Here is a 54,577-nt window from a genome sequence, read left to right as displayed (position 1 = left end):
TACGGCAGCGCGCTGCTGGCGCAATTGCTTACTCCGCAGGAATGCCAGGCATTGATCGCCTTGTATGCCCGCAAGGAGCTGTTTCGCAGCCGGATCGTGATGGAGCGCCATGGCTTCGGCCGTGGCGAATATCAATATTTCAATTATCCGTTACCCGACCTCGTCGGCGACATGCGCAGCATGCTATATCTGCAACTGGTAGCGATTGCCAATCGCTGGAACGCCACGATGCATATTGATACCCGTTTCCCTGAGCGGCATGCCGACTTCATCGCACGCTGCCATGCGGCCGGCCAACAGCGTCCGACGCCGCTCATGCTGCAATACGGCGCAGGCGACTACAACTGCCTGCATCAGGATCTGTATGGCGAACATGTCTTCCCATTGCAAGCTGCAATCCTGCTTTCAGACCCCGGAAAAGATTTCAGCGGCGGCGAATTCGTGATGACCGAGCAACGGCCGCGCATGCAATCGCGACTGGAAGTGATCCCGCTCGCCAGAGGGGACGCCGTCATCTTTGCGGTCAACAATCGGCCGGTACAAGGCCAACGTGGTGCATATAGGGTAAATTTACGGCATGGCGTCAGCCGCATCCGTTGCGGTGCGCGGCACACGCTAGGCGTGATTTTTCACGACGCACAATGAAATTTCATTATGACTTTCGATTTATTTGATTCGCTGGAATCCACAGAAGAACGCCAGGAGCAGCTGGCATCAGGCGCCTTTGTCTTGCGTGCGTTTGCCCTGCCCTACGTGCAACAATTACTGCCGGCGCTGACGGCTATCGAACGCACCTCGCCGTTTCGTCACCTGATCACGCCAGGCGGTTTTCGCATGTCGGTCGCCATGACCTGCTGCGGCGATCTCGGCTGGACCAGTGACCGCCGCGGCTACCGCTACAGCGCCATCGATCCGGATACCGGCCGGCGCTGGCCGCCGTTGCCCGCGATTTTTTTACAGCTGGCGCAAAGCGCCGCTGCGCAAGCCGGCTTCGATGGTTTCATGCCGGAAGCCTGCCTGATCAACCGCTACGAACCGGGCGCCAGGCTGACGCTGCATCAAGACAAGGACGAGCTGGACTATGGCGCACCGATCGTCTCGGTATCGCTGGGTATTCCCGCGATGTTTCTGTTTGGCGGCAACGAGCGCAGCGACAAGGCGGCGCGCGTGCCGCTATTCCATGGCGATGTTGTCGTCTGGGGCGGCCCAGACCGGCTGCGTTTTCATGGGATATTGCCGCTGAAGGAAGCCGCGCATCCCTTGCTTGGCCGGCAGCGCATCAACATCACTTTTCGCAAGGTCGCATAGATGACGATTGCAGCAGATATTTCCGAGGCCGCTTATCGCAAGGCTGAGATTTTCCTGTCCGGGCTGGATAAAGACTGGGCGCAGCACATCGCCAACATCGGCCCCTGCCTGCACGCTGCCAAACCAGCGCGCGAGCCGTATCAGGCGCTGGTGCGCGCCATCGCCTATCAACAGCTGCACGTGCGCGCCGGCGACGCCATCCTGGGCCGCATGCTGGCGCTGTTTGGCGACCACGGCGAAAACAATTTCCCGACGGCGCGGCAACTGCTCGATACCGACGTCGCTACGCTGCGCGGTTGTGGATTTTCGGCCAACAAGATCGCCACCATCCACGGCATTGCGCAAGCGGCGCTGGACGGCGTGGTTCCTTTGCGCGCAGAAGCGCTGACCATGAGCGACGCGGCGCTGATCGAACGGCTGGTGACGCTGCGCGGCGTTGGCCAGTGGACGGTCGAAATGCTGCTGATTTATACACTGGAGCGTTCGGACATCCTGCCGGCCGACGATTTCGGCGTGCGCGAAGGTTACCGTCGCTTGAAAAACCTGGCGCAGACGCCAACTAAAAAACAGATCAGCGAAATCGGCCTGACATGGAGTCCTTATCGTACGGTGGCTTCCTGGTATTTGTGGCGTTTGCCAAAAGCTCCTGCAGCCAATGACATTATTTGAATTTGACAGCAAGACCCGGAGTGTAAGCAGCCAGGCGAGTGGCTAAAGTAGCGCTATACCAATCCAACCGGAAGCCGACATGCGAACCCTCACACCACAGCAACATACAGCAGAACAAAGCACAGAACACGATCCGCGTTGGACTGCTGTGCTGAGCAGAGATTCCTCTGCCGACAAACTGTTCGTGTATGCCGTCAAAACCACTGGCGTGTATTGCCGCCCCAGCAGCCCTACGCGCCTGCCGCGTCCGGAAAACGTCGAATTTTTCGACACGCCGGCAGCGGCTGAAGCCGCCGGCTACCGCGCCAGCAAACGCGCTGCAGACCAGACCACGGTAGCGGCCCAACATGCCGAACTGGTGGCTGCCGCATGCAGGAGCATCGAAACCGCGCTGGAACTGCCCGGCCTCGAACTGCTGGCGGCCGATGCCGGTCTCAGCGTGTATCACTTCCACCGGGTATTCAAAGCGGTCACCGGACTAACGCCGAAAGGCTACGCCGACGCCAACCGGGCGAAGAAAGTGCGCGACCATCTGAGCCGCAGCCACTCGGTCACCGAAGCCATCTACGATGCCGGTTTCAACTCCAACAGCCGCTTCTATGAAGCCTCTGGCAAAGTACTCGGCATGACGCCGACCGACTACCGCGCCGGCGGCGCCAACACCGAGATCCGCTTCGCCATCGGCGAATGCTCGCTGGGTGCGATCCTGGTGGCGCAAAGCAATCGCGGCGTTTGCGCGATCCTGCTGGGTGACGATCCGAATGCGCTGGCGCACGACCTGCAAGACAAATTCCCGCGCGCCCATCTGATCGGCGCCGACCACGACTTCGAGCAACTGGTGGCGCAAGTGGTCGGCTTCATCGAAGCCCCTGCCCTCGGCCTCGACTTGCCGCTGGATGTGCGCGGCACAGCTTTCCAGCAACGCGTATGGCAAGCGCTGCGCGAAATCCCGGTAGGAAGCACCGCCAGCTACGCAGAAATCGCAGCCCGCATCGGCTCGCCCAAGGCCGTCCGCGCGGTAGCGCAAGCCTGCGCCGCCAATACGCTGGCGGTGGCGATTCCCTGCCATCGCGTTATACGCAGTGACGGCGCCGGCTCCGGTTATCGCTGGGGTGTGGAGCGCAAACGCGCCCTGCTGGAACGAGAAAGCCGTGATTGACATCCATGCCTGGCGATAGCAACAGAACATGGGAACTGACTGGCAAGGACGACAAGCCGTATGACAGCGTGCAAAAGGGCAGCTTGGGCGGCCACCGCCGCAGCCACATCTACGGCCGTCTCGACTGCCGCGCCGCGTTGCAAGCAATTGCCAGAGGCGGCTATGTTGCAAACAGGGTGTTTTTCCTGAATGAGACCGCCGCTGAAGCGGCCGGCTATCGGCCTTGTGCGGTCTGCTTGCCGCAGGATTACGCACTATGGAAAGCCGGAAAAGTCTGAACGCTATTTGATGCCGGTTATGGTATCGGCCGCAATTGCTCTGCCAGCGAGCGCGTCTTTTCGCTCACCACGTTGCCGGTATGGAGAGTCGTTTTACGTTCAATCAGCATGATGTGGCACTCCTCCTCCGCCACCGGATTGTGGCGCACGCCTTTGGGAACAACAAACATCTCCCCCTCGGATAGCTCGACCGTGCCGTCTTCCATTTCGATGCGCAGGCGGCCCTTGAGAATGAGGAACAATTCGTCCTCATTGTCGTGGCTATGCCAAGCCAATGAACCCTGCACCTTGGCCACCTTGATATACGCATCGTCAACCTCCCCCACTATGCGAGGCGACCAGTGTTCTGTCAGTGATTCGGCGATTTTCTTGGGTGATGAAACGCTAGTCATAATGATCCCGCAGGTTGAAATTTTACTGAATTTTGACTCAATGGCCTTTTAATTTATCCGCCAGATAATTCCTTATCTGCTGTTCCTGCTCGGTCGACATTTTTCCCAGAATCCCGTGCCGGTGCACCGGAATATGCGTGGCGACATCATCGTTTTCATCGAAAACATAATGATTGAATATGGCCGCCCAGGCCTGCCGGTAGGCCGGTGGGCGACGTTTCAGATTGAGCAGCGCCAGCATCAGACTGTCGAAGCCTGAATGAATCGAATCCGCCGTGCCGACCGCCCCACCCCACCAGTAATTGACCAGGATATTGCAGGCTTGCAGCGATTCGACGTGGTGCCACCATAGCGGCGGTATGTAGAGCGCGTCGCCGGGTTCCAGTTCGGCGACTTGCGCGGCTGCAAGCGCGTCCTTGAATTTGGGATATTTTTCGAAGTCCGGCTGGTTCAGCGGCACCATGCTGATCGGCGCGCCGGTTGGCGCAAAATCCACCGGTCCGATATACAGGTTGCCGATCTGCTCCGGTGGAAACAAGGTAAAACGGCGCTTGCCGCTCACCACGCAGGCAATATTATGGGCGTCATCGAAGTGCGCGGGTGTAGTGACCGCATTGCCTATCCATATCCGCGGGATGACTTCCGGGCCGAGCACCGGTAATTTATTTTCATCCAAAAAACCCGGCAGACAATTTGCGATCAAGGCGCTTTGCGCAGCAACGGCAGGAGGATTGGGGAATGAGCGATAGCGCGCCAATTGATTGATGATCGCCGAGACCGGCAAGCGGTTGCGCATGTAATTGAAACCATTCATGGCTTCATCGTAGAATATGCGCCCTTTGGCTTCCGGCCGCGTCATGATCGCATCGACGTCGCTGCCGTTGTCCAGCTTCTTCAGATAGTTACAGACCGCTTCGGTCGAGGTCTTCGCCAATTTCACGGCCGGCCAGTCTTTTATATAGCCACGCAAAACCACCGGCTTATATTGCGCGGCGATCTCTTCCGTGAACGCTCTGTCATCGACATCGAATCGTTCGGGAATGGATTGCAATGGTTGGCTCATTCAACATCCTTATGGTTGGAAGACCTGCATCAACTGGCCTCTTCAGGATAACCCGATTTCCATGCAATTTGGGATGGGGCGCCTGAAAATTACAGATGAAAACAAGGCACAACGAGCGCCAGCCCAATGCAACGTACCATTGGGCTGGCGATGATAAAATCATGGCAGGGGTAGAAAAGCAAATCTATTAGTGAGGATGCAATGCCCGTTATCGGAATAGACCACGTGCAACTGGCGATGCCAGCCGCCCATGAAGATGCCGCACGCCGCTTTTACGGCGAGATTCTCGGACTCAAGGAATTACCGAAACCTGCCGATCTGGCAGCCAGGGGCGGGGTCTGGTTTTCCTGCGGCGCGGTGCAGTTGCATCTGGGTGTGGAAAAAGAATTCAAGCCGGCGTTAAAGGCACATCCCGGATTAGTGGTAGACCAGTTGGCGCCACTCATTGCAGCATTGACCGAAGCCGGTCATAACGTGAAGCATGATGTGCCGATTGCCGGCTTTACCAGAATCTTCACAGACGATCCGTTTGGCAACCGGATCGAGCTGTTAGAACCGATTCGCGGCTAACCACAAACCGCTGCAGCTTCAAGTTCACGACTCCGGAGAGAGCACATTCGCAACAGGAGCGGCAATCGCCATGCGTTCCCATTCGCTCCAGCCAATCGTTCGTCCAGGAAAAGCCACGGCCTTGAATCGCCATTCTTGCGTCAGCCAGCGTTGAAGATCCGCCAGGATTACTTGCGCGAGATCGCCGGCAGCTGCTTGCGAAGCCAGCCAGAAAAACGCTTGGGCGTCATACACGGATTTACGCAGGTCGATTTCCATTTTCGACTTGATCGGCTTGATATACAGGCAACCCAGATAGCTGGATTTATTCAGGCCTAAAATGGAATAGGCGAAGGCCTTGCGCTCGAAAAACTCACGTTCATGACGCTCCAGATCCGCCAGGTTCTCCGCATAGTTCATCTGCGGGTCGGGCCAGCTGTTGGCAGGCCCGAATACGTGCCGAATGGTATTTGCGCTTGCAGTAACACTGGCGAAATCCTGTTCTGCAAACTCTGGCGACAACACTTCCAGGCAAAATAAATCCGACTGGTAAGCGCGCGGCGGTACGTAGTTTTCAGGAATAAAGGCCATTCAGAATTACGGCTCAAAGGGAATGAAATTTAATGCGGCTGGCGCACGTTCAAACGCGCTGTTAGACCTTGGCCAATGGCGGAGCAATCATGTGGATATGCGAAATGCCATCCTCGTCATACAGCTCCCCCACCGGCTCAAACCCGAAGCGCGCATAAAATCGCTGCAGATGTGCTTGTGCGCCAATCTTGATTTGATGGCCCGGAAATAATCTGGTGGCATGCTGCATCGCCTCCTGCACCAGTTCGTAGCCGCGGCCGCTGCCGCGCAATTCAGGCGCCGTCACTACGCGTCCGATCGACGGATAGGCAAAGGCCTTGCCGGGCGGGACGATACGCGCGTAGGCGCCCAGTTCGCCGTTCGGCAGATAGCCCAAGCCATGCCAGGAATGCAGGTCGATGCCATCCGCATCCAGGAACACGCAAGTCTGCTCGACCACAAACACACGTTGCCGCAATTGCATCGCTGCATACAATTGCGCAGCGCTCAAATCCTGGAATGGCAGCCAGTGCCATTCCATCAACGCTGTTTCTGCCATGACTCTTGCCACCATCTCAAGCGGTGCCGCCAACGGTAACGCCATCGATGCGCAACGTCGGCTGGCCGACGCCTACCGGCACGCTCTGGCCTTCCTTGCCGCAGACGCCGACACCCGGATCGAGCTGCATGTCGTTGCCGATCATGGAGACCCGGTGCAAGACATCAGGGCCGTTGCCGATCAGGGTCGCGCCTTTGACCGGATAGGTGACCTTGCCGTTTTCGATCATGTAGGCTTCGCTCGCTGAAAACACGAACTTGCCGTTGGTGATGTCGACCTGGCCGCCGCCGAAATTGACGGCATACAAACCGTTTTTTACCGAAGCAAGGATCTCTGCAGGATCCTTGTCCCCGGCCAGCATGTAGGTATTGGTCATGCGCGGCATCGGCAGATGAGCGAACGATTCGCGCCGTGCGTTGCCGGTGACCGGCATCTTCATCAGCCGCGCGTTCATCGTATCCTGGATGTAGCCCTTGAGGATGCCGTCTTCAATCAAGGTGGTGCACTGGCTAGGATTGCCTTCATCGTCGATATTCAGCGAACCGCGGCGGTCGGCAATGGTGCCGTCATCTACCACCGTGACGCCCTTGGCTGCGACGCGTTCGCCGATGCGGCCGGAGAAGGTGCTCGAGCCCTTGCGGTTGAAGTCGCCTTCCAGGCCGTGGCCGATTGCTTCATGCAGCAGGATGCCGGGCCAGCCAGGGCCAAGCACCACGGTCATCGGACCAGCCGGCGCCGGACGCGCATCCAGGTTGACCAGCGCTGAAGCCACGGCATCCGCGGCGTATTGTTCCATCAAGGCGTCGGTGAAATAGCCATAGCTATAACGGCCACCGCCACCGCTGCTGCCGGTTTCGCGGCGGCCGTTCTGCTCGACGATTACCGTCACCGATAAACGCACCAATGGCCGGATATCGGCGGCGATGACGCCGTCGCTACGCGCCACCAGCACAACGTCGTATTCTGCGGCCAGCCCGGCCATCACTTGCACCACGCGTGGATCTTTGGCGCGCGCCATGCGTTCTACCCGTTCCAGCAATTTGACCTTCTCGGTGGCGTCCAGCGACACCAGCGGATCGTTCGGCAGATACAGCGAGCGACCGCCGCTTTGCTGCATGCCGGAGGCGATCTTGATCTTGCCTGCACCCTGGCGCGCGATGGTGCGCGTAGCTACCGCAGCGTCGTGCAATGCACGTTCGGAAATTTCATCGGAATACGAAAATGCGGTCTTGTCGCCGGAAATGGCGCGCACGCCGACGCCCTGGTCGATGGAAAAGCTGCCGGTCTTGACGATGCCTTCTTCCAGGCTCCAGCCTTCACTCTTGGTGAACTGGAAATACAGGTCGGCGTAATCGACCTTGTGTGTGAACATGGTCCCGAGCGCTTTGAGCAGGCTCGATTCGTCCAGCCCGAACGGAGTCAGTAAAATGTCGCGAGCAATGGCTAACGTGCCCAGGTTTGGTTCGAATGGTTTCATTGATGTTCCGGTTTTACTGTGGTCTTGATAGGGATTGTAGAGCATCCCGGGCCCATTGGGCTCCGGCGACGCGTTTACGCATGTCGCATTGTTAATTATTCCTGTAATTTGCGATATGGCAATGCTAGCGAGCTGGCGCATACCCACTATAGGAAATGGGGATCAATGCCGTTGCTGACAAGTCCCTTACTGGCGCCGGCGCCAATTTAAGCTGGAAACCGGCCAGAAATCAGCGCCCGGATGTCAAGTCCGGCGTCGAAGCCGCCGGGGCTTCGCTCTTGTGGTCAAGCTTGGTCACCACCGGATCGCTCCAGCCGCCGGTAATATTATATTCAAAGGTGAAGGCGCGCATCAGCGGGTCGCGCAAGAACAGCTGCGCCAGGAAGGTGCCGATGCCGATCACAGGGTTGATCGCCAGCGCCACCACCGAGGCCGTACCGGCATTGATTTCCGGCAACACCGCCACATGCAGGTCCTGGGTTTCACGGGCGATATCGGCGACACCGTCCATCAGCACCGTGGCGCTGACGCCGCGCATCTTGAAATTATCGGTATGCGCCTTGCCCTGCAGGATAGAGGCGGTGCCGACCACGCTGTCGAAGGCGAAGCCCTCAGAGAAAATGTCGCGGAAATCCAGCGTCAGGCGGCGCGGTAAGGATTGCAGGCTCAACACGCCTAGCAGCTTGGCAGCGCCGGGGTCGACTTTCAGGAACTGGCCGGCGGCCATGTCCAGGTTGATCTGGCCCGACAGCGATGGAATATCCATCGTGAACGGCAGGCCCTTCCAGCTGACCTCGCCATCCATCCGGCCTTTGGTGGCGCGCAACACGTGGGCAAAGCCGAAGCGGTCCAGCAGCTTGCCGGCGTCGGCGATATCCATGGCATAGGTCAGGCTGGTGGTGTTGTCGCCGTCAACCGTGGTCCATTTGCCGTCGGCCTTCAGTTCGGCGTCGGGATTCTTTATCGACAGTTTATGGATGCGCCACTCGCTACCGACATTGGCGCGGACATTGTTGGCGCTCAGCTCGAGCCGTCCGAGTTTCTTGCCGAGCAGCTGGAAGTCGTCAGCGATGATATCCAGTCCCGGAATCTGGGTCGAGCCGCCCTTGCCTTCCAACACCTCGCCGACATCCGACTCGCCGCCTTGCGGAATGATCAGCGACGACAAGCGCGCGGTGACCTTGCCGAGGCCATGGCCTGAAGGCGATTCGCTCCAGGTGACATAGCCCGAAGCCTGTCTGGAATCGACGTTCACTTGCCAGGCGTTTTTCTGGTGCGTCGCGCCCAGCACCACGTTGTCCATTGTCTTGCCCAGCAAGATCAACTGATTGGCGCGTACCGACACCACGTTTGGCGACACATATTGCGCCATCCCGGTCAACGGCGATTCCTCGCCGCTCTTGCCGGCGGCGCCGTCATTCAAGCCGCTGGTCAGATTGTTCCAGGCATCCAGGCTCAGGACCTTGGCGTTGAGATTGATCGCCAGCCCGCTGTCCGGTTCCGGCGCCAGCGTATTGATGCCGATCCCGCCGCGCACTACCTTCCAGTCGGCGGCCACGGCAACGCCGTTTTCGACCTTGACGACCGGCTTCTGCCGTTGATAACGAGCGACGATGCCGGATCCCAATGTCAGCCTGAGTTCGTCACGGACAACCGTGGCATCGTCGGATGCCACGCCCAGCCACTCGAATTTAAGCGGCATGGCATCGTTGACGCTCTTGCGCAGCGGTTCTGGAAAATCCAGGCCTATGCCTTGCAAACCGGATTCGACCAGCAGTTCGGGATGATGCTCATGGATCGACACGGTCGCGGTATAGCGGCTGTTGCCATTGGCGCGGGACAGCAGTTTTTGCATCGGCGGGCTGGGATACAGCGCACGCAAACCATCGATGCCGGCGGTGCCCTCAATCTTGATCACGGTCTGATGATCGGCCTGCGTGCCGCCGCTGGCCTGCACCGGCCCGCCCAGCAGGTTACCCTTGATGCCGTTCAGGTTGAAGCCTTTTTCGTTGAATTCAAGCTGGCCGCTGGCATTCGCGATAGGCGGGATGATTTTTTGCAAGACCACGTCATTGTTGAGGAACTGCAGGACCCCGGTGACTTTGGTATCGAGCGCATGCGCCAACGGAATTTGCAGGTTCAGTTGCAGCTTGGCGTTGCCCTTGCCTTGCGACTCGCTGGTAAAGCCGCCGATCCAGTGCAGCACCGGGCTGTCATTGGTGAACTGCACAAAGTTCTGCAAGGCGCCGGCGGCGCTGCCATCGATCAGCAGCATCTCGTCGTGCGACGACAAATCCGGCACCGTGGCGGTGACGTCGCTGACGCCGACTCCAGCGGTTTGCGCACTGGCAGCCTTGATTTGCAAACGCGTGCGGTCCACGGCAAACGTGCCGTCTATATTTTTCAGCAGCGGCCACAAAGGCTGCTTGCCATCCGCGCCGAAATGGCCGGGCTCATATTCCAGGGTGCCGTTTTCTATTTTGCCGGCGACGCTGAATTCACCTTTCGATTTGGCGTTCGGGCTGTCGGTCTTGAACGGGAAATCGGCCAGGTCGCCCTTGATCCTGATCGCCACGTCTTTCGCCTTGCCTTCCTGCAGGGCGCCAACCAGCCAGTTACGCAGATGCTCCGGGGTGTGGCTCGGCAGGTAACGGCCGATTTTCTTGACATCCAGTTCACTGAGCGTTGCCGTCATGTCTACCACTCCTGCCGCCCCATGACGGTCTTGCAGGGGCAGCAGATGACTACCCGACAAAGACCCTTCCAGGCCGTCCTGGATGAAATTCATGCTATCGATTTTGAGCAACAGATTTTTTTGCTGGAAACTCCAGCTTGCCAGCATGTTCAGCTTATCGAAGGGCATCACCGGATCATCAAAGAAGCCAGGCAGGTTCAGCTGCATTTTTTCCGAGGCCAGATTCACGCTGCCGCCATCCTGGTTGGCGTTGATGCTGCCGCTCAGGTTGTCGACGCCGGGAATGCCTGGCACCGCAGCTTGCGCCGCCTGGCTAGCGGTCTTCGGCTGGGCCGCGCGCGGCAATTGCGGGTTGATGGTCAGTCCCTGGAACTGGCCTTTTGCACTATAGGACATGATGGCAGGATAAGCGCCCTGCCATTGCGCGGCAAAATCGTGCAGCTGGCCGCGCGGCGCAAAATCGTCGATCATCTTGATCTGCGGCGGCGTCAGCGGCAGGCGCCGGGCAAAACTGGCCAGGGTCTGCAAATCCAGCTGCTTGGCTTGCAGGGTGTACTTTTCTCCCAGCTTGCCTTGCGCCGGCACATACGTTTCGCTGATAGTGGTGCGCGGCAGCGTCAGGCCGTCTGCCGTTTTCAAGGAAAAATCGGTCAGTTCGATTGCATGGCCGTTGGCGCCGAAGGTCGGGGTATCGTCCTGCGGCACTGGCCCGAGCACTTCGTGGGCGGAAACGCGGCCGCTGACATTGTCCAACGCCAGTGGCTCCAGATCGTGCCGCAGCCGCATCGACAAACCGGTCAGTTGCAGGTCCGCAGTAAAGTTGCGCACCTTGGCATGATCGAGATCCAGCCAGGCTTGCAGCGCGCCCTTGCCTTGCGTCAGTTCCAGCGGGTAGTCGAAATAGGGCTTCCAGACCGTTAGATCGGCATCGTGCAGGTTGGCGTACAGCGTGCCGGTCCAGCGCTTGAAGTCGGCGGTTTTTTGCGCGAATACCGGATGGACAAAATTGGCGCGCAGATCGAGCGGCGCGGCGAAGGCGGCCGGCGGCGTCGCCCGCACCGACAATTGATGGCGGCGCCAGCGGTTCTGCAGCACCAGGTCGATATTGGTCAGCGTCAGCTCGGGCGCCTTGCGCAAATCGTCGCGCCAGCGCAGCTGGCCGTTGCGGATGATGATGCGGTGCTGCGCCAGCAGCCATTCGGCGCCGGCGCCGTCGTTCTTGTCCTTGGCATTGACCAGGATGCCGCCGACGAACAGGTTACCTTGCGGATCGCGTTCGATTTGCAGATCCGGCTTGTCGATTTCCAGCGACGCCAGCCTGACGCCGCCCACCAGCACCGAGCGCCAGGAGATGGTGGCCGCTACCTGCGGCAGTGTCAGCGCCGGCTGGCCATCCTTATCGTGAATTACAACGTTATCCAATGTCAGATGTGGTTGCAGACCGTGCCAGGATGCTTGCAACGCGCCGATCGAAATCGGGTTGCCCGCAGCCTTGCTGGCGATTTGCTCGACCTGCGCCTTGTAGTAGCCGATATTTGGCAAGACTACGTAACGCAAACCCAGAAACAGTCCGCAAAACAGGAAATAAGCCACGATCAACAACTTCAGCAAAGCGCCAAGCAAATGGTGCGTTACCAGGTTCGCGTGCTTATAGGTGGTAATTCCGGCGCGCCAGCAGATCGCGAGGCGACTAGCTGGCGGCGGCAATTTTGGTTGTTGTTCCAACATCAATCAGAATCGGTAAAATAAGGTGCTCAAGGTAGAATAAAATGACACAGCGTCTGATTGATTCCAGTGCAGCAAGCTGTCGAAGTTCGACAAGCTGGCAGACCATATGTTCGCATGGATCAGTGCTCAAAAAACAAAAAGGCTGGAGATAGCGTCCTCTTTTCCTTCAATTTTGCCTTATTTACTCTTCAAACTTACTCGTCAAACCCGTGACTCCATCCCTATTAAGCAGCACCGCCGCCTCCCGCTACTATACGCGCTGGGTCAATGCCGAAGCCGGACGTGCCGGGCGGATAGCGGAACTATCCAAATCAGCAACAAGGTTAACCCTCAGTCCGACGCTGCTCAGGCAGTTGTTACAAAATGAAACAGATTCCGGCATGCCGTTACCGCGCGCTATGCGCCGTCTGCGCAATTTGCTGGTCTGCACGCTGATCGAACGCGATTTGGGCGGTGTCGCCGATCTCGATGAAGTCGTCAGCGCCGTCACTGCTTTCGCCGAATTTGCCGTACAAACCCATCTGGCGGCGCTGACCGCCGATATGGAAGCGCTACATGGCGTACCGCACGGTGAAGAATCCGGCCAGCCGCTGGAACTGATCGTACTGGGCATGGGCAAGCTGGGCGGTTGCGAGCTCAACGTTTCATCCGATATCGACCTGATCTTCGTCTACCCCGAGGATGGCGATACCGTGACGGCCGGCGCCGGCCGGCGCAGCTTGTCAAATCACGAGTTCTTCACCCGCCTCGGCAAGAAGCTGATCGGCGCCTTGTCCGAGATTACCGAAGATGGCTTCACCTTCCGGGTCGACATGGCGTTGCGGCCGAACGGCGCCTCGGGACCGCTGGTGGCCAGTTTCAACATGGTCGAAACCTATCTGGTGACCCAGGGCCGCGAATGGGAGCGCTATGCCTGGTGCAAGGCGCGCGCGCTGACCGGCCGCGCGGAAGATATCGCCGCCCTGGAAAACATCAGCCGTCCTTTCGTCTTCAAGCGTTATCTTGATTACGGCTCGATCGACGCCATGCGCTCCATGCATGCCCAGATCCGCACCGAGGTAAAGCGCCTGGAAGTGCTGCATCCGGAGCGCAGCAACAACGTCAAGCTGGGGCGTGGCGGGATTCGCGAGATCGAATTCCTGGCCCAGGTATTCCAGCTGATCCGCGGCGGCCGCGATGCCGAATTACGCGACCGATCCACCCGCGCCACCTTGCACACCCTGGCCAATAAAAATCTGCTGGACGCTGCGGTAGTCCGCAAGCTGCTGGACGCCTACGAGTTCCTGCGCAACCTCGAACACCGCCTGCAATATCTGGACGATGCGCAAACCCATACTTTTCCGACCAACGATGCGGATTGCCTGATCATCGCCCAGGCCATGGGCTTTGCCGATGTGCCGGGATTGATGCAAGTGCTGGAGCAGCACCGGACGCTGGTTGATGCCCAGTTCGCCGACATCTTTGACGACAAGCAACGGGACAGCAGCCAGCAAGACTGGGATGAAGCCGACAATGTGCTGCACACGCTAAGCGAAACCGACACACGCGAAACCATCGCCATCGTTCTCACCCATTGCGGCTTCTCCGATGTCTCGGCGGCAGCGCAGCGGCTGGCGACCACCTGGCAATCGACCCGCGTGCAAAACCTGCCGGTGACCAGCCGCACGCGGCTGTTGGCGCTGGTCAATGCGGCGCTGCCGGTGGTGGCTGCGATCCCCGAGCCCGAACGCCACCTGCCCACTCTCAACCGTTTGCTGGATTTTCTCGAAGCGATTGCGCGCCGCGCCGCCTACCTGGCGCTGCTGACCGAATATCCCGCCACCTTGCATCGCCTGATCCGCATGATCAGCGCCAGCGACTGGGCTGCCAAATACCTGACCCAGCACCCGATCCTGCTGGATGAGCTGCTCGATCCGCGCAGCCTGAATGCCGCGCCGGACTGGCCTGCTTTTGCCCTCGATTGCCGGCGGCAGCTGGAAACCGCAGCCGGCGATACCGAACGGCAGATGGATATCCTGCGCGAGATGCATCACGCTCAGCAGTTCCGTCTGCTGGCGCAAGACCTGGAAGGCGTGCTCAGTATCGAAGCGCTGGCCGACCATCTGTCGAGCCTGGCCGATGCGCTGGTAGCCGCCACGGTACAAGCGATCTGGAACATGATGCCGGGCCGCCATCGCGAAACCCCGCTGTTCACCGTCATCGCCTATGGCAAACTGGGCGGCAAGGAACTCGGCTATGTCTCCGACCTGGATGTGGTGTTCCTGTATGACGATGTAGACCAGGACGGCCCTGCCCTGTACGCCAAGCTGGCGCAGCGCTTCATTACCTGGATGACCAGCCACACGCCGGCCGGCATCCTGTTCGATATCGACATCGCCCTGCGCCCTGATGGCGCAAGCGGTTTGCTAGTGTCGTCGTTTGGCAAGTTCGAAAAATACCAGCGCGAATCCGCCTGGCTGTGGGAACATCAGGCCTTGACTCGAGCCCGCTATTGCGCCGGCGACAGCGCCATCGGCGAACACTTCGAAACCCTGCGCGTGGAAGTACTGCGGCAAGTGCGCGACCCGGTTCTGCTACAGCGTGAAGTACAAGACATGCGGCAGAAAATGCGCGACGCCCACCCCAACCGTAGCGACCGTTTCGACCTCAAGCACGACGCCGGCGGCATGATCGACATCGAATTCCTGGTGCAATTCCTGATACTGCGCCATGCCGCCGATTACCCGCAACTGACCGCCGACATCGGCAATATCGCGCTGTTGAAACTGTGCGGGGAACTAGGCTTGATCGACGCTGCGTTGGCCAACGCCGTAGCCGACGCCTACCGCACCTTCCGTAAATTGCAGCATCAAGGGCGTTTGCAAGGGGAAGAGCGGGCGCGCGTGGTGCACAGCCGGATAGCGCAGGAAATCTCGATGGTGACGCAGTTGTGGGCTGCTGTCTTTATCGTTAGCGCCGATCACTGAATCAGGTCTTCAAGAATACCTCGACATTAAAATACTTCAATTACGAATATTTTAAATTTACTCGCATTGCGAATATATTGACTTTATCTGCATTGCGAATATAATTTTATTATTCGTTTTGTGGATATTTCATATGAAACAGATCATTTCGACGGAAAACCAGCTTGGCCACCTGATACAGGGATTGCGTAAATCACAACAGCTGACACAGGCACAACTGGCGCAAAAAGCCGGCATCAGCCAGGCGCGGTTGTCGGTTCTCGAGCTCAACCCGGGGCGCATCACCATCGAGCGCCTATTGCGCATCATGGGTGCGCTTGACTTGGAAATGGTGATCCAGGAAAAAGCCGATGCGACCCCAACCTATTCCATCGCCCAGCAACCATCGGAGTGGTGATGGGCCGTCCATCAAAAACACAAACACTCGTCACCTGGCTCAACGGCGAGCGAGTGGGCACCTGGAGTATTCCTCCTCACGCCGAACCATCTTTTACTTATGAGGAAAGCTGGTTTTCCTCGCCCGCCTTTCGCTCGCTTTCCTTGTCACTGCCAGCCATCAAGAGCAATCCCTCCATCAAAGGCGCGGTGGTTAACGATTTTTTCGACAACTTGCTGCCTGATAGCGAAATCATCCGTAAGCGCTTGCAAACCAAATTCAGGGCGTCAGACACTGGCGCTTTTGCACTGTTGGCCGCAGTTGGCCGCGATTGCGTCGGCGCGGTCCAGCTCATGCCACAAGGCGAAGCGCCCGAGGGACTGGATCGCATAAACGCCACTCCACTGGACGACAACGGCGTCGAGCGCATTTTGCAGCAAGCGACTGCTACCCCGAGCGCACTGGCAGATGACGAAGAAGACGATTTGCGGCTATCAATCGCCGGCGCACAGGAAAAAACCGCGCTGATCTGGCACAACGGCGGCTGGTGCAAGCCCCTGCAAGCCACCCCGACAACCCATATCTTCAAGTTACCGATGGGGCTGGTGGGCAATCGCAGAGCCGACATGAGCACATCGGTCGAAAACGAATGGTTATGCGGGCGCATCCTGCACGCCTACGATATTCCGGTAGCGCCATGCGATATCGCCGTGTTTGGGCAGACCAAGGCATTGGTCGTGCAACGCTTCGACCGTCAGTTGGCGCGCAGCGGAACGCATTGGCTGCGGCTGCCGCAGGAAGACTTTTGCCAGGCCACCGGAACGCCGGCGGCACGCAAATACGAAGCCGACGGCGGCCCCGGCATGCTGCGGATAGCCGCATTGTTGGGCAATGCCGTATCACGCGACCAGGATATCGCAACGTTTCTCAAGGCCCAGATAGTTTTCTGGATGCTGCGGGCTACTGACGGCCACGCTAAAAACTTCAGTATTTTCCTGCTGGCCGGCGACCGCTACAAAATGACGCCGCTGTACGACGTCTTGTCCGCCTGGCCGGTGATAGGGCAAGGCCCCAATCTGATCCCACCGCAACGCGCAAAAATGGCGATGGCCTGGCTCGGCAAGAACCGCCACTATCATGCCGACAGCGCGCTGCGGCGGCACATGACAAATACCATGCTGAAATGCGGCTACGGCGCGTCGCCTGGCGACTTGATCGACCAGATCACTGAACAGACGCCGGCAATCTGCGAACGTGTGGCAGCAGAATTGCCGCCGGAATTTCCCGCTTCGCTGGCAGTCAGGATTTTTGAAGGCTTGTTGGAATCCGCACGCCAGTTGCAGGAATCCCCAAACCGGTCCTGATCTCTGCATACCTCTTTACCAAAAAAAACGCCCCGGGGGTTGAATCGACCCCGGGGCGCTTTTAATTCAGCGACAAGCTTTTACTTGGCGGTATTTACTTGGCGTTAACCAGTGCAACCGTCGTGTCCAGCATACGGTTCGAGAAGCCCCACTCATTGTCATACCAGCTCGATACTTTCACCAGGCGACCGGAAACCTTGGTCAGCGTGGAATCGAAGTTCGAGGAAGCAGGATTGTGATTGAAGTCGACCGATACCAGCGGCTCGACGTTATAAGTCAGCAAGCCCTTCAATGCGCCGTTTTCCGATGCATCTTTCATGATCGCGTTGACTTCGTCGACAGTCGTGTCGCGCGCGGCGACGAACGACAGGTCCACCAGCGAGACGTTGATGGTCGGCACACGGATGGCGAAACCGTCCAGCTTGCCGTTCAGCTCTGGCAGGACCAGGCCGACCGCAGCGGCAGCGCCGGTCTTGGCCGGGATCATGCTCATGGTGGCGGAACGGGCGCGACGCAAGTCCTCATGGTAAACGTCGGTCAGCACCTGGTCGTTGGTGTAGGAGTGAATGGTAGTCATCAGGCCATTCACCACGCCGATCTTGTCGTTCAGCGGCTTGACCAGCGGCGCCAGGCAGTTTGTCGTGCAGGAAGCGTTGGAGATCACGGTGTCGCTGGCTTTCAGCACGCCGTGGTTGACGCCGAAAACGACAGTGGCGTCGACATCCTTGCCGCCTGGTGCGGAGATGATGACTTTCTTGGCGCCGCCCTTGATGTGGGCGCTGGCTTTTTCCTTGGTGGTGAAGAAACCGGTGCATTCCAGCACGACGTCAACGCCCAGCTCGCCCCATGGCAGTTCGGCCGGATTGCGTTGCGCCAAAACCTTGATGCGGTCGCCATTGACTACGATGAAATCGCCGTCGACAGTCACGGTGCCGGGGAACTTGCCGTGGGCGGTATCGTACTGGGTCAGGTGGGCATTGGTTTTTGGATCGCCGAGGTCGTTGATGGCAACGATCTCGATATCATGCTTTTTGCCGCCTTCGTAATGGGCGCGAAGGATGTTGCGGCCGATGCGGCCATAGCCATTGATGGCGACGCGAATAGTCATGGTTTTCTCCTAAGGTATTAACAAAAAAATTATTTCAAGCAATCCTGACGGCTACTTCTCACAACCTCGTCATTCCCGCGAACGAGGGAATCCAGGTTGCAGTAAACACTGTTAGCAAATTGGATTCCCTCGTTCGCGGGAATGACCCGGTCAGGAGGGACGCAACGCTAACGATGCAAAATCATCTAATAGTACGCCAGCCGTAGCCGGCTTCCTGCAAATCCAGTCCGTCCCAGCTGAACGGCTGTTCCACCAACAGCTCCCCGCCCAGCGTTTCGTAAAACTGCCGCGCCTGGGTATTTTGCGACAACACCCACACCAGCATGTTGTGGGCGCCGGCGCTGGCCAGGGTGGCAGCCACGTGCGCCACCAGCTTGCGGCCGATGCCGGCGCGCTGCACCGACGGTTCCAGGTAGATCGCCGTCAGCTCGGAATCGAAGCCGAGCTTGGATTCCTTGAGCGTCATGCCTGCGGCGAAACCCAGCACCTCGCCATCGACTTCAGCCACGAAAACATTGGCGGCGCTCGATGTAGCCGACAAGATGCGGCTCCAGATCGCGGTGCTGTCTTCAATCTTCATGCCGTCCAGATAATCATCCGGAATGATGCCGCGATAAGTGGCGCGCCAACTGTCGATCCGCACCGCCGCAATCACCGAGGCATCGGCGATCGTGGCACGGCGGATGAGGACATCGCCGACGATATTGGTGACGTCTTGCTTCTTGAAGCTCTTTACACTCATGCCAGGACCAGCTTGGTCTTGGCCACGACGTTTTCAACAGTGAAGCCGAAATGCTTGAACAGCACAGGAGCCGGAGCCGATTCGCCGAACGTGTCGATGCCGACCACAGCGCCTTCCAGGCCGACATACTTGTGCCAGAACGCTGTCACGCCGGCTTCGATCGCCACGCGCGGCAAACCGCGCTGCAGGACGCTGGCCTTGTAAGCAGATTCCTGGCGATCGAACACGTCGGCGCAAGGCATCGACACCACGCGTACTGCAATACCTTCTTGCGCCAGCGCTGCCGCGGCTTGCATCGCCAGTTCGACTTCGGAGCCGGTTGCGATCAGGATCGCCTTGGCGTTCGGCGCATCTTTCAAGATGTAGGCGCCGCGCTGGATAGCGGCGATCTGCGCCGCGTCGCGTTCCTGGTATTGCAAATTCTGGCGCGAGAAAATCAGCGTGCTCGGGCCATGCTTGCGCTTCACTGCCTGTTCCCATGCCACTGCCGATTCGACCGTGTCGCATGGACGCCAGTTGTCCAGTTGCGGGATCAGGCGCAGGCTGGAAACGTGCTCCACCGATTGATGGGTCGGACCGTCTTCACCGAGGCCGATCGAATCATGGGTGAACACGAAGATCGAGCGGATCTTCATCAGCGCCGCCATGCGCAAGGCATTGCGGCTGTAGTCCGAGAAGGTCAGGAAAGTCGCGCCGAACGGGATGTAGCCGCCATGCAGGGCGATACCGTTCATCATCGCGCTCATGCCGAATTCGCGCACGCCGTAGTTGATGTGGTTCCCCGGCTGGTCGGCGCGCACGGCGACCGACTCTTTCCAGTTGGTCAGGTTGGAACCGGTCAGATCGGCCGAACCGCCAAGGAATTCCGGCAGCACCGGCGCCAATGCCTGGATCGCGTTCTGGCTGGCTTTGCGGGTAGCGATGGTTTCTTTTTTCTCGACGCAAGCGGCAATGTAGGCGCTCACTGTCTGTCCGAAATTGCCTGGCAGCTCACCCTTCATGCGGCGGGTGAATTCGCTGGCCTGTTCCGGGTGGGCGGCAGTGTAAGCCGCGAACAGCGCATTCCAATCGCCTTCAGATTGCTTACCTTGCGGCTTGGCGTCCCATGCTGCGTAGACGTCGGCAGGAATTTCAAACGGCGCGGAGGTCCAGCCCAGCGCTTCACGCACAGCGGCGATTTCCTTGTCGCCCAAAGCCGCGCCGTGCACGTTGTGGGTGCCGGCCATGTTTGGCGAACCCTTGCCGATCACGGTCTTGCAGCAGATCAAGGTTGGCTTGTCTGACAGTTTGGCTTGGTGGATGGCGGCGCTGACGGCTTCCACGTTGTGGCCGTCGACGGCGCGGATCACGTTCCAGCCGTAGGCTTCGAAACGCTTCGGGGTGTCGTCCTTGAACCAGCCTTCGACATGGCCGTCGATCGAGATACCGTTATCATCGTACAGTGCGATCAGTTTCGACAGGCGCAGCGTGCCGGCCAGCGAGCAAGCCTCGTGCGAAATGCCTTCCATCAGGCAGCCGTCGCCGACGAAGGTGTAGGTGTAGTGATCGACGATCGCCAGTTCGCCGCGGTTGAATTCCGCCGCCAGCAGCTTTTCCGCCAGCGCCATGCCGACCGCATTGGTCAAACCTTGGCCCAGCGGGCCGGTGGTGGTTTCAATCCCTGGTGTGACGTCGACTTCAGGATGGCCCGGGGTCTTCGAATGCATTTGACGGAAATTACGCAGCTCATCCATCGGCAGATCGTAGCCGGTGAGGTGCAGCAAAGCGTATTGCAGCATCGAACCATGACCATTCGACAAGACGAAGCGATCGCGATTGAACCAGTGCGGATTGCTTGGATTGTGACGATAGTGCTTGGCCCACAAGGCGACTGCGATTTCCGCCATACCCATCGGCATGCCGGGATGGCCGGAATTAGCTTTTTGGACAGCGTCCATTGCCAGTGCGCGGATTGCATTGGCCATCTTGGTAGTCGGGAGTGTGGAAGTCATGGTTTGAGCGGTAGGCAACGGTTGAAAATTGGTTGGTGAGCAAATTTCGGTCATCCGCGACAGCGAACGTCGGCAGCGGATGCCAGAACAGCCACAAAGGCCGATATTTTACCAAAATGCAGTCGATCCCGGTTCAAATCGACGCATTTATCAGCTTCCAGGGCAGTAAAATGCTGCCGCAGCGCCGAAGGCGAGCACATTGCATCAGATATGGATTGTGCGGCGCTTTTGTCATTTCGTTACCATTTCGCTGTCACTTTCATCTCGATTTTGTCCCTCCGGACCCCTTTTTCACTGAACAGACCATGCAAGGTTTACATCTCACGGCCGATTGCTACGATTGCCGCTGCGCTCCGGGCTTGCTGCTCGATGCCGCGCAACTACGGCAGTTTGTAGTTGAACAGACAATCCGTTCCGGACTCACCATAGTCGGCGAGAAATTCCATCCGTTCCAGGCTGCCGACGGCAGCGCCGCCGGCGTTACCTGCGCCCTGCTGCTGGCAGAATCGCACCTGGCGATCCATACCTGGCCCGAGCGCCTGGCAGTGACCCTCGATGTATACGTCTGCAATTTCACGGAAGACAACAGCGCCAAGGCCAACGGCTTGCTGGATACCCTGATCGTCGGCTTTGCGCCGGCGCGCTGGCAAACCCATCGCTTGCAACGCGGCAGCGGCGCCACCGACCAGACCTTGGCGCTGGAACAGCTGACCCCGCATACCGCCTACGGTACCCAGCTGGCGGCGCCGCTGGCGCAAATGCAATCGCCGTTCCAGCGCATAGAAATTGCCGATTCGGCGGAATTCGGCAAGGTAATGCGGTTGGACGGCGCCTTCATGACTTCCGAGCGCGACGAGTTCTTCTATCATGAGTGCCTGGTGCATCCGGCCGCGCTCAGCCATCCCCATCCGCGGCGCGCGTTGATCGTTGGCGGCGGCGATGGCGGCAGCAGCGAAGAACTGCTCAAGCATCCCTCGATCAAACATATCACCTTGTGCGAAATCGATCCGCAGGTGATCCAGCTGGCGCGCGAGCATCTGCAGCAAATCCATCATGGCGCACTGGATGATCCGCGGGTGCGGCATGTGGCGGAAGATGGCTTCGCCTTTGTCAAAGATGCCGCGCGCTCACCCAAGGCAGACCAGTTGTACGATTTGATATTGCTGGACCTGACCGACCCGCAAAGCGCCGATGGCAGCGCGCTGGCCGCCGATTGCTATACGGAAGAATTCCTGCAGGCTTGTCGCACTTTGCTCGATACAGGCGGTGCGCTGGTCATGCATCTAGGCAGCCCGTTCCATCATCCGCAACGCTTCAGCCAGTTGCGCCGACGTCTCGGCAATGTCTTCCGGCAGGTCAGTCCTTACACCGTTTATGTACCCTTGTACGGTGCGCTATGGGGCATGGCGGTGGCCAGCGATACGCTCGATCCGCGGCAATTGGACAGTCAGACAATCGCAAGCCGCTTGCGGGAACGCCCCCTGCCCGAGCTCCAGTATTACAACGAAAATGTCCATGTAGCACTATTCGCGCTGCCCAATTTCGTGCAAAATCTGGGCGCTTAGTTTGTTGTTGCAATTTCATCGTTGCCTGCTATGGAGAGCGTCTTGCCAACCACCGGACTTTTGAAGCAAACCTTGGAATCTGCCGGCCCATTTGCCAGGAAGAGCCGCGCCGTGCCGCTGGTGCTGGCGGCATCGACCTTGCTGGCGGGCTGCAGCCCGCGCCAGGCGCGTGACGAATACGCCAGCCAGGAAGACTGCAAAAAGGATTGGTCCCGTCCCGAGCTGTGCCAGCCCGCGTCCGGCGGCAGCACGCACGCCAGCTATTACGGCGGCCGCTACTATGGCCCGAGCTACGATGAGGGCGAGCGCGACAGCGCGCAACGCACCGCACGTAGCGGCAGCGGCAGCGGCAGCGGCAGCGGCAGCGGCAGCGGCAGCGGCAGCGGCAGCGGCGGCAACAGTGTCGGCCTGGCAGGCGGCGAAAGCAGTAACCACTCGGTCAGCCGCAGCGTGTCGCGCGGCGGCTTCGGCGGCGCCCACATGTCTTCCGCTGGCGGCTGATCATGATCCGCGAAAGCCTCACCCCGCGCGCCAACTGGCAGGAACAATTCGAATCGCTCGGCTTTACCTATCACTCGATCGACGACCTGTATTGGGACGAGCGCTATGCCTACCGCTTTACGGCAGCGCAGATCGATGCGGTGGAAGACGCCACCAGTGAATTGCACCAGATGGCGCTGCAGGCGGTCGAGCACGTGATCGCCAAGGAACGCCTGGGACAGTTCGCGATTCCGCAACCGTTCTGGGCACTGGTGGAAGAAAGCTGGCGCGAAAAGGAATTCTCGCTCTACGGCCGTTTCGACCTGTCCTGGGATGGCCATGGCGCGCCGAAAATGCTGGAATATAACGCCGATACGCCGACCGGCCTGGTCGAGTCCAGCGTGGCGCAATGGTATTGGCTGCAAGATGTATTTCCGCAGGCAGACCAGTTCAATTCGCTGCATGAAAAACTGATCGCCCAATGGCAAACCCTGGCCGTCAGCCATCAATGCAAAGGCTTGCTGCACTTCGCCTGCATCGGCGGCCACGAAGAAGACGAAGGCAACCTGGCCTACTTGCGCGATACCGCGATCCAGGCCGGCTTCGCCACCAAACAACTGGCGATCGAAAACATCGGCTGGGATGCGCAGCATGCGGAATTCGTCGACGATTTCGATTCGAAGATAAGCAACCTGTTCAAGCTGTATCCTTGGGAATGGCTGTGCCGCGAAGCGTTTGCCGACCACCTGCTGGCGCGGCCGTTGCGGCTGATCGAACCGGCCTGGAAGATGGTGCTGTCCAACAAGGCCATCCTGCCGGTGCTGTGGGAGCTGTTTCCCGGTCACCCTAACCTGCTGCCGGCGTTTTTCGACGCCTGGCGCATCAGTGGCGATTTCGTCAAGAAGCCGCTGTATTCGCGCGAAGGCGAAAACATCACGATCTATGCCGGCGGCGAAGTCCATCACCAGCCCGGACAATACGGTGCCGAGGGCTATATCTACCAGGCGTTTGCAGCGCAGCCGAAATTCGACGACGGCATTACGCCAGCCTATACGTCCGTCGGTTCATGGGTTGTCGGCGATGCACCGGCCGGTATCGGCATCCGGGAAGACGTCTCGCTGATTACCAAGGACACCAGCCGCTTTGTCCCGCACTATTTTGTCGATTAATCATCATCACTATCTGTCACCAGCCAACCAGTCAGGAGCATAGCCCCAATGAACCTTGCCTTTCTCCCCGTCGGCTTGCCGGCCTTTTTGTCTCACTTCGGCCTGGCGCTGGTACTGGTCGCCGTGTTTTTCGTGGTGTATATTTTTATCACGCCCTATCATGAACTGGCGTTGATCCGCGCCGGCAATAACTCCGCAGCAGCCAGCCTGGCAGGCGCCTTGCTCGGCTATAGCGTGGCCTTGTCTTCCGCCATATCAAACAGCGTCAACCTGCTGGACATGCTGGTGTGGGGCGTGGTGGCTCTGGTGGTGCAACTGTTGGCGTTCCTGATTGTCAGACTGTTGCTGCCGACCCTGATCGCGGATATTCCTGAAAACAAGATCGCATCCGGCGTCTTACTTGGTACAGTCAGCCTTGGGCTTGGCCTGTTGAACGCCGCCTGCATGACCTATTAACCAAACACCAAATAATCTCTCTACATGCCCCGTTTCTACGTCTCAATCCCACTCGAAATCGGCCAGGTGCTGATGCTGCCGGATGCGGTCGCCCATCATCTGCTGGTGCTGCGCCTTGGACCGGCTGCGCCCATCACCCTGTTTAACGGCGAAGGCGGCGAATACACTGCGACCATCAGCGGCATCGAAAAAAAGAGAGTCAGCGCCGAGATCAAGACGTTCTCGCCGCGCGAGGTTGAGCTGCCCTATGCGATTACGCTGGCGCAGGCTTTGCCGGAATCGTCGAAACTGGACTGGATCATCGAAAAAGCCGTCGAGCTCGGCGTCGCCGCGATCCAGCCGCTGGCGGCGCAACGCTGCGTGGTGCGCCTGAACAGCGAACGCGCCGAGAAAAAGCAAAGCCATTGGCAGGGCGTGATCGTCGCCGCCGCCGAACAAAGCGGACGCAACCGCATGCCCACCCTGTCCACCCTCAGCCCGTTCAACGACTGGGTCCAGCAGCAGGATCTGCACAAGCGCATCCTGTTGTCGCCGCGTGGTGAGCAATCGCTGTCCGACTGGGCCCGCCATCAGCCGCCGCAGGCGCTGGCGCTGCTGATCGGCCCGGAAGGCGGCTTCACTGAGGCGGAGGAGAACCTGGCTTGCAGCCAGGGCGCGCTGATGTTGTCGATGGGACCACGGATCTTGCGCACCGAAACCGCCGGCCTGGCGGCGCTGGCGGCGATCAATGCGATCTGGGGCGAGATGTAGGGTCGTAGAGTCGCCGTCGCGGCTTTTCTATGCTTTCTACAAATTGATCTAAGCAAAGATCAAAACTCTGGCTAGAATGGAAAAGGATGCCAAGACACAATCGTTTTCTTTGTCCAGCTACTCAAATTTCTAGCCTCGTTGTAGTATCACTCTGCTTATTTGCTTTGTAACTAGCTTGTGTTTTCCACAAGCTAGAAAATAGCCTTGACGGCTTATCGCATTATTTACTCTGGAGAATATTATGGGACTACTGGATTCGGTACTTGGCGCAATTGGCGGCGGCGGCCAGCAGCAATCGAATGATCCGAAAGCCATGCTGATCGCCGCTGCAGTGCCATTGCTGCTCAAGGCGCTGCAAGGCGGCGGTGCGGGCGCAGGCCAGGCTGCAGGCACTGGCTCTGGCGGCCTCCTCAGCGCATTCGAGGGTGCGGGCCTGGGCTCGGTTGTGCAGTCATGGATCGGCAACGGCCAGAACCAGGCAATTTCGCCGGATCAGGTGCAACAAGCGCTGGGCGGCGGCCACCTGCAAGAACTGGCGACGGCAGCCGGCATTTCACCGACTGAAGCTGCCGGCCATCTGTCGGAAATTCTGCCGGAACTGGTCAACAAGCTGACGCCAAACGGCCAGGCAACGGCGCCTGCCGGCGGCTTGGATCTGGGCAGCTTGCTGGGTGGACTGTTGGGCGGCAACAAACAAGCTTGAAGTAGCTGGCCTGTTTGACAAGAAATCGCCCTGCGGGGCGATTTTTTTATGGGCAGGCCAGGAGTAAAATGGCGATTTTACCAACCCTAATGCATGCAATCCGCCGCCGATCGATTTCTGGGCAAGGGTAAAGCCCCGAATGCATTTATAATCCAAGGTTTTGCAATAAACACTCCAGTCACTTCAATGAAGGTATTTCGCGGACTTCCCAACGCCGAATCGCGCGCCCCTTGCGCGCTCACGATCGGCAACTTTGATGGCGTTCATCGCGGCCATCAGGTATTGCTTGCGCACGTCCGCAAGGCGGCCACCGAACTGGGGCTGGATGCGGCGGTAATGACATTCGAACCACACCCGCGTGAATTCTTTGCGCAGCGCGCCGGCCAGCCTGGCAACATGCCGACCCGCGTCGCCAATCTGCGCGACAAGCTGCAATCGCTGGCGCAGGCCGGCATTGATCGCGTGATCGTCGAACATTTCAACGCCAGCTTCGCCGCCATGTCGCCGCAGGACTTTATTGAAAAAGTGCTGGTCGAGGGCTTGCATGTGAAATGGCTGATGGTGGGTGAGGATTTCTGCTTCGGCTCGCGGCGCGCCGGCAATATCGCCACCCTGGTCGAAGCAGGCAAGAAATACGGCTTCCAGGTCGAGACCTTGCCCACTGTAATGAACGAAGGGGCACGGGTATCCTCGTCGGCAGTAAGGACGGCGCTGGCGGCGGGCGATTTCAGCCACGCACGAGCGCTGCTGGGGCATCCGTATGCGATCTCCGGCCACGTGGTGCATGGCAAGAAACTCGGCCGCACCATCGGCTTCCCTACCCTCAATCTGCGCGTCAGCCACAAGCTGCCTGCATTGTCCGGTATTTTCGTGGTGAAAGTGCATGGCCTGTCGGAACAGCCGTTGCCTGGAGTCGCCAGCATCGGCGTGCGGCCCACCGTGGACGACAGCGGCCGGGTGCTCTTGGAGACCTACCTGCTCGACTTTAGCGGCGATTGTTATGGCAAGGTGATCCAGGTTGAATTCTTGCAAAAGCTGCGCGACGAAGAAAAATACGTCGACCTGCCGACGCTGACAGTCGCGATTGAAGGCGACGTCGCCAATGCGCGGGCCTATTTCCGTCAGCATGACAGCACAGCCACGCGTGCACCCACCGCGGCCACGGATCGAATTTGACGCTGCTTGCAGTTGCCGCTTGTTGCCTCGCTTATTGCCTCACTCATGCAGGCCCCACTGAATTCCATTGAAGAAAATTATGTCCGATCAGACCAGCAAACCAGAAAACACCAAGGTGGCGAAGCAAGCCAAGCCGCAAAGCAAGTACCCGGTCAACATGACCGAGACGCCCTTCCCGATGCGCGGCGATCTCGCCAAGCGCGAGCCGCAATGGGTCAAGCAATGGCAGGAAAAGAAGGTCTACGAGCGGATCCGCAAGGCCTCCAAGGGCCGTCCGAAATTCATCCTGCATGACGGCCCGCCGTACGCCAATGGCGAGATCCATCTGGGCCACGCTGTCAACAAGATCCTCAAGGACATGATCGTCAAGGCCCGTAACATGGCCGGCTTCGATGCGCCTTATGTGCCGGGCTGGGATTGCCACGGCATGCCGATCGAAATCCAGATCGAAAAGAAGTACGGCAAGAACCTGCCGGTGGCGGAAGTACAGTCCAAGGCGCGTGCTTACGCCAACGAACAGATCGACCTGCAGCGCAAGGACTTCATCCGCCTCGGCGTGCTGGGTGAATGGAACAATCCGTACTTGACCATGGCCTTCGGCAATGAAGCCGATGAGTTGCGCTCGCTCGGCACGATCCTGGAAAAAGGTTATGTGTACCGCGGCCTGAAGCCGGTCAACTGGTGCTTCGATTGCGGCTCCGCACTGGCGGAAGCGGAAGTCGAATACCAGGACAAGCGCGATCCGTCGATCGACGTCGGCTTCCCGTTTGCCGAGCCGGAAAAATTGGCTGCCGCATTTGGCTTGCCGTCGCTGCCGGCCGCTAAGGGTTATGTCGTCATCTGGACCACCACTCCATGGACCATCCCGTCCAACCAGGCGCTCAATGTGCATCCGGAAATCGACTACGCGCTGGTGCAGACCGCGCGTAACGGCGAGCCATTGCTGCTGATCCTGGCGCAAGACCTGGTAGAAGATTCGCTGCAACGCTTCGGCCTGGAAGGCACAGTCATCGCCACCTGCAAAGGCGAGGCGCTGTCGCTGATCAATTTCAAACACCCGCTGGCCGAGATGGATCCGGGCTACGACCGCCTGTCGCCGGTCTACTTGGGCGATTACGTCACCACCGAGAGCGGCACCGGTATCGTCCACTCGGCGCCGGCCTACGGCATCGAAGACTTTATCTCCTGCAAAGCGCATGGCATGAAGGATGACGACATCCTCAGCCCGGTGATGGGCGACGGCAAGTTCGCCTCATGGCTGCCGTTCTTTGCCGGCATGACCATCTGGGAAGCTTCCAAGCCGATCTGCAGCAAGCTGGAAGAAGCCGGCGCGCTGTTCAAGGTAGTCATGTTCGATCACAGCTACATGCATTGCTGGCGGCATAAAACGCCGATCATCTATCGCGCCACTTCGCAGTGGTTCGCCAGCATGGACAATGCGCCGAACGACGGCCACGCCAACCTGCGCACCACCGCATTGCAAGCGATTGAAGAAACCACTTTCTTCCCGAGCTGGGGCAAGGCGCGTCTGCACGGCATGATCGCCAACCGCCCCGACTGGACTCTGTCGCGCCAGCGCCAATGGGGCGTGCCGATGGCATTCTTTGTACATAAGGAAAGCGGCCAGCTGCATCCGCGTACGCCGGAATTGCTGGAACAGATCGCCAAGCGCATCGAACAGCACGGCATCGAAGCCTGGCAGGCACTGGATCCGAGAGAATTACTGGGCGACGACGCCGACAATTACCTCAAGAACAAGGACACGCTGGATGTCTGGTTCGATTCGGGTTCTACCCATCAAACCGTGCTGCGCGGCTCGCATGCCGAACAATTGCAGTTCCCGGCCGATCTCTACCTGGAAGGCTCGGACCAGCATCGCGGCTGGTTCCATTCGTCGCTGCTGACCTCGGCCATGCTGAACGGCCGCGCGCCGTACAACGCCTTGCTGACGCATGGCTTCGTGGTGGATGGCGAAGGCCGCAAGATGTCGAAGTCGCTGAAGAATGGCGTCGAGCCGCAAAAAGTGGCTGACTCATTGGGCGCGGAAATCCTGCGTTTGTGGGTGGCTTCCAGCGATTATTCGGGCGAAATCACGATCTCTGAAGAGATCCTGAAACGCGTGACGGAATCGTATCGCCGCATCCGCAACACCTTACGCTTCCTGCTGGCCAATACTTCAGACTTCAATCCGTCGAAAGATGCAGTGCCTATCGCCGACCTGCTGGAAATCGACCGCTATGCGATCGCCAGCATGGCGCAGCTGCAGACCGATATCCTGGCGCATTACGAGACGTATGAATTCCATCCGGTGATTTCGAAACTGCAGATGTACTGCTCGGAAGACCTGGGCGGCTTCTATCTGGATATCCTGAAGGACCGCCTGTACACCAGCGGCGTCACTTCGCAGGCACGGCGTTCGGCGCAAACCGCGATCTGGCATATCACCCAGGCGCTGCTGCGGGTGATGGCGCCGACGCTGTCGTTCACTGCGGAAGAAGCCTGGTCGTTCTTCGCCAGCCCGGAAGCATTTGCGGCCAGCGATGAAACCATCTTCACGCAAACTTTCTACACGCTGCCGGAAATCAGTGGCGCTGCCGCCCTGATCGAGAAATTCAGCGCCGTGCGTGCGGTGCGCGCCGACGTCACCAAGCAACTGGAAGAAGTGCGGGTAGCCGGCGGCATCGGCTCGTCGCTGCAGGCGGAAGTCGAAATCAAGGCTAGTGCGGCCAAGTACGCGTTGCTGACCAGCCTCGGCGACGACCTCAAATTTGTGTTGATCACCTCTAGCGCCAGCGTTTCGGAAGTGGCTACGGAAGCGGAAGAAGCGATCCTGGTGACGCCATCGGCCCAGCAGAAATGCGAACGTTGCTGGCACTATCGCGCAGATGTCGGCAGCCACCCGGAGCATCCAGGGCTGTGCGGACGCTGCGTCGCCAATCTGTTTGGCAATGGCGAACAGCGGCACGTTGCTTAAACCATTTTTCTCAACTGTCACGTCATTCCCGTGGAACGCGGGGATGACGCACAGTCTTCAAGCCGTTTTGCTGCAACACCTATTTAAGAAACAACTCATCTTATATGGCTACTAAAAAGCGCTCTTCGACCATTTCCACCTCATCCTCCAAATACGGCCTGGCGCCCTGGCTGGCGATTGCCTCGCTGATCCTGGTGATCGACCAGCTCACCAAGATCACCATCGTGCGCCTGTTCAGCTATGGCGAATCGCAGCCGGTCACCTCCTTCTTCAACCTGGTGCTGGTGTATAACAAGGGCGCCGCGTTCAGCTTCCTGTCGACGGAATCCGGCTGGCAGCGCTACCTGTTCACCGCGCTCGGAATTGCAGCCGCGCTGTTCATTACTTTCTTGCTGAAACGGCATGCCGGCCAGCGCATGTTCTGCACCGCGCTGGCGCTGATCCTGGGCGGCGCCATCGGCAATGTGGTCGACCGCATCGCCTACGGCCACGTGATCGACTTTCTCGACTTCTACATGCGCAACTGGCACTGGCCGGCTTTTAATATCGCCGATAGCGCGATCTGCGTCGGTGCGGTATTGTTCGTTATTGATGAGTTGCGTCGCGTAAACAAGTAAGCAAGAAAATCATAAGCAAAGCATGTTGACGCATGACTCCAGGAGCTGACATGGATCTTGCTGGTAAAAAAATTGTGCTGGGACTGACCGGCGGCATCGCCTGCTACAAGGCGGCGGAATTTGCACGGGCGCTGATCAAGGCCGGCGCCTCGGTGCAAGTGGTGATGACTGTTGCGGCGACGCATTTCATTACCACTGTCACCATGCAAGGCTTGACCGGCAAGACGGTATTTACCGATCAGTGGGATGCCCGCATCGGCAATAACATGCCGCATATCGACCTCACCCGCGATGCCGACGCGATTGTCATCGTGCCCTGCTCCGCTGATTTCATTTTCAAGCTGGCGCACGGCGCCTGCGACGACTTGCTGTCGACCTTGTGCGTAGCGCGTCCCGCTACTTTGCCTTTGCTGGTGGCGCCGGCGATGAATGTCGAAATGTGGCAAAACCCGGCGACTCAACGCAATCTGACGCAACTACTGGCAGACGGCATCCAATTGCTCGGCCCCGATGCCGGCGAGCAGGCTTGCGGAGAAGTCGGCATGGGCCGCATGCTGGAGGCACATGAGTTGCTGGAAGAAGTCGTTGCCTCATTCCAGCCCAAGCTGCTCAAGGGCAAACGCGTACTGGTGACTGCCGGGCCAACCTTTGAACCGATCGATCCGGTACGCGGCATCACCAACCTGTCGTCCGGGAAAATGGGTTATGCGATAGCACGCGCAGCATACGAAGCCGGCGCCGAAGTGACTTTGATATCCGGCCCGACTGCGCTCACCACGCCGTATGGCGTGCGGCGTATCGGCATCCAGACCGCGCAGCAGATGCACGATATCGTGATGACGCAGCTGACCGCCAACAGCGCCGCCAACGCGACCGATATCTTCGTCGCCGTGGCAGCGGTGGCCGACTGGCGGGTAGCCAATGCCAGCAGCCAGAAATTGAAAAAAAATGCCGACGGCAGCGCGCCGGAGCTGGTCTTCGAACAGAATCCCGATATTTTGGCAACAGTTGCAGCGCTGCCAAAACCGCCGTATTGTGTCGGCTTTGCCGCCGAATCGGAGAACTTGCTGCAGTATGGCGAAGCCAAGCGCATCCGGAAAAATGTGCCACTGCTGGTCGGAAATATCGGCCATGACACCTTTGGCAAGGACGATAATCAATTGGTATTGTTTGACGCCAATGGCCACACCGATTTGGCGCGCGCCGGCAAGCAGGAATTGGCACGCCAGCTGATCGCGGCCATTGCCAGCCGTCTTGGCAATTAGTCTCAAGCTTTAGTCTTACCTGTCTCTTTTAGCGTCAGCCCGTCGCCGCCCGTTTGATTACCGGCGATGAAAACCAGAATCAGCCTTGCTTGTGAATACCTGACGGGATTGCTCCTGCCATGCTTTTTCATTTGTTACGCTTGTCTTAATGCGCTTCTCTGCACTATCAGCACCATTTTCACTTTTCACTTATTAGATTGTTACCATTTCAATGAATATCATCGACGTCAAGATTCTCGACCCACGCATGCAAGATCAACTGCCGGCCTACGCCACCGAAGGCAGTGCGGGCCTGGACCTGCGCGCCTGCCTGGACGCCCCGCTGACGATCAAACCCGGTGAAACCCATCTGATTCCTACCGGCCTGGCGATCCATATCGGCGATCCGGCCTATGCGGCGATGATCCTGCCGCGCAGCGGCCTTGGCCATAAACATGGCATCGTATTAGGGAACCTGGTGGGCCTGATCGACTCTGATTACCAGGGTCAGCTGATGGTTTCCACCTGGAACCGCGGCACGACCGAATTTACCCTCAACCCGATGGAACGGCTGGCGCAATTGATTATTGTGCCTGTAGCCCGTGTCCGTTTTAATGTCGTAGCAGATTTCGAGAGCAGCGAACGCGGCGCAGGCGGCTTCGGCAGCACCGGAAAACATTGATGGAGAAAATAATGAGATTGACGAGCAGCCCCGGATGGCAGGGACTCAAGCGCTATGCTGCGGTGACCTTGCCGGTGCTATTGCTGGCAGCTTGCGCCAACACGGAAACGGTACCACCCGGGATAGAAAAGCCCGCCGTGATGGTCGCTCCAAAGCCGGCGGCAGTCACAGTGCCGCCGCAACAGGCGGAATTGAAAGCCCTGATCGGCTTGCAAGACCGTCTGTATGACGTGGCTGCACCCTTGCTGGTGAATAACGCGCTGCTGTGCCGCAACAATGCGCGCAACCTGCTCGGTTTCACCGCAAAAACCAAATATTCCTTTACGGCGGAATTCATCGCCGCCGCCAATTCCCTCGGCTTTACCGACCAGTTGCAAGTCACCGGCGTGCTGGCGGGCAGCGGCGCCGCCAAGGCCGGCCTGCAGCGCGGCGACCTGCTGGTGGCGATCCAGGACAAACCGGCGCCGGTCGGCGCCGACGCCGAACGCCAGACCGCCATGATGCTTGGTCCGCTGGTCAACGGTCGCACCAACATCAAGGTTACCGTTGCGCGCAATGGCAGCAACCAGACCTTGACCGTGCCTTTGACCCGCGCCTGCGCCTTCGGCATCGAACTCGGCAACACCGACAACGTGATCAGCTACGCCGACGGACGCCGCGTGCTGATCAGCGCCGGCATGATGAAATTCACCCAGAGCGACGATGAACTGGCGCTGGTGATCGCCAAGGAAATGGCGCACAACTCGCTGACCCACGCTTCGCGTCAGCGCAATACTGCGACCATGACCGGCGTCATCGACAACCTGATCCGTCTGCGGCCGGACACCACGCCGCTCAGCGGCGCGGCCGGCGTCAAGCCATTCCCGCAGCAGCTGGATGCCTCCGCCGACCGTTTGTCGCTGTTCATGGTGGCGCGCGCCGGCTACAAGGTTGATGGCGCTCCAGCGTTCTGGCAACGACTTGCGACGCAGTATCCAGCTACCGTGCTGAACGGCTATACCGCTATCCATCCTGCCACAGATTTCCGGATGAGCGCGATCCAGCAAACCGTCTCGGATATCCAGGCAAAGCAAGCCACCGGCACTACCATCCAGCCGTAAGCGCTACGCTCCATCGTCGCCAGGCGATGGAGCAATGATCAAATGCGGACCGGGCGGATATGAAAAAGCCTGAATCACTCACATGATTCAGGCTTTTTGCTTTTGCGACGCTGGCTGGATGCAAACTGCATTCAACTCCGCAGCAGCTTGTTCCAGTTGTATTGCAGTCTTACTCCACTTCAACCGTTTCCTCAGGCGCAGACGGCGTCGAGGTATCTTTCTCTGCGAAGTCCAGACTGATCTGGTCCTTGTCGTCGAGATCCACCGTCACGCGGCCGCCAGTCACCAGCTTGCCGAACAGCAGTTCGTCGGCCAGCGCCTTGCGGATCATGTCCTGGATCAGACGCGCCATCGGACGTGCGCCCATCAACGGATCAAAGCCCTTCTTGGCCAGGAATTTCCGCAGATTCTCGGTAAACACCGCTTCGACTTTTTTCTCGTGCAACTGCTCTTCCAGCTGCATCAGGAACTTGTCGACCACCCGCAAGATAACTTCTTCATCCAGCGCATGGAAGCTGATGATGGAGTCGATGCGGTTACGGAACTCAGGCGTAAACATGCGCTTGATATCCGCCATCTCGTCGCCGGCTTCCTTCTTATCGGTGAAACCGATCGAACGTTTTTGCAGGCTTTCCGCGCCGGCATTGGTGGTCATGATAATGATCACATTGCGGAAATCCGCCTTGCGTCCATTATTGTCGGTCAATGCGCCATGATCCATCACTTGCAGCAGGATGTTGAAAATATCCGGATGGGCTTTTTCAATTTCATCCAGCAGCAGCACCGCATGCGGCTTCTTGGTGACAGCCTCGGTCAGCAAACCGCCCTGGTCGAAACCGACATAGCCCGGCGGCGCGCCAATCAGACGGCTTACCGCATGGCGCTCCATGTATTCCGACATGTCGAAACGGATCAGGTCAATGCCCATGATGAACGCCAGCTGCTTAGCCACCTCGGTCTTACCGACGCCGGTAGGACCGGAGAACAGGAAGGAGCCGATCGGACGGTCGGTTTTACCCAGACCGGCGCGCGCCATCTTGATGGCCGACGCCAGCGCATCGATCGCAGGATCCTGGCCGAACACCACGTTGCGCAAATCGCGGTCGATGGTTTGCAGCTTGCTGCGGTCGTCCTGGTTGACCGACTGCGGCGGAATCCGCGCAATCTTGGCGATGATGTCTTCGATCTCGCCCTTGCCGATGGTCTTTTTCTGCTTCGACTTCGGCAGAATGCGCTGCGCTGCACCGGCTTCATCGATAACATCGATCGCCTTGTCCGGCAAATGGCGGTCGTTGATGAAACGGGCCGCCAGTTCAGCCGCGCTGGTCAATGCCGACGCTGAATATTTGACGCCGTGATGTTCTTCAAAGCGCGATTTCAGGCCGCGCAGGATCTGCACGGTTTGCTCAACCGTCGGTTCGTTGACGTCGATCTTCTGGAAGCGCCGCGATAACGCATGGTCCTTCTCGAACACGCCGCGGAACTCGGTATAAGTGGTGGCGCCGATGCACTTCAGCTGGCCGCTCGAGAGAGCCGGCTTCAGCAGGTTGGATGCATCCAGCGTACCGCCCGAAGCCGAACCGGCGCCGATAATGGTATGGATTTCATCGATAAACAAGATCCCGTGCGGGCTGTCTTTCAATTGCTTGAGCACGGCTTTCAGGCGTTGTTCAAAATCGCCGCGGTACTTGGTGCCGGCCAGCAGCGAACCCATGTCCAGCGAGTAGACAATCGCGTTTTGCAGGATTTCCGGAACTTCGCCCTGGGTGATGCGCCATGCCAGACCTTCCGCAATCGCGGTCTTGCCGACGCCTGCTTCGCCGACCAGCAAGGGATTGTTTTTACGGCGGCGGCACAAGGTCTGGATCACGCGTTCGACTTCGTACTCGCGTCCGATCAGCGGGTCGATCTTGCCTTCAGTCGCCAGCTTGTTCAGGTTTTGCGTGAACTGGTCGAGCGGACTTTCCTTGGCCTGGCCTTCGGCTTGCACTTCTTCAGCACCTTCCGAGGACTTTTGCGCATCGGCTTGCTGATCTTTGCGCACGCCATGCGAAATGAAATTGACCACGTCGAGACGCGTTACACCCTGCTGGTGCAGGTAGTAGACCGCGTGCGAATCCTTCTCGCCGAAGATCGCCACCAGCACATTGGCGCCGGTGACTTCCTTCTTGCCATTGGAAGCCGATTGCACATGCATGATGGCGCGTTGGATGACGCGCTGAAAACCTAGGGTCGGCTGGGTATCCACTTCATTCGAACCCGGCACCGTCGGTGTGTTGTCGCCGATAAAGATGGTCAGCGTTTTGCGCATATCATCGATGTTGACGGCACACGCACGCAGCACCTCTGCCGCGGACGGGTTGTCGAGCAAGGCCAGCAGCAGATGTTCCACGGTGATGAACTCGTGCCTTGCCTGTCGTGCTTCGACAAACGCCATGTGCAAACTTACTTCCAGTTCCTGCGCAATCATGCTTCCTCCATCATGCATTGCAGGGGATGCCCTGCTTTGCGTGCGTGCGTTAATACCAGTTCAACTTTTGTGGATGCGATATCTTTAGGATACACACCACACATGCCTTTGCCATCGCGATGCACCTTCAACATAATCTGGGTTGCGGCTTCACGATCCTTGTTGAAGTATTCCTGCAGGATGGCGACCACGAACTCCATTGGAGTGTAGTCGTCATTGAGCAAAAAAACCTGAAACATGGGGGGCGGCTTGAGCTTTTGCTCTTGTCGCGTCGCTACTGTGCCGTCTTCGTGCTTGGTTACCATGCGCCTATTCTAAAACCTTCCGACAATTGCAGTAACATCATTAGCGCCACACGCAATAAAATAACGTTTATATTGATATTACGCGTTTTCCGATTGCTATGCAGATGACGTTGGATGAGATTAAATCAAGAGCAAAAAATAGAGTAAAACCTGAAATTTAATTGCATTATGGAAATTACTTGACTTTTTTATTTTTTGCGCAAAGAATGACATTCATTGGTGAGCATGTTTCCGCTTATTAATAGAAGTGAGCAAGTTCTAGAAGGGGCAGCGTTACGCGAGGCTTCTTGCTTTTACGGCTCGTGTGATTGGTCATTATTTGAAAGACGCTATTTTATGGCAACAGGTACAGTCAAGTGGTTCAACGATTCTAAGGGCTTCGGCTTTATCACTCCGGACGACGGCGGTGAGGATTTGTTTGCTCACTTTTCCGCAATCCAGATGAACGGCTTCAAGACCCTCAAAGAAGGTCAAAAAGTCCAGTTCGAAGTCACGCAAGGCCCTAAAGGCAAGCAAGCTTCTAACATCCAAGCTCCTTAATTCCGCTTTGGCGTAATTAAGCTGTTTTTGTGAAAAACCTCACTGCGGTGAGGTTTTTTTATGGCCTCCTGATAGCGCTAACCGGAAGGCCGGCGTAAAAAAGCCAGAACGCATTCTGGCTTTTTTTACAACAATGGTAAAACTTACATGTTTTCGATCAGGACGTCGCCAAAACCGGAGCACGATACCTGTGTCGCGCCTTCCATCAGGCGGGCGAAGTCGTAAGTGACCTTTTTCGAGGTGATCGATTTCTGCATCGATGCAATGATCAGGTCGGCCGCTTCCAGCCAGCCCATGTGACGCAGCATCATTTCCGCCGACAGGATCAGCGAACCCGGGTTCACATAGTCTTTGCCTGCATATTTTGGCGCTGTGCCGTGGGTGGCTTCAAACATAGCCACCGAATCCGACAGGTTGGCGCCCGGAGCGATGCCGATACCGCCGACTTGCGCCGCCAGCGCGTCGGAGATGTAATCGCCGTTCAGGTTGAGGGTGGCGATGACGCTGTATTCGTTCGGACGCAACAGAATTTGTTGCAAAAATGCATCAGCGATCGAATCCTTGATGATGATGTCGCGGCCGGTTCTCGGGTTCTTGAATTTCGCCCATGGACCGCCGTCGATCAGCTCGGCGCCGAATTCCTTTTGCGCCAGGGCATACGCCCAGTCACGGAAGCCGCCTTCGGTGAACTTCATGATGTTGCCCTTGTGGACAATCGTCACGGACGGCTTGTCGTTGTCGATGGCGTACTGGATCGCCTTGCGCACCAGGCGCTCGGTGCCTTCGCGCGACACCGGCTTGATGCCGATGCCGGAAGTATTCGGGAAGCGGATCTTCTTGACCCCCATTTCCTTGATCAGGAACTCGATCAGCTTCTTGGCGCCTTCGCTACCCTCTTGCCATTCGATGCCGGCATAGATATCTTCCGAGTTTTCACGGAAGATGACCATGTCGGTCTTTTCCGGCTCACGCACCGGCGAAGGCACGCCCTTGAAATAACGCACCGGACGCAGGCAGACGTACAAGTCCAGCTCCTGGCGCAGCGCCACGTTCAGCGAACGGATGCCGCCGCCGACCGGGGTGGTCAACGGACCTTTGATCGACACCACATAATCCTTGATTGCCGCCAGGGTTTCTTCCGGCAGCCAGACGTCAGGGCCGTATACCTTGGTCGACTTTTCGCCGGCGAACACTTCCATCCAGCTGATCTTGCGCTTGCCGCCGTACGCCTTGGCTACAGCCGCATCCACCACCTTGATCATGACCGGGCTGATATCCACACCGGTGCCATCGCCTTCGATATAAGGAATGATGGGATTTTCTGGGACGTTGATCGAAAAATCAGCGTTGACGGTGATTTTCTTGCCTTCAACAGGCACTTTGATATGTTGGGACATCTGTATCTCCGGAGTTGGGAGGTGGGAAGCAACGAGATGGGATAGGAAGCACCCTAAGTCTTATATAAGACATAAGACAAGCATTTCGTATTATGCACTAGTATTTTACTAGCGGCTATGTTTTTGCGACACTAGGGGTATGCCCCTGATCCTATTCAATAAACCCTTCCAAGTCATGTGCCAGTTCTCGGCGCATCCCAGCCGCCCCACCCTCGCCGACTATATCAAGATCCCCGATATTTATCCGGCGGGACGCCTTGATGCAGATAGCGAAGGATTACTGCTTCTCACCGACGACGGCCAGCTGCAACATAATATTAGCCATCCCGCATTGAAACAGCCAAAGACTTATCTGGCCCAGGTTGAGGGGATTCCAGACAAACCCACGCTGGCGCGCCTGCGCGGCGGCGTCGACCTCGGCGATTTCGTCACCCTGCCTTGCCAGGCGCACATGGTGGAGACGCCGGACTGGCTGTGGCCGCGCGATCCGCCGATTCGCGAACGGCTAGACAAACCCACCAGCTGGCTGGCGCTGACCCTGACCGAAGGCAAAAATCGCCAGGTGCGGCGCATGACTGCGGCGGTCGGCCTGCCGACCTTGCGCCTGGTCAGGGTTGCGATTGGCCAGGTGTCGCTGCATAGCCATCCCTTGTGGCCCGGCGACATGCTGGAAATCGATCCGGATGAATTAAGTAAATTACAGAAGTAGCAGCTGATACAAATTGATACATATTTCCGCTCTTTTTTAAAATATCTGTCAACCATCCGTTTCCGGGCGTCGTTAATTGCAGTGATTCAAGTGAATCATCAACTGATTAACTCGCTAAAGAATGGATTTTAAAATGAACAAACTGATCGCTGCTCTGGTTGCTGGCCTGTTCGCTACTTCTGTATTCGCTGCTGACGCAGCCCCAGCTGCACCTGCAGCTCCTGCCGCAGCTGCTGCAGAAGCGTCGGCTCCAGCTGCCAAGAAGACTACGCACAAAGTCAAGAAAGCTAAAAAAGCAACTAAAGCCAAAGCTGAAAAAGCTGAAGCGCCAGCAGCTGACGCTGCTCCTGCTGCCAAGTAATTTCGGCATCAGTTAGAATGGAAAGGCAGGCCAGTCCTGCCTTTTTTTACGTCCTGAAACATTTAATATCCCGCCGCAACGCCTGCAACACCTCTCTGCCGATTTAGCTCTCTGTATAATCTCCCTACCCTACAGGAGCCTTACCGACATGAGAAAAATCCGCGCCATTTACCTCGCAGCAGCCACCGCAAGCATCGCCGCCTTTACCGCCCTGCCGGCAAGCGCACAGGAAAGCCAGCAACTCCCGACCATTTCGCTCAACATCGGCATCCACGTCATCAAGGCGGAAGTTGCGCACAGCGATGAACAGCGCGAACAAGGTCTCATGTTCCGCAAAAAAATGGGCGCCAACGAAGGCATGGTATTTGTGTTCGACACGCCCGCAGGGATCTGCATGTGGATGAAGAACACCCTGATCCCGCTATCGGTCGCCTTTATCGATAAAAAGGGTGCGATTTTGAATGTCGAGGAAATGAAAGCGCAGACGCTGGATTCGCATTGCGCCCAGGGCGCCGCGTCTTATGCGCTGGAAATGAACAAGAGCTGGTTCAAGGACAAGAATATCAAGCCGGGCACCGTGATTGAAGGCTTGCCGCAACTGTAAGCTGCAGTCATAAAACCGGCACGGCGGTCCGACCGCCGTAGCTGGCAAGCAGAACAATCAAAAACAAAACAGAAAAACCCTGCATAAGCAATCTTATGCAGGGTTTTTCTTAATTCAGCAACAAGCTAGTAAAAACCGCCGGGCCAGCCGGCGATCAAGTACTAATTAAGCAGCCAGTGCTTTCAGAGCAGCGTTCAGACGGCTCTTATGGCGTGCAGCCTTGTTCTTGTGGATGATCTTTTTGTCCGCGATACGGTCGATGATCGATACGGATTTTTGCAGGACCAGCGTTGCTGCAGCTTTGTCGCCGCCAGCATCGATTGCCTTGCGGGCAGCTTTGATTGCTGTACGCAGGGTCGAACGCTGACTGGAGTTGTGCAGGTTTTGCTGAACTGCTTGACGAGCACGCTTACGTGCTTGTGCGGTATTTGCCATTTATATTTCCTAAAACGAGGTCGGGAATGCTTACGCGGCAAACCTGACCGCGGCGCAGAATTCTGTAAAGCCATGGATTATAACCAGTTTTTAAGAAACAGGCAAATACCCCTTGCTTCCGAGGCAATTCTGTCGCAAGAAAACAAACATGCCAGAATGGCAATTCGATATCGCGTGTGGCTGGGGAACGTTCCGGCCGCGACTTTATCACACATGACCTTTATCGGCGGCAACCCGGAACGCAAATAAATAATCGCAGGAACAATGGAAGTACAGCAAATATGGCAAAAAGCCCCGACGTTTTCCAAATGCCCGGAAAGCTCCGACAGACGATCTGCTCCAGCTATAATGCCGCTCCATGAACTTGCATAAAACGCTTGCCACCGTCTCTGGCATGACCATGGTGTCGCGTGTGACGGGCCTGATTCGCGAAATCCTGTACGCGCGCGCTTTCGGCGCCGACGGCTACACCGATGCCTTCGCCATCGCCTTCCGCATTCCCAATCTGTTGCGCCGGCTGTTTGCCGAAGGCGCGTTTTCGCAAGCCTTCGTGCCGATCCTGGGCGAATACAAAAACCAGAAAGGCGAGGCCGCGACCAAGGAACTGGTCGACCACGTGGCGACCGTGCTGACCTGGGCCATGCTGGTTACCTGCATCATCGGCATTCTCGCGACGCCGGCGCTGGTCTATTTCATCGCCCCCGGCCTCGGCGACAACAAAGACGTGCTCGGCGCTTCGATCTTCATGACGCGGGTCATGTTCCCCTATATCGGCTTCATGTCGTTCGTGGCGCTGGCCGGCGGCGTCTTGAATACCTGGCATGAGTTCAAGATTCCTGCCTTCACCTCTGTCTTGCTGAACCTGGCGTTCATCGTCGCCTCGCTGTTCGTTGCGCCCTACATGCAACATCCGATCTATGCCATGGCGTTTGCGGTGCTGGTCGGCGGCGTATTGCAGGTGGCGATCCAGGTGCCGGCGCTGATCAAGGTCGGCATGCTGCCGCGGATTGCCATGAATCCCTCGATCGGCCTGCGTGATCTCGGCGTGCAGCGGGTGCTGAAAAAAATGGGGCCGGCGGTGTTTGCCGTCTCGGCGGCGCAAATCAGCCTGCTGATCAACACCAATATCGCCTCGCGCCTGGGTCATGGCAGCGTGTCCCTGCTGACCTACGGTGATCGCCTGATGGAATTTCCCACCGCCCTGTTAGGCGTGGCGCTCGGCACCATCTTGTTGCCCAGCCTGTCGAAAGCCAATGCCGACAAAGACCTTGCCGAATACTCATCGCTGCTGGACTGGGGCCTGCGCCTGACCTTCCTGCTGGCGCTGCCGTCCGCAGTCGGACTGGCGACCTTGTCGGTGCCGCTGACATCCACCCTGTTCCAGCACGGCAAATTCGACGCCGCCTCGGTGGCGGTCACCAGCCAGGTCCTGATCGCCTATGGCGTCGGCCTGATCGGCCTGATCGTGGTGAAAATCCTCGCCCCCGGCTTTTATGCAAAGCAAGACATCCGCACCCCGGTCAAGATCGCCATCGGCGTCCTGATCGCCACCCAGCTGATGAACTATGTCTTCGTGCCGATTTTTGCAGTGGCCGGCCTGGCTCTCTCGATCAGTATCGGCGCCTGTCTCAACGCCGGCTTCCTGCTGTGGAGCCTGATGCGGCGCGGCATCTACACACCGGAAACAGGCTGGGTACGCTATTTCCTGCGCTTGGTCGGCGCCCTGTTCCTGATGGCTGGCGTCGCCCTATGGGGTTCCCAGCAATTCGACTGGACCGGAGCGCATACCAGCTCATTGATGCGGATCGGCGCCCTGTTCGCGGTGATGGCGGCTTGTGGTGCAACTTACTTTGGAGCACTACTCGCCATGGGATTCCGTTTCCAGGATTTCAAGCGGATTGCACGTTAACTCGCTCAGGCAATCGCATCCTGGAAAATAGTTTGCTAGGATAGGAGCTATGACGATCACATCTCTGGAATACTTTAGCGCGCTGGTGCAACAAGCCAGCGACGTCCCCTTGTTCGAGGCGGCGCTGGCGATTGCGCAGGATGTCTATCCCAAGCTGGATTTCGACGCGCCGCAAAACGATCTCGACCGGCTGGCCAACACCTTGCGCCAGCGCCTGGCGACGGATGCCACGGCGATTCAAAAATTGCGTTCGCTAAATCACTTCTTCTATGAGGAACTGGGATTCGCGATCAACGTCAATCATTATTACGATACCGACAACAGTTACCTGCACCGGGTCATCGCCAAACGCCGCGGGATTCCGATCTCGCTGGCGCTGGTCTACATGGAACTGGCGCGGCAGGTTGGTTTATCGGTACAAGGGGTTTCATTCCCCGGTCATTTCCTGATGAAGCTGACCGTGCCGTCCGGCGATATCATGATCGACCCCGCCAACGGCACCAGCCTGTCGCGCGAAGAACTGGAAGAGCGGCTGGAGCCTTACCTGCCAACCGCCAGCGATGAAGAACGCGCCGCCAGCCGGCTGTCGCTGATCAGCTATCTGCAAGTAGCTCACCCGCATGAAATCCTGGTGCGCGTGCTGCGCAATCTGAAAGCGATCTACCAGCAAGGCAATCACTGGCAGCGGCTGCTGGAAGTGCAACAACGTATCTTGATTCTATTGCCGGGGGACGCTGTCGAAAGACGCGACCGCGGGCTGGCGTTTGCGCAGCTGGATTGTCCGCAAGCGGCGCTGGAAGACCTGGAATATTATCTGGCGCAAAGGCCACATGCGGCTGATGCGCCGATCTTGCAGCAGCAAGTCATCGAATTGCGCGAGGCGAGCCGGCGGTTGAATTAAAACAATGTCCTACCTGAGATGGTTGGCCGGCCACTCGTTACGCAGTAGCGACAGTTGCAGCATGTCGTGATACTGGCCGCGCCAGTATCCGGCCTGGCGCGCACACCCTTCATCGACAAACCCGAGCTGTCGCAGCAGCTTCAGGGACGCCAGGTTGTCGGGATGGACCATCGCTTCGATGCGATTGAGCGCCATATGTTCAAAACCCCAGCTCACGACCGCAGACAAGGTTTCTCGCATGAAGCCCTGCTTCTGCGCATGCGCCGCCAACTCATAGCCGATCATGCATTTGCGCCAAGCCGGATTCCACCGGAACAAACCGCATGTGCCGAGCAACCGGCTATCTTGCCGGGTCTGGATACCCCAGCGGGTGCCGGGATTTTCATCCAGGCGCCAGCTGGCGAATGTTTTGATCAGACCGCGCGCCGCGGCCAGATCCGGCAACGGATCGGTACCGAACCAGCGCATTGCATCAGGGTCGCCGTGCACGGCAAAAATATCCTCGGCGTCTTGCTCGATCGTTTCGCGCAACAACAAGCGTTCGGTTTGAATCACTGGAAACGCAGTTTCCTCACCCATTACCTACCCATCCTGCGTTGATGTGCGTTGATGTCTCAGCCCTTGCTACGCGCCTCGATCACTTCCCATTTTTCCAGGCTCTCCAGCAGCAAGCCGTCGATTTCCGCGAACCGTTCATTCAACCGTTTCACTTCATCCGGCTTTTGCTTGTACAGGTCGGGATCTTCCAGCTGGCCGGTGATGGCCTTCTGTTCTGCTTCCAGCTTGGCGATCAGGACTGGCAGCTCTTCTAGCTCACGCTGTTCCTTGTAGCTGAGTTTTTTCTGCTTGACTGCGGGCTGCACCGGCTCCGCTGCCTTCGCTTCGACTTTAGCTTCGCTCTTGGCCCTGGCGATGACGGCCGACTGGCTAGGACGCACGCGCTCCCAGTCCGTGTAACCACCGACATACTCGCGCCACATGCCATCGCCTTCAGCGGCGATCACCTGGGTGACGACGTTGTCGAGGAAGGTACGGTCATGGCTGACCAGGAACACTGTGCCGTTATAGTCTTCCAGCAGTTCTTCCAGCAGTTCCAGCGTATCGATGTCCAGATCGTTGGTCGGTTCATCCAGCACCAGCACGTTGGCCGGCTTGGCGAACAAGCGCGCCAGCAGCAGGCGGTTGCGCTCGCCCCCTGACAGCGACTTGACCGGCGAGCGCGCGCGCTCCGGCGCAAACAGGAAATCGTTCAGATAGGTCATCACATGCTTGCGCTGGCCGTTGATCTCGACCCAGTCGCTACCCGGCGCGATGGTGTCCGCCAGGCTGGCGTTCTCATCCAGTTGCGCACGCATCTGGTCGAAATACGCGATCTGCAGTTTGGTGCCCTGCTTGACGCTGCCGCTGTCCGGCTGGTCGACGCCGAGAATCAGCTTGAGCAAGGTGGTCTTGCCGGCGCCGTTCTGGCCGATCAGGCCGACCTTGTCGCCGCGCAGGATGGTGGCGGTGAAATTGTTCACGATCACCCTGTCGCCATAAGCCTTGTTGACATCGGTCAGCTCGGCGACGATCTTGCCGGAGCGTTCGCCGGACGAAACATCCAGCTTGACCTGGCCTTGCTGGTCGCGGCGCACGCTGCGCGCAACGCGCAAGGCTTCCAGACGCCGCACGCGGCCTTCGTCGCGGGTACGGCGCGCTTGCACGCCTTTGCGGATCCAGATTTCTTCCTGCGCCAGGAATTTGTCGAACTTGGCGTTCTCGACTTCTTCGTTTTCCAGCTGCTCGGCCTTGCGCACCTGATAAGCCGTGAAATTGCCCGGGAAGGACAAGATGCGGCCGCGGTCCAGTTCGATGATGCGGGTGGCGACGTTATCCAGAAAGCTGCGGTCATGGGTAATGAACAGCACGCTGCCCTTGTAGTCGCGCAGCAAACCTTCGAGCCACATGATCGAGCTGAAATCCAGATGGTTGGTCGGCTCATCGAGCAGCAAGACGTCAGGCGTACTGACCAGCGCGCAAGCCAGCGCCACGCGCTTTTGCATACCGCCGGAGAGTTGCCCCATCAGCAGGTCTTTATCCAGGTTCAAACGGTCCAGCGTGGTCTCGACCTTGTTGGTCAGGCTCCAGGCATCGGCCGCATCGAGCTTGCTCTGGATCTCGTGCATGCGTTCCATGATGGCGTCATCGTTGTCGCCGCCGAACTGGCCGGTCAGTGCATCGTATTCGTTGAGCAAGGCCTGCATTTCGCCCATGCCCGCGGCGACGGCGTCGAATACCGACATGTCGGAGTCAAAATGCGGTTCCTGGTCGACATAAGCGATCTTGATCCCCTGCTGCATCACCATCAAGCCGTCGTCCAGCTTGGAAACGCCGGCGATGGTTTTCAGCAGCGATGACTTGCCGGTACCGTTACGACCGATCAGGCCGACCCGCTCGCCGGATTCAATGGAAAACTCAGCGTGATCCAGCAACGCGACGTGACCAAATGCGAGTTGCGCATTGGAGATAGAAATGACAGCCATAATTTGGACGAGACCAGAAAAAGAAAGACCTGCTGAGCGCGGCTATAACGGGCGACGCGCGGTCAATTGGATGAATGAACCGCACATTGTACCTATACTGGCGCGGCAAGATGCAGATTTGTCGCTTTCATCCTTTTGGGCCGTCTGTATTCCAGCACAGAATCCGCAGCGGATACCGGTCTCCCCGCCCCCTCCCCGCTCGTCGTCGCCATCCAACAATACGTTACCAAATTATTTTTCCAACAGCATTGCCAAAAAGAAATTTCAACCCTATATTGTTTCGTAGTGGAAATAATTATCCGGTAGAGATATAAGCCACTGCGTTATGCATTTGACTCGCGTCCAAAAACAATATTGTTGCAAAAACATTGGCAACAGGCGCGTTATCGCGTCGATTGCCGTTTACATTCAAACAGGGAGAAAACCATGGATCCATTGCTGGGACAATTATTGACGCCAAGATATGACGCCGCGCTGGTGTTGCTGTCGTATCTGATTTCATTCTGGGGCGCGCTGCTGGCTCTGCAATGCGCCAAATCCATGTTCCGCAAGGATGGCACGCTGGATCTGGGCATGGCGGTTTGCGCCGCAGCCTCGCTGGGCGGCATCGGCATCTGGTCGATGCACTTCCTGGCCATGCAGGCTTACCGCCTGTCCGTACCAATTTCCTATGACGTCTGGCTCACCGCCGCATCGCTGGCGGCCGCCATTGTCATCTCCGGCATTGCGCTCTATCTGGCCGGCGGCCACGGCAAATTCAAGACTTCCGGCTGGCTGGCCGGCAGCCTGCTGGCCGGCGTCGGCGTTTGCGTCATGCACTATATGGGGATGTATGCGATGAACCTGCGCGCCACCATGTCCTTGAATCTCACCACAGTGGCCATCTCGCTGGTGATTGCCATTGTTGCGGCAGGCGCAGCCCTGTGGCTGGCCTTTAACCTGACCCAGCTGCTGCATCGGATCGCAGCGGCGCTGGTGATGGCGCTGGCGGTGTGCAGCATGCATTACGTCGGCATGTTCGCCGCCAACATGATCTGCACCACCGATGCGCCGCTGATCCCGCTGAAAATCGGCGGCAACTATCTCGACGTCTCGGTGTATTTCGTGGCTGGCCTGCTGTCCTTGTGCATTTTCTGGGTAGTGTTGGGGCGCAGCATGGATGACAACAAACTGGCCGATTCGCTGCGCTGATCGGTTCAGCAAAAAACCCGGGCGCCTGGCGCCCGGGTTTTCCATTTTCTATCGACGGCAGTATCGTTCAAGGTTTGGCGGCAGGCTTGCCCGGCCCGATATAAGTTTCCAGCCAGCGGTTCGATTCCGCCAGCATCTGCATGATCGACTCACGCGCGCGATAGGCATGCGCTTCGTTAGGCAGCATCACCAGCCGCGCCGTACCACCCAAACCCTTGATCGCGGCATACATGCGCTCGCTCTGCACCGGAAAGGTGCCGGGATTATTATCCTGTTCGCCATGAATCAGCAGCAAGGCATCCTTGATCTGGTCGACGTAGTTGAAAGGCGACATGGCTTGATAGACGTCTTTGGCCTGCCAGAAATTACGCTCCTCCGCCTGGAAACCGAACGGCGTCAGCGTGCGGTTATACGCGCCGCTGCGGGCGATGCCGGCCTTGAACAGACGCGTATGCGCCAGCAGGTTGGCGGTCATGAAGGCGCCGTAGGAATGGCCGCCGACGGCGATGCGCTCACGGTCGGCGACGCCCAGCCGCACCACTTCATCCACCGCCGCCTCGGCGCTGGCGACCAGTTGCGCCACATAAGTGTCGTTCGGTTCCTTGCTGCCCTCGCCGACGATCGGCACCGAGAATTCATCGAATATCGCGTAGCCCATCGCCAGGAAAGCCTGCGGCCGCCAGTAGCTGATGCGGTTGAAGCGGTACGGTGAATCGGTGATCTGGCTGGCCGCCTCAGCCGACTTGAACTCGGCCGGATAGGCCCACATCAACATCGGCAGCGGGCCGTCGCGCTTGGCGTCGTAGTTCGGCGGCAGGAACAGCGTGCCGGTGAGTTCGACGCCGTCCTTGCGTTTGTAGCGAACCAGCTGTTTGTTCACGCCTTCAAGCTGCGGCGTCGGATGCGGGAAATGCGTCAGCGCGCGCGGCGCCGATTGTGCGTTCACCCTCAGGTCGCGCACGTAAAAATTGCCAGGCTCGGTAGGCGATTCGCGCGACGTCAGCACCTGCTCACCGCTATCGTCCAGCAGGATTTGCGGCGCTTCGTAGTAAGGCGCCTGCGAATGGAACAGCCGCGTGGCCTGCAGTGTCTGCAGGCTGACCTTGTCCAGGAACGGCCGGTCGCCCTCCGGTGATGCGCCGCCGCCGATCCGGAAAATGCTGTCGCCGTCGGCGCTGACCAGTAAGCGCGTCTCGCCGTGTTCATCACGCACCATAACCGGCCTGCCGGGATTCTTGTAGCGATCCTCGGAAGATGCCTCGCGAATCAATTGCGGCGCGCGATCGGGATGGTCCGGCGCAATGCGCCATTCCTTGACCTGACGCGTCTTCCACCAGAATTCGTTCAGTAGCGCTAGCTCGCCGTTACCCCAGTTGATGCCGGCATAACGCGAACTCAGGCGCGCCAAGGTGCTCGGCGCTTGCTCGAATGGCGCGGCCTGCATCAGCACCAGATCGCGCGTATCAACCTTGCTCGCCGGATCGCCGCCATCCTGCGCTTCGGCCCAGACCAGGGTCGCCGGCGCATCGTGACGCCAATCAATCCGGCGCACGCCGGTGGGCACCGCATCGTTACCGGTCGGCAGCCCCTCGACCAGCGGCAGGCTGGCAATCTGTTTCACCAGCTTGCCGCTGCGGTCCAGCACTTCGATCCGGCGTGGGAAACTGGTGACCGGAACCTGATAGGAAAAAGGCCGCTCGATACGCTGGCGCAGCATGTAACGGCTATCCGGTGAAGGTTCCAGCGCCAGCGTCAACGACGGCTCGCCCAATTTGACGACCTTGCCATCCAGATCGATCAGCGCCGCCTGCGTACGCAAATAATGCTCAAGGGTGAGCGCATCATCCTCGTTTTTCAGCAGATCCTGAAAAGTAGGATTGCTTTTTACACCGGCGCCAGCCTGCGTCATCTGCACGCTGGGACCACGCGGGATGCCGTCCGCAACCGGCGCCGCGCCGGCCTCCTCGACGCGCAACTGCACCAGCAGCTGCCTGCTATCCGGCATCCAACGATAACCGTTGCCGGCCACCGTATTCAACGGCCGCGCGGTCAGCCGCCGCGCCCGGCGCGCAGCGACATCAACCAGCCACAGTTCATTGGTGCCGGCTTTCGCATCGACCTGGTTGAAAGCGATATAACGCTGGTCGGGCGACCAGCTTGAGCTGGCGATCGAGAGTGGTTGCGGCAATCCCTGCAGGCGGACTTCCTTGCCGCTGGCGATCTCCAGCAAGAACAAATCGTTGCCAAACGAAAAACGGCTCTGCGCATAGGTGCGTGGATTGATACGCAAGCCGGCCAGTTTCAATTCAGGCTGCGCAACCGCGTCGATGCCAGGCAATGACGGCGTCTGCGTCAAGGCCAGCAAATCGCGATGCGGACTGACCGATAACTGCGGCGGCAGCGGCGCATCCACCAAGGCTTGCAGCGGCAACGGCGGCAATGCATAGCTGCCCGCTGTTTTCGCGGGAGTTTGTGCTTGAATCGCCGGCGGCTGCACGACCAGCAGGGAACCGATGAGGGCCAGACCTTTGGGAGACAATTTCATATCGATCGATGGTTAAGTGAGTAATGCGGTTAACTAGTGCGGTCAATACAACCGGGACCGGATCACATCCAATGCGGCTGCTACCTGAACTTCGGCTGGCAAAACGCCAAGTTGATCATTATGACGGGACTTTACCGAACAACAACATGTCAGGCACATAAACCTGCTGAAACGGCAAAGCTTCATCCTCTGCTCTGATGACAGACCCAGACAATAATTCCATATTTCGATAATTATTGAATTAACTCGATACTTCCACTAATATGGAAACATCATGGAAAACAAATCAGCCGTCATCGCCCTCGCCGCCCTTGCACAGGAATCGCGCCTGCAAACCTTCCGCCTTCTGGTGCAAGCCGGGCCTGAAGGCCTGGTCCCGACGCACATTGCGGAGCGCCTCGGAATCGCCCCCTCCTCGCTCTCTTTTCATTTGAAGGAACTGGCGCACGCCGGTTTGATTACATCCGAAAAAAACGGCCGCTCGATCCTGTATGTCGCCAATTTTTCCGCGATGAACGGACTAATCGCGTTCCTGACTGAAAACTGCTGTGGCGGTAATCCATGCACGCCGGTTTGCGTCCCTGCCTGTGCAGCCGGCGTGACTTCCAGCTGAAGCACATCCGCATCGAGAAATCTGGAAAGACGCCGCCATGACACATTCTCGCAAGCTCGCCGGTGAATTCCTCGGCACAGCATTTCTGCTGGCGATCATCATCGGCTCCGGCATCATGGGCGAACGGCTGGCCGACGGCAACGTCGCCATGGCGCTCATGGCAAACACCCTGGCGACCGGCGCCGGCCTGATCGCACTGATCCTGACATTTGCGCCGATCTCGGGAGCGCACTTCAATCCTGTCGTGACGTTAAGCGAAATGTGGCTCGGCCATATTCCCAGGCGGCTGGCAGCGCAGTATGTGGCAGCCCAGATCGCAGGCGCTTTTGCCGGCGTTGCTGCAGCACATGGCATGTTCGGCGAAGCGGCGTTCTTTGCATCACATCACGTGCGCAGCGGCCTGCCGCAATGGTGGAGCGAGTTTATCGCCACCTTCGGCCTGCTGGCAGTCATCACCAGCTGTTCCCGCAACCGGCCGGCAAGCACACCGTTTGCGGTGGGCGCCTATATCACCGCCGCCTACTGGTTCACATCGTCAATATCGTTCGCCAACCCCGCCGTCACGTTGGCCCGTGCAGCGTCAGACACGTTCGCCGGCATCCGGCCCCAAGACGCACCAGGATTTATCGCCGCCCAGCTGCTCGGCGCCACCGCCGCGGCCATCCTGTTCAAATGGTTATTCGCTCCAGACAAAGAGGTCTCACTCCATGGAAATCAAGATTTATCACAACCCGGCTTGCGGGACATCCCGTAATACCCTCGCGCTGATTCGCAATACAGGAATAGAGCCGGAGATTATTGCGTACCTGCAGACACCGCCCAGCCGCGCCGACCTGCGCCAGATGATCCAGCAGGCAGGCTTGACGGTGCGCACCGCAATCCGCGAAAAAGGTACGCCGTTTGCCGAGCTCGAACTCGACAATCCCGCGCTAACCGACGATGCGCTGCTCGACGCCATGCTCGCCAACCCGATTCTGATCAACCGGCCATTCGTCGTAACCCCGATCGGCGTGCGCTTATGCCGGCCATCCGAACTGGTGCTGGACATCCTGCCCTTGCCACAACTGGGACCATTCACCAAAGAAGATGGCGAAGCCGTGATCGACGCTGACGGAAAAAGGATAAAGACCAATGACTGACAAGCTCAGCAATCTGCCCAACGTTAGCGCAACGCATCTGGATATGCCGACGCTGCAAAAACTCGATACGCCGACAACATCGACCCACGCGCCGCGCATCTTGCTCCTTTACGGCTCCCTGCGCGAGAAATCGTACAGCCGTCTGCTCACGCTGGAAGCAGAACGCATCCTGCAGCATTTCGGCGCCGACACGCGGGTATTCGATCCACACGGACTACCCATGGTCGACAGCTGTGCGCCGGAACATCCAAAAGTGCAGGAACTGCGGCAACTCTCAGAATGGTCAGAAGGCCAGGTCTGGTGCAGCCCCGAGCGGCACGGCGCCGTCACCGGCGTGTTCAAGTCACAGATAGACTGGATTCCACTGGAAATCGGCAGCACCCGCCCGACCCAGGGCCGCACGCTGGCGGTGATGCAGGTATCCGGCGGCTCGCAGTCGTTCAACGCAGTCAACGGCCTGCGCGTCCTAGGACGCTGGATGCGCATGGTGACCATTCCCAACCAGTCCTCGGTCGCCAAGGCATACCAGGAATTCGACGACAACGGCCGCATGAAGCCGTCGCCCTACTACGAACGTCTGGTCGATGTGATGGAAGAGCTCTACAAATTTACGCTGCTGGTGCGCGACCGTTCCAGCTATCTGACCAGCAGATATAGCGAACGGAAGGAGGCAGCTCCAGAGTTAGCTATCAGTTTGGCTGCGGCGGCGATGAATCATGAGATAACGCGGCAAGGAACCGAACCACTCGCGTAATGTTATCGACATGGATGGGATATTGCCTCAAAACCCTTTAAATACAAGGCTGATGAGGATTTTCCATGATAGAGGGGAATTGGGGATGGTCCCGCCAACAGCGGAATCAAAATACGAATTTAATCAATAACTTACAATGTAATTTCGTAATTTTTTAGTAATCAAATCTATATTTTAGAATGAATAGATAAAAGCGCGTCTACCGTTCTATAGCGGCAACTCGGCCTCTGCATCTACGAGAATGATTGACTGTATTTAAATGAGGTAACATAAATCAAACCGCTAAATAGGGAAACCATATGCCGGAGACACCCGAAATAGATCAAGGGCCAGAACATCCAATTGAACAAAAATATGTTGCATTCTGCGACATTCTTGGGTTTTCCAATAGCGTAGTAGCTGAATTTGACCAAACCTTATCGCTCTACAAAGAACTTGGTCGACACATCACAACTTGGGAATATTCTGATCAAGTCAACGTGACGATGTACTCAGATTCAATACTGATCACATCGTCAGAACTGCTCCCCCTTCTCGGCACAGTGCAACTTTTGTGGTTTTATTGTTTGCAGCATAATTTCATGTTGAGGGGCGGAATCGCGTTCGGTCGATATTGGGAAGATCGTCGAGATACTCACTTACTAGTGGTCAGTGACGCATTGATTAATGCTGTCAAGCTCGAAAAGATGGTCGGGGTGCCAGCAGTTGTTATTTCGGACGACATCGTTATCCCTGAAAATTACTGGCTTGAACGTTTTCGAAACGGCCCTTACGCCACATCACTATTACATTTCCGAGACAGAAATATCGTCAATCCATTTAATATAATGTGGGGATCTTCGGCAGCGATGCGCGCAAATTTGCTGATGGAGAAAAGCCCAAATTACAGAAATAAATACCTTTGGTTCCTGGCGCTTTATGACGCGCTAAAAGCCGGGAAATCATTAATACCAGAAACCACATATCAGTCTTTCATTGATCGTGGCATTCTTGCCTTCGTTCCTTCGGAAAGCCAGACCGACGCAGTACAATCTGTCCAATAGTTCACGGCGTGGAATGAGATGAGAGACCCGCACCAGCTCTACATCTTGCTACTTGCGGTAGCAAATTTGTAGCAATCATATTTGCCTCTTCTCCGAAATTTTAAGTCCGACGTTGGTGCGTAGGTGCGAGGTGGGTGGTCCACGGCGCAGCTCGCGGCTCTATGTGCGGGGCAAGAGTGTGCAGCGCTGTAAGGAACCCGGCCCATCTCCTATGCGGCCTGTAGCCGCGCAAGAAGGCGGCGATAGTAAAATTCATCGGACGTCATGCCGTCAAGCGCGCCGTGTGACCACCATCCTGGTCGAGGATGGGCCGCCGGCGCATTTTTTCTGGCACTGCTATCATTGTTGGCGACGGGTTCGCTACTGCATTCTCCCGCTTTTTTAACCTATCCACGCGCCACGATGGAAATGAAGATGGATCTCGCTTTGCTAGAACGTTGGTTGACCGGCTGGAGTCTAGGTCGCGGTTTGCCGCTGCCCACGCGGCGGGGTGATGGCTTGTATGTGGAAGTCGGGCAGCCCAAGCAACTGCGCCGCTACGTGTTTGTGGATGCAGGGGCGGGACTGCAACATTGCGCGGAGCAGGTCAGCGAAGCCTGCGTATTCGTCAAGGCGGCGGTGACGTCCGAAATCTTGCGCGCGGCGCTACCGGCGCGCTGGCAAATCGAACCTCTGCAATATGTGATGGTAGGCCCGCAGCCTATGCCTAGGCCAGTCCAGCTGCCGACGGGCTATCGCAACACCGTAGGCGTAGAAAACGCCGGGCATGTGGTGCGCGTGGAAAATGCCCGCGGCGAATTGGCCGCAATAGGGCGCGTTGCGCTACACCAAGGCTGCGCCGTGTTTGACCGTATAGAAACGTCGGAATCACATCGCCGCAAAGGCTTGGGCACGGTCGTCATGTATGCGTTGGATGCCCTAGCGCAGCAAGCGGGCACCACCGAGCGCCTGCTAGTGGCCAGCGACGCTGGCCGCGCTCTTTACGAGACCTTTGGCTGGCGGGTAGTGGCGCCGCTTGCGACGGCAGTGTTGGCGGCGTAATAAGCGAGACGCGGGTTCGATTCCCGCCGCCTCCACCAATAATTTGTTTTAAATCAAAGACCGGAAATTTTCAAGCTAGTTGTCGCCTGAGTGTTGCATTTATGCTGCCTTTTTCAGTGCTAGATCTTGCTCCTTTTTCTTGATTGCATCGGTCGCCTGTTTTTCAGGATTCAGGTGAACCACCATGA

51 protein-coding genes are annotated in these 54,577 nt (G+C 57.9%); 35 read left to right on the top strand and 16 right to left on the bottom strand.

The features are described from left to right. The 5 genes from ABI171_RS13275 to ABI171_RS13255 all read left to right on the top strand — a co-directional run. On the top strand, nucleotides 1-645 hold a 645-nt coding region (locus tag ABI171_RS13275; RefSeq protein ID WP_348093036.1), incomplete at its 5' end, for a 2OG-Fe(II) oxygenase. 9 nt (nucleotides 646-654) lie between these two features. Further along, a complete protein-coding gene (gene alkB, locus ABI171_RS13270) occupies nucleotides 655-1,308 on the top strand; it encodes a DNA oxidative demethylase AlkB (RefSeq protein ID WP_348093035.1) in 654 nt (217 codons plus the stop codon). Next, nucleotides 1,309-1,977, top strand: coding sequence for a DNA-3-methyladenine glycosylase (locus ABI171_RS13265; RefSeq protein ID WP_348093034.1), 669 nt, complete (start codon nucleotides 1,309-1,311; stop codon nucleotides 1,975-1,977). Between the two features lie 79 nt (nucleotides 1,978-2,056). Beyond that, complete coding sequence (ada, locus tag ABI171_RS13260) at nucleotides 2,057-3,136, top strand: bifunctional DNA-binding transcriptional regulator/O6-methylguanine-DNA methyltransferase Ada (protein ID WP_348093033.1); 1,080 nt, start codon at nucleotides 2,057-2,059, stop codon at nucleotides 3,134-3,136. Between the two features lie 5 nt (nucleotides 3,137-3,141). Beyond that, the gene (locus ABI171_RS13255; RefSeq protein ID WP_348093032.1) at nucleotides 3,142-3,414 is read left to right on the top strand and encodes an Ada metal-binding domain-containing protein; all 273 of its coding nucleotides are present in this window, start codon (nucleotides 3,142-3,144) and stop codon (nucleotides 3,412-3,414) included. A gap of 17 nt (nucleotides 3,415-3,431) precedes the next feature. On the opposite strand, the gene ABI171_RS13250 is transcribed toward ABI171_RS13255, so the two are convergent. Both ABI171_RS13250 and ABI171_RS13245 read right to left on the bottom strand, forming a co-directional pair. Beyond that, nucleotides 3,432-3,806, bottom strand: coding sequence for a cupin domain-containing protein (locus ABI171_RS13250; protein ID WP_348093031.1), 375 nt, complete (start codon nucleotides 3,804-3,806; stop codon nucleotides 3,432-3,434). 37 nt (nucleotides 3,807-3,843) lie between these two features. Further along, a complete protein-coding gene (locus ABI171_RS13245) occupies nucleotides 3,844-4,869 on the bottom strand; it encodes a cupin-like domain-containing protein (RefSeq protein WP_348093030.1) in 1,026 nt (341 codons plus the stop codon). 201 nt (nucleotides 4,870-5,070) lie between these two features. Here ABI171_RS13245 and ABI171_RS13240 point away from each other — a divergent pair, with 201 nt between their 5' ends. Then, nucleotides 5,071-5,439, top strand: coding sequence for a VOC family protein (locus ABI171_RS13240; protein ID WP_348093029.1), 369 nt, complete (start codon nucleotides 5,071-5,073; stop codon nucleotides 5,437-5,439). A gap of 24 nt (nucleotides 5,440-5,463) precedes the next feature. Here the strand turns inward: ABI171_RS13240 and ABI171_RS13235 are convergent, their stop codons facing one another. The 4 genes from ABI171_RS13235 to ABI171_RS13220 all read right to left on the bottom strand — a co-directional run bounded on the left by ABI171_RS13235 (nucleotide 5,464) and on the right by ABI171_RS13220 (nucleotide 12,447). Further along, on the bottom strand, nucleotides 5,464-6,009 hold the full coding sequence (locus tag ABI171_RS13235) for a hypothetical protein (RefSeq protein ID WP_348093028.1): 546 nt from the start codon (nucleotides 6,007-6,009) through the stop codon (nucleotides 5,464-5,466). 61 nt (nucleotides 6,010-6,070) lie between these two features. Further along, nucleotides 6,071-6,547, bottom strand: coding sequence for a GNAT family N-acetyltransferase (locus ABI171_RS13230; RefSeq protein WP_348093027.1), 477 nt, complete (start codon nucleotides 6,545-6,547; stop codon nucleotides 6,071-6,073). 16 nt (nucleotides 6,548-6,563) lie between these two features. Continuing rightward, nucleotides 6,564-8,024 carry a metalloprotease TldD gene (gene tldD, locus ABI171_RS13225; protein ID WP_348093026.1) on the bottom strand — a complete coding sequence of 487 codons (1,461 nt, stop codon included), beginning with the start codon at nucleotides 8,022-8,024 and terminating at the stop codon, nucleotides 6,564-6,566. A gap of 229 nt (nucleotides 8,025-8,253) precedes the next feature. Then, nucleotides 8,254-12,447 (bottom strand): YhdP family protein, encoded by a 4,194-nt coding sequence (locus tag ABI171_RS13220; protein WP_348093025.1) that lies wholly within the window; start codon nucleotides 12,445-12,447, stop codon nucleotides 8,254-8,256. Nucleotides 12,448-12,656: 209 nt separating this feature from the next. Here ABI171_RS13220 and glnE point away from each other — a divergent pair, with 209 nt between their 5' ends. The 3 genes from glnE to ABI171_RS13205 all read left to right on the top strand — a co-directional run bounded on the left by glnE (nucleotide 12,657) and on the right by ABI171_RS13205 (nucleotide 17,153). After that, nucleotides 12,657-15,413, top strand: a complete 2,757-nt coding sequence (gene glnE, locus ABI171_RS13215) for a bifunctional [glutamate--ammonia ligase]-adenylyl-L-tyrosine phosphorylase/[glutamate--ammonia-ligase] adenylyltransferase (protein WP_348093024.1) — start codon at nucleotides 12,657-12,659, stop codon at nucleotides 15,411-15,413. Nucleotides 15,414-15,546: 133 nt separating this feature from the next. Further along, nucleotides 15,547-15,810 (top strand): helix-turn-helix domain-containing protein, encoded by a 264-nt coding sequence (locus tag ABI171_RS13210; RefSeq protein WP_348093023.1) that lies wholly within the window; start codon nucleotides 15,547-15,549, stop codon nucleotides 15,808-15,810. Further along, complete coding sequence (locus ABI171_RS13205) at nucleotides 15,810-17,153, top strand: type II toxin-antitoxin system HipA family toxin (protein WP_348093022.1); 1,344 nt, start codon at nucleotides 15,810-15,812, stop codon at nucleotides 17,151-17,153. The genes ABI171_RS13210 and ABI171_RS13205 overlap by 1 nt, the downstream gene beginning before the upstream one ends. Nucleotides 17,154-17,247: 94 nt before the next feature. Here the strand turns inward: ABI171_RS13205 and gap are convergent, their stop codons facing one another. From gap to tkt, 3 genes are all read right to left on the bottom strand, one after another. Continuing rightward, a complete protein-coding gene (gap, locus tag ABI171_RS13200) occupies nucleotides 17,248-18,261 on the bottom strand; it encodes a type I glyceraldehyde-3-phosphate dehydrogenase (RefSeq protein ID WP_348093021.1) in 1,014 nt (337 codons plus the stop codon). A gap of 181 nt (nucleotides 18,262-18,442) precedes the next feature. Further along, entirely contained in the window at nucleotides 18,443-19,003 is a 561-nt protein-coding gene (locus tag ABI171_RS13195) for a GNAT family N-acetyltransferase (protein ID WP_348093020.1), read from the bottom strand. Further along, nucleotides 19,000-20,994 carry a transketolase gene (gene tkt, locus ABI171_RS13190; protein WP_348093019.1) on the bottom strand — a complete coding sequence of 665 codons (1,995 nt, stop codon included), beginning with the start codon at nucleotides 20,992-20,994 and terminating at the stop codon, nucleotides 19,000-19,002. Before tkt ends, ABI171_RS13195 begins: the two co-directional genes overlap by 4 nt. Nucleotides 20,995-21,299: 305 nt before the next feature. Between tkt and speE the strand changes: the two genes are divergently transcribed. The 12 genes from speE (at nucleotide 21,300) to ABI171_RS13130 (ending at nucleotide 33,910) form a co-directional block, all read left to right on the top strand. Continuing rightward, on the top strand, nucleotides 21,300-22,559 hold the full coding sequence (gene speE, locus ABI171_RS13185; RefSeq protein WP_348093018.1) for a polyamine aminopropyltransferase: 1,260 nt from the start codon (nucleotides 21,300-21,302) through the stop codon (nucleotides 22,557-22,559). Nucleotides 22,560-22,601: 42 nt separating this feature from the next. Next, the gene (locus tag ABI171_RS13180) at nucleotides 22,602-23,060 is read left to right on the top strand and encodes a hypothetical protein (RefSeq protein ID WP_348093017.1); all 459 of its coding nucleotides are present in this window, start codon (nucleotides 22,602-22,604) and stop codon (nucleotides 23,058-23,060) included. A 2-nt stretch (nucleotides 23,061-23,062) separates the two neighbouring features. Continuing rightward, the gene (locus tag ABI171_RS13175; RefSeq protein WP_348093016.1) at nucleotides 23,063-24,208 is read left to right on the top strand and encodes a glutathionylspermidine synthase family protein; all 1,146 of its coding nucleotides are present in this window, start codon (nucleotides 23,063-23,065) and stop codon (nucleotides 24,206-24,208) included. A gap of 48 nt (nucleotides 24,209-24,256) precedes the next feature. Beyond that, a complete protein-coding gene (locus ABI171_RS13170) occupies nucleotides 24,257-24,664 on the top strand; it encodes a DUF350 domain-containing protein (RefSeq protein ID WP_348093015.1) in 408 nt (135 codons plus the stop codon). Between the two features lie 24 nt (nucleotides 24,665-24,688). After that, the gene (locus ABI171_RS13165) at nucleotides 24,689-25,414 is read left to right on the top strand and encodes a 16S rRNA (uracil(1498)-N(3))-methyltransferase (protein ID WP_348093014.1); all 726 of its coding nucleotides are present in this window, start codon (nucleotides 24,689-24,691) and stop codon (nucleotides 25,412-25,414) included. A gap of 241 nt (nucleotides 25,415-25,655) precedes the next feature. Further along, entirely contained in the window at nucleotides 25,656-26,117 is a 462-nt protein-coding gene (locus tag ABI171_RS13160; protein ID WP_348093013.1) for a YidB family protein, read from the top strand. A gap of 186 nt (nucleotides 26,118-26,303) precedes the next feature. After that, nucleotides 26,304-27,293: a bifunctional riboflavin kinase/FAD synthetase gene (locus tag ABI171_RS13155; RefSeq protein ID WP_348093012.1), complete on the top strand. Its 990-nt coding sequence runs from the start codon at nucleotides 26,304-26,306 to the stop codon at nucleotides 27,291-27,293. A 79-nt stretch (nucleotides 27,294-27,372) separates the two neighbouring features. Further along, nucleotides 27,373-30,267 carry an isoleucine--tRNA ligase gene (ileS, locus tag ABI171_RS13150; RefSeq protein WP_348093011.1) on the top strand — a complete coding sequence of 965 codons (2,895 nt, stop codon included), beginning with the start codon at nucleotides 27,373-27,375 and terminating at the stop codon, nucleotides 30,265-30,267. Between the two features lie 104 nt (nucleotides 30,268-30,371). Next, nucleotides 30,372-30,884, top strand: a complete 513-nt coding sequence (gene lspA / locus ABI171_RS13145; protein WP_348093010.1) for a signal peptidase II — start codon at nucleotides 30,372-30,374, stop codon at nucleotides 30,882-30,884. Nucleotides 30,885-30,934: 50 nt separating this feature from the next. Further along, nucleotides 30,935-32,149, top strand: a complete 1,215-nt coding sequence (coaBC, locus tag ABI171_RS13140) for a bifunctional phosphopantothenoylcysteine decarboxylase/phosphopantothenate--cysteine ligase CoaBC (protein WP_348093009.1) — start codon at nucleotides 30,935-30,937, stop codon at nucleotides 32,147-32,149. A gap of 211 nt (nucleotides 32,150-32,360) precedes the next feature. Next, nucleotides 32,361-32,810: a dUTP diphosphatase gene (gene dut / locus ABI171_RS13135; RefSeq protein ID WP_348093008.1), complete on the top strand. Its 450-nt coding sequence runs from the start codon at nucleotides 32,361-32,363 to the stop codon at nucleotides 32,808-32,810. 11 nt (nucleotides 32,811-32,821) lie between these two features. Further along, nucleotides 32,822-33,910, top strand: a complete 1,089-nt coding sequence (locus tag ABI171_RS13130; protein WP_348093007.1) for a M48 family metallopeptidase — start codon at nucleotides 32,822-32,824, stop codon at nucleotides 33,908-33,910. A gap of 169 nt (nucleotides 33,911-34,079) precedes the next feature. Here ABI171_RS13130 and clpA read toward each other — a convergent pair whose 3' ends face one another. Then, nucleotides 34,080-36,380, bottom strand: a complete 2,301-nt coding sequence (clpA, locus tag ABI171_RS13125) for an ATP-dependent Clp protease ATP-binding subunit ClpA (RefSeq protein ID WP_348093006.1) — start codon at nucleotides 36,378-36,380, stop codon at nucleotides 34,080-34,082. Then, nucleotides 36,377-36,685 (bottom strand): ATP-dependent Clp protease adapter ClpS, encoded by a 309-nt coding sequence (clpS, locus tag ABI171_RS13120; RefSeq protein WP_348093005.1) that lies wholly within the window; start codon nucleotides 36,683-36,685, stop codon nucleotides 36,377-36,379. The genes clpA and clpS overlap by 4 nt, the downstream gene beginning before the upstream one ends. Before the next feature lie 336 nt (nucleotides 36,686-37,021). On the opposite strand from clpS, the gene ABI171_RS13115 reads away from it, so the two are divergent. Then, nucleotides 37,022-37,225, top strand: a complete 204-nt coding sequence (locus ABI171_RS13115; protein ID WP_009665919.1) for a cold-shock protein — start codon at nucleotides 37,022-37,024, stop codon at nucleotides 37,223-37,225. A 143-nt stretch (nucleotides 37,226-37,368) separates the two neighbouring features. Here ABI171_RS13115 and icd read toward each other — a convergent pair whose 3' ends face one another. Beyond that, entirely contained in the window at nucleotides 37,369-38,622 is a 1,254-nt protein-coding gene (icd, locus tag ABI171_RS13110; protein ID WP_348093004.1) for an NADP-dependent isocitrate dehydrogenase, read from the bottom strand. Nucleotides 38,623-38,761: 139 nt separating this feature from the next. Here icd and ABI171_RS13105 point away from each other — a divergent pair, with 139 nt between their 5' ends. From ABI171_RS13105 to ABI171_RS13095, 3 genes are all read left to right on the top strand, one after another. Further along, entirely contained in the window at nucleotides 38,762-39,331 is a 570-nt protein-coding gene (locus ABI171_RS13105) for a pseudouridine synthase (RefSeq protein ID WP_348093003.1), read from the top strand. 133 nt (nucleotides 39,332-39,464) lie between these two features. Next, nucleotides 39,465-39,692 carry a hypothetical protein gene (locus ABI171_RS13100; RefSeq protein WP_348093002.1) on the top strand — a complete coding sequence of 76 codons (228 nt, stop codon included), beginning with the start codon at nucleotides 39,465-39,467 and terminating at the stop codon, nucleotides 39,690-39,692. A gap of 148 nt (nucleotides 39,693-39,840) precedes the next feature. Further along, complete coding sequence (locus ABI171_RS13095) at nucleotides 39,841-40,296, top strand: DUF192 domain-containing protein (protein ID WP_348093001.1); 456 nt, start codon at nucleotides 39,841-39,843, stop codon at nucleotides 40,294-40,296. Nucleotides 40,297-40,461: 165 nt separating this feature from the next. Here the strand turns inward: ABI171_RS13095 and rpsT are convergent, their stop codons facing one another. Beyond that, entirely contained in the window at nucleotides 40,462-40,731 is a 270-nt protein-coding gene (rpsT, locus tag ABI171_RS13090; protein ID WP_061938064.1) for a 30S ribosomal protein S20, read from the bottom strand. Nucleotides 40,732-41,089: 358 nt separating this feature from the next. Between rpsT and murJ the strand changes: the two genes are divergently transcribed. Both murJ and ABI171_RS13080 read left to right on the top strand, forming a co-directional pair. Beyond that, nucleotides 41,090-42,640: a murein biosynthesis integral membrane protein MurJ gene (gene murJ, locus ABI171_RS13085; RefSeq protein ID WP_348093000.1), complete on the top strand. Its 1,551-nt coding sequence runs from the start codon at nucleotides 41,090-41,092 to the stop codon at nucleotides 42,638-42,640. A 49-nt stretch (nucleotides 42,641-42,689) separates the two neighbouring features. Then, on the top strand, nucleotides 42,690-43,541 hold the full coding sequence (locus ABI171_RS13080) for a tetratricopeptide repeat protein (protein WP_348092999.1): 852 nt from the start codon (nucleotides 42,690-42,692) through the stop codon (nucleotides 43,539-43,541). A 9-nt stretch (nucleotides 43,542-43,550) separates the two neighbouring features. Here the strand turns inward: ABI171_RS13080 and ABI171_RS13075 are convergent, their stop codons facing one another. After that, the gene (locus ABI171_RS13075) at nucleotides 43,551-44,120 is read right to left on the bottom strand and encodes a GNAT family protein (RefSeq protein WP_348092998.1); all 570 of its coding nucleotides are present in this window, start codon (nucleotides 44,118-44,120) and stop codon (nucleotides 43,551-43,553) included. 35 nt (nucleotides 44,121-44,155) lie between these two features. Further along, the gene (locus ABI171_RS13070) at nucleotides 44,156-46,063 is read right to left on the bottom strand and encodes an ATP-binding cassette domain-containing protein (RefSeq protein ID WP_348092997.1); all 1,908 of its coding nucleotides are present in this window, start codon (nucleotides 46,061-46,063) and stop codon (nucleotides 44,156-44,158) included. Here ABI171_RS13070 and ABI171_RS13065 point away from each other — a divergent pair. Both ABI171_RS13065 and ABI171_RS13060 read left to right on the top strand, forming a co-directional pair. Continuing rightward, complete coding sequence (locus ABI171_RS13065; RefSeq protein ID WP_348092996.1) at nucleotides 46,053-46,349, top strand: hypothetical protein; 297 nt, start codon at nucleotides 46,053-46,055, stop codon at nucleotides 46,347-46,349. The two genes, ABI171_RS13070 and ABI171_RS13065, sit on opposite strands and share 11 nt — an antisense overlap. A gap of 140 nt (nucleotides 46,350-46,489) precedes the next feature. Beyond that, a complete protein-coding gene (locus tag ABI171_RS13060; RefSeq protein WP_348092995.1) occupies nucleotides 46,490-47,254 on the top strand; it encodes an MHYT domain-containing protein in 765 nt (254 codons plus the stop codon). A gap of 67 nt (nucleotides 47,255-47,321) precedes the next feature. Here ABI171_RS13060 and ABI171_RS13055 read toward each other — a convergent pair whose 3' ends face one another. Next, the gene (locus ABI171_RS13055; RefSeq protein WP_348092994.1) at nucleotides 47,322-49,799 is read right to left on the bottom strand and encodes a prolyl oligopeptidase family serine peptidase; all 2,478 of its coding nucleotides are present in this window, start codon (nucleotides 49,797-49,799) and stop codon (nucleotides 47,322-47,324) included. Nucleotides 49,800-50,073: 274 nt separating this feature from the next. On the opposite strand from ABI171_RS13055, the gene ABI171_RS13050 reads away from it, so the two are divergent. The 6 genes from ABI171_RS13050 (at nucleotide 50,074) to ABI171_RS13025 (ending at nucleotide 54,389) form a co-directional block, all read left to right on the top strand. Next, nucleotides 50,074-50,412 (top strand): metalloregulator ArsR/SmtB family transcription factor, encoded by a 339-nt coding sequence (locus tag ABI171_RS13050; protein WP_348092993.1) that lies wholly within the window; start codon nucleotides 50,074-50,076, stop codon nucleotides 50,410-50,412. A gap of 37 nt (nucleotides 50,413-50,449) precedes the next feature. Further along, on the top strand, nucleotides 50,450-51,166 hold the full coding sequence (locus ABI171_RS13045) for an MIP/aquaporin family protein (protein WP_348092992.1): 717 nt from the start codon (nucleotides 50,450-50,452) through the stop codon (nucleotides 51,164-51,166). Continuing rightward, nucleotides 51,120-51,551: an arsenate reductase (glutaredoxin) gene (gene arsC / locus ABI171_RS13040; protein ID WP_348092991.1), complete on the top strand. Its 432-nt coding sequence runs from the start codon at nucleotides 51,120-51,122 to the stop codon at nucleotides 51,549-51,551. The genes ABI171_RS13045 and arsC overlap by 47 nt, the downstream gene beginning before the upstream one ends. Continuing rightward, nucleotides 51,544-52,305: an arsenical resistance protein ArsH gene (arsH, locus tag ABI171_RS13035; protein WP_348092990.1), complete on the top strand. Its 762-nt coding sequence runs from the start codon at nucleotides 51,544-51,546 to the stop codon at nucleotides 52,303-52,305. Before arsC ends, arsH begins: the two co-directional genes overlap by 8 nt. 299 nt (nucleotides 52,306-52,604) lie before the next feature. After that, nucleotides 52,605-53,348 (top strand): hypothetical protein, encoded by a 744-nt coding sequence (locus ABI171_RS13030; RefSeq protein ID WP_348092989.1) that lies wholly within the window; start codon nucleotides 52,605-52,607, stop codon nucleotides 53,346-53,348. A gap of 414 nt (nucleotides 53,349-53,762) precedes the next feature. Next, nucleotides 53,763-54,389: a GNAT family N-acetyltransferase gene (locus tag ABI171_RS13025; protein WP_348092988.1), complete on the top strand. Its 627-nt coding sequence runs from the start codon at nucleotides 53,763-53,765 to the stop codon at nucleotides 54,387-54,389. Nucleotides 54,390-54,577 lie beyond the last annotated feature (188 nt).

Origin of the sequence: Collimonas sp. (genome assembly GCF_039923675.1) — a bacterium.
In the GTDB taxonomy this organism is placed as follows: domain Bacteria; phylum Pseudomonadota; class Gammaproteobacteria; order Burkholderiales; family Burkholderiaceae_D; genus Collimonas.
This window is presented reverse-complemented; position numbering and strand designations above follow the sequence as displayed.

Excerpts from the sequence above, each read along its gene's own strand:
- ABI171_RS13210 (WP_348093023.1), top strand. The coding sequence starts at position 15,547 with ATGAAACAGATCATTTCGACGGAAAACCAGCTTGGCCACCTGATACAG.
- gap (WP_348093021.1), bottom strand. The coding sequence starts at position 18,261 with ATGACTATTCGCGTCGCCATCAATGGCTATGGCCGCATCGGCCGCAAC.
- ada (WP_348093033.1), top strand. The coding sequence starts at position 2,057 with ATGCGAACCCTCACACCACAGCAACATACAGCAGAACAAAGCACAGAA.
- clpS (WP_348093005.1), bottom strand. The coding sequence starts at position 36,685 with ATGGTAACCAAGCACGAAGACGGCACAGTAGCGACGCGACAAGAGCAA.
- ABI171_RS13240 (WP_348093029.1), top strand. The coding sequence starts at position 5,071 with ATGCCCGTTATCGGAATAGACCACGTGCAACTGGCGATGCCAGCCGCC.
- lspA (WP_348093010.1), top strand. The coding sequence starts at position 30,372 with ATGGCTACTAAAAAGCGCTCTTCGACCATTTCCACCTCATCCTCCAAA.
- ABI171_RS13100 (WP_348093002.1), top strand. The coding sequence starts at position 39,465 with ATGAACAAACTGATCGCTGCTCTGGTTGCTGGCCTGTTCGCTACTTCT.
- ABI171_RS13205 (WP_348093022.1), top strand. The coding sequence starts at position 15,810 with ATGGGCCGTCCATCAAAAACACAAACACTCGTCACCTGGCTCAACGGC.
- ABI171_RS13115 (WP_009665919.1), top strand. The coding sequence starts at position 37,022 with ATGGCAACAGGTACAGTCAAGTGGTTCAACGATTCTAAGGGCTTCGGC.
- ABI171_RS13170 (WP_348093015.1), top strand. The coding sequence starts at position 24,257 with ATGAACCTTGCCTTTCTCCCCGTCGGCTTGCCGGCCTTTTTGTCTCAC.
- ABI171_RS13230 (WP_348093027.1), bottom strand. The coding sequence starts at position 6,547 with ATGGCAGAAACAGCGTTGATGGAATGGCACTGGCTGCCATTCCAGGAT.
- murJ (WP_348093000.1), top strand. The coding sequence starts at position 41,090 with ATGAACTTGCATAAAACGCTTGCCACCGTCTCTGGCATGACCATGGTG.
- ABI171_RS13065 (WP_348092996.1), top strand. The coding sequence starts at position 46,053 with ATGACAGCCATAATTTGGACGAGACCAGAAAAAGAAAGACCTGCTGAG.
- tkt (WP_348093019.1), bottom strand. The coding sequence starts at position 20,994 with ATGACTTCCACACTCCCGACTACCAAGATGGCCAATGCAATCCGCGCA.
- ABI171_RS13050 (WP_348092993.1), top strand. The coding sequence starts at position 50,074 with ATGGAAAACAAATCAGCCGTCATCGCCCTCGCCGCCCTTGCACAGGAA.
- dut (WP_348093008.1), top strand. The coding sequence starts at position 32,361 with ATGAATATCATCGACGTCAAGATTCTCGACCCACGCATGCAAGATCAA.
- alkB (WP_348093035.1), top strand. The coding sequence starts at position 655 with ATGACTTTCGATTTATTTGATTCGCTGGAATCCACAGAAGAACGCCAG.
- ABI171_RS13165 (WP_348093014.1), top strand. The coding sequence starts at position 24,689 with ATGCCCCGTTTCTACGTCTCAATCCCACTCGAAATCGGCCAGGTGCTG.
- ABI171_RS13195 (WP_348093020.1), bottom strand. The coding sequence starts at position 19,003 with ATGAGTGTAAAGAGCTTCAAGAAGCAAGACGTCACCAATATCGTCGGC.
- ABI171_RS13160 (WP_348093013.1), top strand. The coding sequence starts at position 25,656 with ATGGGACTACTGGATTCGGTACTTGGCGCAATTGGCGGCGGCGGCCAG.
- ABI171_RS13030 (WP_348092989.1), top strand. The coding sequence starts at position 52,605 with ATGCCGGAGACACCCGAAATAGATCAAGGGCCAGAACATCCAATTGAA.
- ABI171_RS13130 (WP_348093007.1), top strand. The coding sequence starts at position 32,822 with ATGAGATTGACGAGCAGCCCCGGATGGCAGGGACTCAAGCGCTATGCT.
- clpA (WP_348093006.1), bottom strand. The coding sequence starts at position 36,380 with ATGATTGCGCAGGAACTGGAAGTAAGTTTGCACATGGCGTTTGTCGAA.
- ABI171_RS13055 (WP_348092994.1), bottom strand. The coding sequence starts at position 49,799 with ATGAAATTGTCTCCCAAAGGTCTGGCCCTCATCGGTTCCCTGCTGGTC.
- ABI171_RS13075 (WP_348092998.1), bottom strand. The coding sequence starts at position 44,120 with ATGGGTGAGGAAACTGCGTTTCCAGTGATTCAAACCGAACGCTTGTTG.
- ABI171_RS13220 (WP_348093025.1), bottom strand. The coding sequence starts at position 12,447 with ATGTTGGAACAACAACCAAAATTGCCGCCGCCAGCTAGTCGCCTCGCG.
- ABI171_RS13070 (WP_348092997.1), bottom strand. The coding sequence starts at position 46,063 with ATGGCTGTCATTTCTATCTCCAATGCGCAACTCGCATTTGGTCACGTC.
- ileS (WP_348093011.1), top strand. The coding sequence starts at position 27,373 with ATGTCCGATCAGACCAGCAAACCAGAAAACACCAAGGTGGCGAAGCAA.
- coaBC (WP_348093009.1), top strand. The coding sequence starts at position 30,935 with ATGGATCTTGCTGGTAAAAAAATTGTGCTGGGACTGACCGGCGGCATC.
- ABI171_RS13045 (WP_348092992.1), top strand. The coding sequence starts at position 50,450 with ATGACACATTCTCGCAAGCTCGCCGGTGAATTCCTCGGCACAGCATTT.
- icd (WP_348093004.1), bottom strand. The coding sequence starts at position 38,622 with ATGTCCCAACATATCAAAGTGCCTGTTGAAGGCAAGAAAATCACCGTC.
- arsC (WP_348092991.1), top strand. The coding sequence starts at position 51,120 with ATGGAAATCAAGATTTATCACAACCCGGCTTGCGGGACATCCCGTAAT.
- arsH (WP_348092990.1), top strand. The coding sequence starts at position 51,544 with ATGACTGACAAGCTCAGCAATCTGCCCAACGTTAGCGCAACGCATCTG.
- ABI171_RS13060 (WP_348092995.1), top strand. The coding sequence starts at position 46,490 with ATGGATCCATTGCTGGGACAATTATTGACGCCAAGATATGACGCCGCG.
- ABI171_RS13235 (WP_348093028.1), bottom strand. The coding sequence starts at position 6,009 with ATGGCCTTTATTCCTGAAAACTACGTACCGCCGCGCGCTTACCAGTCG.
- ABI171_RS13175 (WP_348093016.1), top strand. The coding sequence starts at position 23,063 with ATGATCCGCGAAAGCCTCACCCCGCGCGCCAACTGGCAGGAACAATTC.
- ABI171_RS13155 (WP_348093012.1), top strand. The coding sequence starts at position 26,304 with ATGAAGGTATTTCGCGGACTTCCCAACGCCGAATCGCGCGCCCCTTGC.
- ABI171_RS13250 (WP_348093031.1), bottom strand. The coding sequence starts at position 3,806 with ATGACTAGCGTTTCATCACCCAAGAAAATCGCCGAATCACTGACAGAA.
- ABI171_RS13265 (WP_348093034.1), top strand. The coding sequence starts at position 1,309 with ATGACGATTGCAGCAGATATTTCCGAGGCCGCTTATCGCAAGGCTGAG.
- tldD (WP_348093026.1), bottom strand. The coding sequence starts at position 8,024 with ATGAAACCATTCGAACCAAACCTGGGCACGTTAGCCATTGCTCGCGAC.
- ABI171_RS13095 (WP_348093001.1), top strand. The coding sequence starts at position 39,841 with ATGAGAAAAATCCGCGCCATTTACCTCGCAGCAGCCACCGCAAGCATC.
- ABI171_RS13255 (WP_348093032.1), top strand. The coding sequence starts at position 3,142 with ATGCCTGGCGATAGCAACAGAACATGGGAACTGACTGGCAAGGACGAC.
- speE (WP_348093018.1), top strand. The coding sequence starts at position 21,300 with ATGCAAGGTTTACATCTCACGGCCGATTGCTACGATTGCCGCTGCGCT.
- ABI171_RS13105 (WP_348093003.1), top strand. The coding sequence starts at position 38,762 with ATGCCCCTGATCCTATTCAATAAACCCTTCCAAGTCATGTGCCAGTTC.
- rpsT (WP_061938064.1), bottom strand. The coding sequence starts at position 40,731 with ATGGCAAATACCGCACAAGCACGTAAGCGTGCTCGTCAAGCAGTTCAG.
- ABI171_RS13245 (WP_348093030.1), bottom strand. The coding sequence starts at position 4,869 with ATGAGCCAACCATTGCAATCCATTCCCGAACGATTCGATGTCGATGAC.
- ABI171_RS13080 (WP_348092999.1), top strand. The coding sequence starts at position 42,690 with ATGACGATCACATCTCTGGAATACTTTAGCGCGCTGGTGCAACAAGCC.
- ABI171_RS13025 (WP_348092988.1), top strand. The coding sequence starts at position 53,763 with ATGGATCTCGCTTTGCTAGAACGTTGGTTGACCGGCTGGAGTCTAGGT.